General features: G+C 44.0%; 49 protein-coding genes and 7 tRNA genes. 8 read left to right on the top strand and 48 right to left on the bottom strand.

All coding sequences use genetic code 11. From position 1 onward, the window contains the following. The first annotated feature begins 212 nt into the window (after window positions 1-212). A complete protein-coding gene (locus H6A32_RS12290) occupies window positions 213-1,106 on the top strand; it encodes a LysR family transcriptional regulator (protein WP_171027976.1) in 894 nt (297 codons plus the stop codon). 86 nt (window positions 1,107-1,192) lie between these two features. On the opposite strand, the gene metG is transcribed toward H6A32_RS12290, so the two are convergent. The 12 genes from metG to H6A32_RS12230 all read right to left on the bottom strand — a co-directional run bounded on the left by metG (window position 1,193) and on the right by H6A32_RS12230 (window position 14,365). Then, entirely contained in the window at window positions 1,193-3,115 is a 1,923-nt protein-coding gene (gene metG / locus H6A32_RS12285; protein WP_087169032.1) for a methionine--tRNA ligase, read from the bottom strand. A 510-nt stretch (window positions 3,116-3,625) separates the two neighbouring features. Then, window positions 3,626-4,942 carry an RNA-binding domain-containing protein gene (locus H6A32_RS12280; RefSeq protein ID WP_204864461.1) on the bottom strand — a complete coding sequence of 439 codons (1,317 nt, stop codon included), beginning with the start codon at window positions 4,940-4,942 and terminating at the stop codon, window positions 3,626-3,628. A gap of 12 nt (window positions 4,943-4,954) precedes the next feature. Next, on the bottom strand, window positions 4,955-5,827 hold the full coding sequence (locus H6A32_RS12275; RefSeq protein WP_138373761.1) for a DegV family protein: 873 nt from the start codon (window positions 5,825-5,827) through the stop codon (window positions 4,955-4,957). Window positions 5,828-5,860: 33 nt separating this feature from the next. Next, complete coding sequence (locus tag H6A32_RS12270; protein ID WP_087169029.1) at window positions 5,861-6,478, bottom strand: V-type ATP synthase subunit D; 618 nt, start codon at window positions 6,476-6,478, stop codon at window positions 5,861-5,863. Window positions 6,479-6,491: 13 nt separating this feature from the next. Then, window positions 6,492-7,928, bottom strand: coding sequence for a V-type ATP synthase subunit B (locus H6A32_RS12265; protein WP_138373759.1), 1,437 nt, complete (start codon window positions 7,926-7,928; stop codon window positions 6,492-6,494). 20 nt (window positions 7,929-7,948) lie between these two features. Further along, complete coding sequence (locus tag H6A32_RS12260; protein ID WP_346342282.1) at window positions 7,949-9,715, bottom strand: V-type ATP synthase subunit A; 1,767 nt, start codon at window positions 9,713-9,715, stop codon at window positions 7,949-7,951. After that, window positions 9,708-10,295: a V-type ATP synthase subunit E gene (locus tag H6A32_RS12255; protein ID WP_242959050.1), complete on the bottom strand. Its 588-nt coding sequence runs from the start codon at window positions 10,293-10,295 to the stop codon at window positions 9,708-9,710. Before H6A32_RS12255 ends, H6A32_RS12260 begins: the two co-directional genes overlap by 8 nt. A gap of 15 nt (window positions 10,296-10,310) precedes the next feature. After that, window positions 10,311-10,619, bottom strand: coding sequence for a V-type ATP synthase subunit F (locus tag H6A32_RS12250; protein ID WP_087169026.1), 309 nt, complete (start codon window positions 10,617-10,619; stop codon window positions 10,311-10,313). 1 nt (window position 10,620) lies between these two features. After that, entirely contained in the window at window positions 10,621-11,052 is a 432-nt protein-coding gene (locus tag H6A32_RS12245; RefSeq protein ID WP_087169025.1) for an ATP synthase subunit C, read from the bottom strand. A 14-nt stretch (window positions 11,053-11,066) separates the two neighbouring features. Then, window positions 11,067-13,007: a V-type ATP synthase subunit I gene (locus H6A32_RS12240; protein ID WP_204864459.1), complete on the bottom strand. Its 1,941-nt coding sequence runs from the start codon at window positions 13,005-13,007 to the stop codon at window positions 11,067-11,069. Beyond that, the gene (locus tag H6A32_RS12235; RefSeq protein ID WP_087169023.1) at window positions 13,004-14,050 is read right to left on the bottom strand and encodes a V0D/AC39 family V-type ATPase subunit; all 1,047 of its coding nucleotides are present in this window, start codon (window positions 14,048-14,050) and stop codon (window positions 13,004-13,006) included. Before H6A32_RS12235 ends, H6A32_RS12240 begins: the two co-directional genes overlap by 4 nt. A 3-nt stretch (window positions 14,051-14,053) precedes the next feature. Further along, entirely contained in the window at window positions 14,054-14,365 is a 312-nt protein-coding gene (locus H6A32_RS12230) for a hypothetical protein (RefSeq protein ID WP_087169022.1), read from the bottom strand. Between the two features lie 143 nt (window positions 14,366-14,508). On the opposite strand from H6A32_RS12230, the gene H6A32_RS12225 reads away from it, so the two are divergent. Continuing rightward, window positions 14,509-16,305, top strand: a complete 1,797-nt coding sequence (locus tag H6A32_RS12225) for a DUF885 domain-containing protein (protein WP_204864458.1) — start codon at window positions 14,509-14,511, stop codon at window positions 16,303-16,305. A gap of 73 nt (window positions 16,306-16,378) precedes the next feature. Here the strand turns inward: H6A32_RS12225 and rd are convergent, their stop codons facing one another. From rd to H6A32_RS12210, 3 genes are all read right to left on the bottom strand, one after another. Then, window positions 16,379-16,537, bottom strand: a complete 159-nt coding sequence (gene rd / locus H6A32_RS12220) for a rubredoxin (protein ID WP_024733984.1) — start codon at window positions 16,535-16,537, stop codon at window positions 16,379-16,381. Between the two features lie 115 nt (window positions 16,538-16,652). Beyond that, window positions 16,653-17,177 (bottom strand): spore maturation protein, encoded by a 525-nt coding sequence (locus tag H6A32_RS12215; protein WP_204864457.1) that lies wholly within the window; start codon window positions 17,175-17,177, stop codon window positions 16,653-16,655. A 52-nt stretch (window positions 17,178-17,229) separates the two neighbouring features. Next, window positions 17,230-18,579, bottom strand: a complete 1,350-nt coding sequence (locus tag H6A32_RS12210; RefSeq protein WP_087169019.1) for an MATE family efflux transporter — start codon at window positions 18,577-18,579, stop codon at window positions 17,230-17,232. A gap of 145 nt (window positions 18,580-18,724) precedes the next feature. Here H6A32_RS12210 and H6A32_RS12205 point away from each other — a divergent pair, with 145 nt between their 5' ends. Continuing rightward, entirely contained in the window at window positions 18,725-19,594 is an 870-nt protein-coding gene (locus H6A32_RS12205; protein ID WP_242960217.1) for an AraC family transcriptional regulator, read from the top strand. On the opposite strand, the gene H6A32_RS12200 is transcribed toward H6A32_RS12205, so the two are convergent. The 5 genes from H6A32_RS12200 to H6A32_RS12180 form a co-directional block, all read right to left on the bottom strand. Further along, window positions 19,558-21,801: an alpha-galactosidase gene (locus H6A32_RS12200; protein ID WP_204864456.1), complete on the bottom strand. Its 2,244-nt coding sequence runs from the start codon at window positions 21,799-21,801 to the stop codon at window positions 19,558-19,560. The two genes, H6A32_RS12205 and H6A32_RS12200, sit on opposite strands and share 37 nt — an antisense overlap. 480 nt (window positions 21,802-22,281) lie before the next feature. Continuing rightward, window positions 22,282-22,431, bottom strand: a complete 150-nt coding sequence (locus H6A32_RS12195) for a hypothetical protein (protein WP_158099270.1) — start codon at window positions 22,429-22,431, stop codon at window positions 22,282-22,284. 2 nt (window positions 22,432-22,433) lie between these two features. After that, window positions 22,434-23,810 (bottom strand): hypothetical protein, encoded by a 1,377-nt coding sequence (locus H6A32_RS12190; protein WP_204864455.1) that lies wholly within the window; start codon window positions 23,808-23,810, stop codon window positions 22,434-22,436. A gap of 5 nt (window positions 23,811-23,815) precedes the next feature. Then, window positions 23,816-24,907 carry an MFS transporter gene (locus H6A32_RS12185; protein ID WP_275950825.1) on the bottom strand — a complete coding sequence of 364 codons (1,092 nt, stop codon included), beginning with the start codon at window positions 24,905-24,907 and terminating at the stop codon, window positions 23,816-23,818. 226 nt (window positions 24,908-25,133) lie between these two features. Then, complete coding sequence (locus H6A32_RS12180; RefSeq protein WP_087253904.1) at window positions 25,134-25,460, bottom strand: hypothetical protein; 327 nt, start codon at window positions 25,458-25,460, stop codon at window positions 25,134-25,136. A gap of 553 nt (window positions 25,461-26,013) precedes the next feature. On the opposite strand from H6A32_RS12180, the gene H6A32_RS12175 reads away from it, so the two are divergent. Continuing rightward, window positions 26,014-27,195, top strand: a complete 1,182-nt coding sequence (locus H6A32_RS12175) for an Rpn family recombination-promoting nuclease/putative transposase (protein WP_182466606.1) — start codon at window positions 26,014-26,016, stop codon at window positions 27,193-27,195. Window positions 27,196-27,343: 148 nt separating this feature from the next. On the opposite strand, the gene H6A32_RS12170 is transcribed toward H6A32_RS12175, so the two are convergent. The 3 genes from H6A32_RS12170 to H6A32_RS12160 are packed head-to-tail and all read right to left on the bottom strand — an operon-like array spanning window position 27,344 to window position 31,198. Continuing rightward, window positions 27,344-29,314 (bottom strand): hypothetical protein, encoded by a 1,971-nt coding sequence (locus tag H6A32_RS12170; RefSeq protein ID WP_204864453.1) that lies wholly within the window; start codon window positions 29,312-29,314, stop codon window positions 27,344-27,346. 21 nt (window positions 29,315-29,335) lie between these two features. Further along, window positions 29,336-30,844: a glycoside hydrolase family 31 protein gene (locus H6A32_RS12165; protein WP_204864452.1), complete on the bottom strand. Its 1,509-nt coding sequence runs from the start codon at window positions 30,842-30,844 to the stop codon at window positions 29,336-29,338. Then, on the bottom strand, window positions 30,845-31,198 hold the full coding sequence (locus H6A32_RS12160) for a GNAT family N-acetyltransferase (RefSeq protein ID WP_207753155.1): 354 nt from the start codon (window positions 31,196-31,198) through the stop codon (window positions 30,845-30,847). Window positions 31,199-31,301: 103 nt separating this feature from the next. On the opposite strand from H6A32_RS12160, the gene H6A32_RS12155 reads away from it, so the two are divergent. Beyond that, a complete protein-coding gene (locus H6A32_RS12155) occupies window positions 31,302-32,573 on the top strand; it encodes an MATE family efflux transporter (protein WP_158099273.1) in 1,272 nt (423 codons plus the stop codon). A gap of 81 nt (window positions 32,574-32,654) precedes the next feature. Here H6A32_RS12155 and H6A32_RS12150 read toward each other — a convergent pair whose 3' ends face one another. The 7 genes from H6A32_RS12150 to H6A32_RS12120 form a co-directional block, all read right to left on the bottom strand. Further along, window positions 32,655-33,644 carry a hypothetical protein gene (locus H6A32_RS12150; protein ID WP_140398891.1) on the bottom strand — a complete coding sequence of 330 codons (990 nt, stop codon included), beginning with the start codon at window positions 33,642-33,644 and terminating at the stop codon, window positions 32,655-32,657. A gap of 350 nt (window positions 33,645-33,994) precedes the next feature. Further along, window positions 33,995-34,138, bottom strand: coding sequence for a hypothetical protein (locus H6A32_RS12145; RefSeq protein WP_158099274.1), 144 nt, complete (start codon window positions 34,136-34,138; stop codon window positions 33,995-33,997). A gap of 249 nt (window positions 34,139-34,387) precedes the next feature. Beyond that, window positions 34,388-35,380: a PDDEXK nuclease domain-containing protein gene (locus H6A32_RS12140; protein ID WP_087169576.1), complete on the bottom strand. Its 993-nt coding sequence runs from the start codon at window positions 35,378-35,380 to the stop codon at window positions 34,388-34,390. A 43-nt stretch (window positions 35,381-35,423) separates the two neighbouring features. Continuing rightward, on the bottom strand, window positions 35,424-35,639 hold the full coding sequence (locus H6A32_RS12135; protein ID WP_087169588.1) for a helix-turn-helix domain-containing protein: 216 nt from the start codon (window positions 35,637-35,639) through the stop codon (window positions 35,424-35,426). Between the two features lie 101 nt (window positions 35,640-35,740). After that, window positions 35,741-36,046, bottom strand: coding sequence for a hypothetical protein (locus H6A32_RS12130; protein WP_430749591.1), 306 nt, complete (start codon window positions 36,044-36,046; stop codon window positions 35,741-35,743). A 68-nt stretch (window positions 36,047-36,114) separates the two neighbouring features. Continuing rightward, on the bottom strand, window positions 36,115-38,475 hold the full coding sequence (locus H6A32_RS12125; protein WP_158099275.1) for an ABC transporter permease: 2,361 nt from the start codon (window positions 38,473-38,475) through the stop codon (window positions 36,115-36,117). A gap of 272 nt (window positions 38,476-38,747) precedes the next feature. Then, window positions 38,748-40,421, bottom strand: coding sequence for an ABC transporter ATP-binding protein (locus H6A32_RS12120; RefSeq protein ID WP_087253925.1), 1,674 nt, complete (start codon window positions 40,419-40,421; stop codon window positions 38,748-38,750). A gap of 369 nt (window positions 40,422-40,790) precedes the next feature. Here H6A32_RS12120 and H6A32_RS12115 point away from each other — a divergent pair, with 369 nt between their 5' ends. From H6A32_RS12115 to H6A32_RS12105, 3 genes are all read left to right on the top strand, one after another. Next, the gene (locus tag H6A32_RS12115; protein WP_182466596.1) at window positions 40,791-41,141 is read left to right on the top strand and encodes a helix-turn-helix domain-containing protein; all 351 of its coding nucleotides are present in this window, start codon (window positions 40,791-40,793) and stop codon (window positions 41,139-41,141) included. A gap of 114 nt (window positions 41,142-41,255) precedes the next feature. Continuing rightward, on the top strand, window positions 41,256-41,963 hold the full coding sequence (locus H6A32_RS12110) for a LytR/AlgR family response regulator transcription factor (protein WP_087169574.1): 708 nt from the start codon (window positions 41,256-41,258) through the stop codon (window positions 41,961-41,963). A gap of 288 nt (window positions 41,964-42,251) precedes the next feature. Next, a complete protein-coding gene (locus H6A32_RS12105; protein WP_158099276.1) occupies window positions 42,252-43,292 on the top strand; it encodes a sensor histidine kinase in 1,041 nt (346 codons plus the stop codon). 15 nt (window positions 43,293-43,307) lie between these two features. On the opposite strand, the gene H6A32_RS12100 is transcribed toward H6A32_RS12105, so the two are convergent. From H6A32_RS12100 to H6A32_RS12015, 18 genes are all read right to left on the bottom strand, one after another. Continuing rightward, the gene (locus H6A32_RS12100) at window positions 43,308-43,919 is read right to left on the bottom strand and encodes a nucleoside recognition domain-containing protein (RefSeq protein WP_430749590.1); all 612 of its coding nucleotides are present in this window, start codon (window positions 43,917-43,919) and stop codon (window positions 43,308-43,310) included. Window positions 43,920-43,942: 23 nt separating this feature from the next. Continuing rightward, on the bottom strand, window positions 43,943-45,115 hold the full coding sequence (locus H6A32_RS12095) for an AI-2E family transporter (protein ID WP_138373950.1): 1,173 nt from the start codon (window positions 45,113-45,115) through the stop codon (window positions 43,943-43,945). Window positions 45,116-45,127: 12 nt separating this feature from the next. Continuing rightward, window positions 45,128-47,734 (bottom strand): calcium-translocating P-type ATPase, PMCA-type, encoded by a 2,607-nt coding sequence (locus tag H6A32_RS12090; protein WP_118637908.1) that lies wholly within the window; start codon window positions 47,732-47,734, stop codon window positions 45,128-45,130. 324 nt (window positions 47,735-48,058) lie between these two features. Beyond that, window positions 48,059-49,171, bottom strand: coding sequence for an ABC transporter ATP-binding protein (locus H6A32_RS12085; RefSeq protein WP_087169569.1), 1,113 nt, complete (start codon window positions 49,169-49,171; stop codon window positions 48,059-48,061). A gap of 141 nt (window positions 49,172-49,312) precedes the next feature. Next, window positions 49,313-50,161 carry a 16S rRNA (cytidine(1402)-2'-O)-methyltransferase gene (gene rsmI / locus H6A32_RS12080; protein WP_087253932.1) on the bottom strand — a complete coding sequence of 283 codons (849 nt, stop codon included), beginning with the start codon at window positions 50,159-50,161 and terminating at the stop codon, window positions 49,313-49,315. 10 nt (window positions 50,162-50,171) lie between these two features. Next, complete coding sequence (locus H6A32_RS12075) at window positions 50,172-50,924, bottom strand: tRNA1(Val) (adenine(37)-N6)-methyltransferase (RefSeq protein WP_191434829.1); 753 nt, start codon at window positions 50,922-50,924, stop codon at window positions 50,172-50,174. Next, window positions 50,917-51,828, bottom strand: a complete 912-nt coding sequence (locus H6A32_RS12070; RefSeq protein WP_087169566.1) for a PSP1 domain-containing protein — start codon at window positions 51,826-51,828, stop codon at window positions 50,917-50,919. The genes H6A32_RS12075 and H6A32_RS12070 overlap by 8 nt, the downstream gene beginning before the upstream one ends. A gap of 3 nt (window positions 51,829-51,831) precedes the next feature. Then, window positions 51,832-52,821, bottom strand: coding sequence for a DNA polymerase III subunit delta' (holB, locus tag H6A32_RS12065; RefSeq protein ID WP_087169565.1), 990 nt, complete (start codon window positions 52,819-52,821; stop codon window positions 51,832-51,834). A 64-nt stretch (window positions 52,822-52,885) separates the two neighbouring features. Further along, entirely contained in the window at window positions 52,886-53,470 is a 585-nt protein-coding gene (locus H6A32_RS12060) for a guanylate kinase (protein WP_087169564.1), read from the bottom strand. Continuing rightward, entirely contained in the window at window positions 53,463-54,869 is a 1,407-nt protein-coding gene (locus H6A32_RS12055; protein WP_207753154.1) for an aminotransferase class I/II-fold pyridoxal phosphate-dependent enzyme, read from the bottom strand. Before H6A32_RS12055 ends, H6A32_RS12060 begins: the two co-directional genes overlap by 8 nt. 73 nt (window positions 54,870-54,942) lie before the next feature. After that, window positions 54,943-55,485 carry a hypothetical protein gene (locus tag H6A32_RS12050; protein ID WP_204864451.1) on the bottom strand — a complete coding sequence of 181 codons (543 nt, stop codon included), beginning with the start codon at window positions 55,483-55,485 and terminating at the stop codon, window positions 54,943-54,945. Between the two features lie 186 nt (window positions 55,486-55,671). Beyond that, window positions 55,672-55,744, bottom strand: a tRNA-Lys gene (locus H6A32_RS12045). A gap of 16 nt (window positions 55,745-55,760) precedes the next feature. After that, window positions 55,761-55,833 (bottom strand) — tRNA-Phe (locus H6A32_RS12040). 29 nt (window positions 55,834-55,862) lie between these two features. Continuing rightward, window positions 55,863-55,936 (bottom strand) — tRNA-Met (locus H6A32_RS12035). A 51-nt stretch (window positions 55,937-55,987) separates the two neighbouring features. Continuing rightward, window positions 55,988-56,069, bottom strand: a tRNA-Tyr gene (locus H6A32_RS12030). A gap of 22 nt (window positions 56,070-56,091) precedes the next feature. Further along, a tRNA-Thr gene (locus H6A32_RS12025) sits at window positions 56,092-56,164 on the bottom strand. 44 nt (window positions 56,165-56,208) lie between these two features. Beyond that, window positions 56,209-56,281 (bottom strand) — tRNA-Val (locus H6A32_RS12020). Window positions 56,282-56,285: 4 nt separating this feature from the next. After that, window positions 56,286-56,359, bottom strand: a tRNA-Asp gene (locus tag H6A32_RS12015). Window positions 56,360-56,485: the final 126 nt, after the last annotated feature.

Below are 56,485 nucleotides of genomic sequence, written 5' to 3'. Positions count from 1 at the left end.
TGGCCTTGAGATGTGGATAACGGCTCCAAAGGAGACGCTTGTTGTGCAAAATAGCCACAATAACATACTCTGGCTGAAAAGCAGGGATTTCTAAAATTTATTCTTTACCGCTGTCACTTTTCGCCCTTCATTGAAAAAGATTCTGCAAAATGCTATACTTTTTTCAAGTTTATACTATGATACGATCTTCAGTTTTGATCAGGAGGGCGTTTATGGATTTAAAAGATTTGGAGTATACTCTGGCAATCGCAAAATACCGTTCCATCAGCAAGGCTGCAAAAGAACTCTTTCTTTCACAGCCTTACCTGAGCAGCAAACTAAAATCTCTGGAAAAGGAACTCGGAATCCAGATTTTCCGGCGCACGTCTACCGGGATCATTCCCACCGCCTCAGGTGAAGAGCTGCTGAACAGCGCCGCAAAGATTCATTCTGAAGTGGAATATATACGCCGGCTGAAAGCGCGATCTTCCTGCCGTCTGGATATTGTATCCTACTACAGGCCGTTCTTTTTCAACTGCTTTCTCCGTTTCCAGGGGAACTTTCCTGTAGAGGGTTCTGAAAGTTTTAAGGAGCTTTCCCTGAAGGAATGTTTTCAGGCGCTCAACTCCGGGGCCGCCCGTCTTGCGCTTGTATGCTACGCGAGCAACACTCATGCCATCTATGAAAAAATGGCCCGGTCTTATCATTGTACAGTCAAAAAGCTGTTCCCGGACGTCAGACTTTCCGTAATTATGCGGAAAGGGCATCCTCTTTCCGGACATTCCTGTGTAACACCTGAAGATATGTTTCGTTTCCCACTCGTCTGTTTCAATGATTCTCTGCCGTTTTTCAGGCATATTGAACTGACGGATTTCTCCGGTATTTTATATGTCAGTGACCGCGGCGGTTTTTTTGATACATTGGAAAACAGTGACAGCATCGGAGTTCTGGCTATTCTTGGAGAAGAACCTGTCAAACAGGATATCTGTTATGTTCCGCTGGAGTCAAAATATAATACACTGGACTTCCTGTACGCAACAGCGGACAATTACCAGCCAAATCCCCGGGAGGAACAGTTTCTAGCATTTATCCGTGAGTGCGCACACCCGGTTCAAAACCGGAACTGACGGCAGTTTTCAGCTGCCAGACACATCGCTTCATAATAAAAGGCGGGAGCCCGCCCATAGGGACAGCTCCCGTCTTTTCCTGTTTTCTAGCAGATTTCCGCTCCTGCCGGAACGTCTTTTTCAGGCTGCATCAGTACGATGTTTCCATTTTCATCTTCCGCACAGAGAATCATTCCTTCGGAAAGCACGCCTGCCAGCTTCGCCGGTTTCAGGTTGACAAGAACCATGACTTTCTTTCCGACCATCTCTTCCGGTGAGTACCATTTCTTGATTCCGGACACGATCTGTTTTACCTGGCTTCCGATCTTCACCTGAGAGCAGAGAAGTTTTTTGGACTTCGGAACTTCCTCACATTTGATGATTTCGCCTACCTGGAACTGCATTTTCATGAAATCATCGTAGGAGATTTCCGGTTTTGCCTCGATATCGATCACCGGACCTTCCTCTTCCTGCGGTGCTTCTTCCGGCTGTGCAGGATGAAGTTTCTCTACTTCTTCCATCACTTCTTTGATATCTCTTCTTGCAAAAAGAATCTCCGGCTTGTCTGTCACATGGCCGTCTCCAAGCTGCGCGAGGATCTTTTCGGCTGTCTCCGGCATATATGGTGCAAGCAGTTTTGCTCCTTCGGAGATGCTTGTAATCAGGTTGTAAAGCACTGTCTCAAGACGGTCTTTCTTATCCTCTTCTTTTGCAAGTGCCCATGGCATTGTTTCATCGATATATTTGTTGCAGCGTTTGAAAAGATTGAAAATCTCTGTGATGGCGTCTGCCACTCTCAGGTCTTCCATCTTGGCGTCCACTTTGCCGGATGTCTCTTCCGTCACACGCTTCAGGTCTGCATCCACTTCTTCTGCCACGCCTTTATCCGTCACTGTTCCGCCAAAATACTTATTTGTCATGGAAACTGTTCTGTTTACAAGGTTTCCTAATGTATTGGCAAGGTCAGAGTTCATTCTCTCTACCATCAGTTCCCATGTAATGACACCATCGTTGTCAAACGGCATTTCGTGAAGCACAAAATAACGTACTGCATCCACACCGAACAGGTTGACAAGCTCATCCGCGTAGATCACATTTCCTTTGGATTTACTCATCTTGCCGTCTCCCTGCAGAAGCCACGGATGACCAAATACCTGCTTCGGAAGCGGAAGATCCAGCGCCATCAGGAAAATCGGCCAGTAAATCGTATGGAAACGGATAATATCCTTTCCGATCAGGTGCAGGTCTGCCGGCCAGTTCTTGTTGAAAAGCTCAGAGCTGTTTCCGTCCGCATCGTATCCGATTCCGGTGATGTAGTTGGTCAGCGCATCCAGCCATACATAAACGACATGTTTCGGATCAAAGTCTACCGGGATTCCCCACTTAAATGACGTCCTGGATACACAAAGATCCTGAAGTCCCGGAAGAAGGAAATTGTTCATCATCTCGTTTTTCCGCGCAACCGGCTGAATAAATTCCGGATGCTCGTTGATATGCTGGATCAGGCGGTCCGCATATTTGCTCATTTTGAAGAAGTATGCTTCTTCTTTTGCCGGTGTACACGGACGTCCACAGTCCGGACATTTACCGTCCACAAGCTGGGACTCGGTAAAGAAGGATTCGCACGGAGTACAGTACATTCCTTCATAGTATCCTTTATAAATGTCTCCCTGATCATACAGCTTTTTGAAGATCTTCTGCACCTGTTTCTCATGGTAGTCATCCGTTGTACGGATAAAATGATCGTATGATGTGTTCATCATGTCAGCGATCTCTTTCACCTGGGCAGCTACTTTGTCCACGTACTCCTTCGGAGTCACGCCTGCTTCCTCCGCCTTCAGCTCGATCTTCTGTCCATGTTCATCTGTTCCGGTCTGGAAATAGACATCGTAGCCCTTGCTTCTTTTGTATCTTGCGATTGCGTCCGCAAGCACAAACTCATACGTATTTCCGATATGCGGTTTGCCGGATGTGTAGGCAATCGCAGTCGTGATATAATACTTTTCTTTTTCATTACAATTACTGCACATAGATTTTTCTCTCCTTTTTTAATAAACGCTAAAATCAGCTTCACCTGTTGATACGGTCCACCAGTCAACGCTACAAAATAAACATAGAGTTCCGCTTGCGGAACTCTCGCGCCGAGTGCGGTCGCGTCAGCGACAAATTTCTGCCTCGCACGAGTGCGCATCCCGCGGAGCGTTTTTATTTAACAGGGAACAAAGTTTCCTGTTAAATAAAAAGCCTTCCGGGGATATTTCCCCGGAAGGCGAATCCGCGTTACCACTTCCGTTTATCTGCCCCTCGCAGGACAGACCTCTGCGAGTGCCGGACGGCACCCTCCGCTGTAACGGGCGGAACCCATCATGAATTATCACGGTCATCCGTGTTCATCCATGCCGCTCTGAAGCCATCTTCCATCTTCCTTTCTCCATCCCTCTCAGCATCCGGGAATTCTCTGTAAGATTCCAGAACATGTACTCTCTTCTTCTACGCGTTTGCTTATGTAGTAAAAATGGTAGCATAGAAATTTTTGAAAGTCAAGATTTAACAATCCACTTCCCTTTTCGATTGGTTCCTACTCTTTCAATTACTCCCTTTTCTTTCATTTTTTTGATATAGTACTTCAACGTATTTTTATTTAAATTCAGTTTTTCAGCCATTTGTTTTTGAGAAAGAAACGGATTCTGTTCTATCAGTTCCATAATATTTTTTTCAGGATCATTTTCTTTAGACTGGGTGGTTTGGGTGACTGACTGGGTGGTCTGGGTGACTGACTGGGTGGTCTGTTCTTCTCTATTTCCCTCATCCAATGGTACAATAATTTTAAATATATCTCCTTCAATAAACTCGGGATCATTTCCAGAATAAAATTTACTATATTTAAATAAATTTCTTACACCAGAACCAAGCTGATCCGCATAACCAATATTTCTAAAAAAGGATGCGATAATTGGATTTTTGGGTATTGGTTCCATATTATCCGGTGTAATCACAATATTTTGAGAAGCACGATTGGCATTCTCCACATACATCCGTTCCTTTTCTATTACAAATTTTGCCTGATAAGAGCTTGTATATTCACGATGGATCAATGTATTCGCAATCATCTCACGGGTGATAATATTTCTCAGACTCTTACGTTGGTCATCTTCGAGAAAAAATTTATCCAGCAAATGCTTGCGCCCAAATTCCATTAAACGCTCATAGCTTTCTATCAAATTTGTCTGGATGATTTCTCTATCATCATAACGATCAATGTTTACTCTGCGTAAAAGCGCATCTGTCACATAGGCCGGTACAATGTCTAAAATTACATCGTCTTTTCCAAGAAGCATAACCGCTGCCAGATTGAATCCCTGCTCACCAGTTACACGATCAATAGAATATAATCTCGCACTTTTCAACAATTCATCATCTGTCATACGGCTCCACGGATGTCCGCTTCCGTTACTCTGATTTTCTGCCATAATACGAAGTTTAGGAAGCATATCAATCCGGTCATAAATTATTTTCTTGTAACTATGAACCTCGGCACTTGGTAAAACATGAATATGAATAATTGTCTTGCCCTCATATTTCAGGACTTTGGGTGACAAATAAACTGTAGGTGTAAACAACGCCGGATTGCTGACACAGCTTATAAAGTTTCTGACCATATCAGCTGCCGCATTTTCCGGCACCCCTAAAACAGTTCCATCATCCAGTACGCCTAAAAAAATGTCTCCTCCAAAACGGTTCAGAAAAGAGCATACTGTTTCATATACATCGCTTTCAATACCATTCCCACAACGCTTGAATTCCACTGCGATGGTTTCTCCTATGTCCAGTATTTCCTTAATCGCTTTTGAATCCACAGCCTCGCCTCCTTATTCCGTCACTTTCCCTCCGTAGTACACCAGTCCTACAACGCCCGGTCCTGCGTGTGTGCCTATGCTTGGGCTGACATCGTTGATAACGACATCCTCAAATCCAAGATCGTTTACCATTTTCTTCACTGCGAGGGCATCCTCCATGCAGTCTCCGTGAAGGATTGCCACTTTGCGGTCTTTTCCGTAATGTTCCGGATCCAGCGACTTTTCCATGTTGGTGACAAGTGTTTTCAGCGCCTTCTTCCGCCCGCGGACAGTGCCGTCGGATTTCAGTTCTCCTGATGCCGTTATACGAAGAAGCGGCTTGATGTTGATCATGCTGCCGACAATCGCAGTCGTTTTGGAGACACGTCCTCCTCTTTGAAGATGGTGCAGATCATCCACGGTAAACCAGACATTGATATGGCTTCGTTCTTCATTCAGTACTGTCAGGACTTCCTGCATTGCTTTCCCCTGCTCCCTTAATTCTGCCGCCCGGTACACTGACAGACCTTCGCCGAGGGATGCATTCAGGGAGTCAAAGATCTCGATTTTCCTGTCCGGATACTCATCGAGCAGCTCCCTTGCCACCATGCGCACGTTGTTATAGCTGCCGCTCAGTGCGCTGGAAAATGCAATGTGAAGGATATCTTTTCCTTCTTTTAAAACTGCCTCGAATTTTTCACGGATGACCGCAGGATTGTTTGCCATGGATTTCGGAAGTTCTCCCTTTCTCATTGTCTCGTAGAATTCATGCGGGGACATGTTTTTTTCGTCTCCGTAAACCTCATCTCCGAATGCGTAGTACTGCGGAATCACCGGGATTCCATATTTCTTCAAAACCTCTGCCGGCACATCCGAATTTGAATCTGTTGTAATCGTGTAGTCCATCGTTGTTCTGCCTCCTCATTTCATCTCTTTTCTCTAACTTTGTTTTCTCCGCTTGATCACTTTCAGCCTTGTAAATTCTTCTCTGTCTTTTTCTTCCAGTGCGTTGCTGATGCTTGATACAAGCTGTGTATACATCGGGATAGTGATGTTCTGCAGCGCATTGGCTCTCTTCTGCGTCTTTTTAATATTGGAAGCAAGCCGGTAAGCCGCATTCTCCACCATGGAAAGCTTCACCGTCAAATCTTTCACCTTCCGAAAAGCTTCCGCCGCCCGGTCCGCGGACTCTTTTGTCGCGCTGAACGCATAAGTCGGAACCGGGGTCTTCGGCGTATATTTCACATGCGGGATCTCCGTCCCCATGATACTCCTCGTCTGTATCACGATCGAATCTTCGATCGGAACCGTATATGCGATCTGGGAGATCGTATTGATCCCGTTTTCAATGTTTGCTTTCTGAAGACATTGATACGCATAGGTAAATGTGCTGTCAATCTCCTCCTGAATGGTGCGGGCCTGATCGATCAGATCCATCAGTTCCCGGATCAGAATGTTTCTCTTTTTATCCATCAGTTCATATCCCTGCTTCGCAAGCGCAAGAGAATTCTTCGCAAGCATCAGGTTGCCTTTTGTCGGAAATGTCCGTGGATCCAACAGCCTCACCCCTTTACATTTCTTTATTTGCTACAGAGCCTGGACTCGCACTCATGGTGACACCTTCATCCCGTTTTGTCGGATGATAGTATTTGTCCAGAATCTTCGTATTAACACGGTCCAGCTCCTCTCTCGGAAGCCGTCCAAGAAGCTCCCATCCAAGATCCAGTGTCTCCTCGATGGTACGGTTTTCCTCCGGACCCTGACCGATGTATTTCTCTTCAAATTCCTTCCCGAACGCAAGATATTCTTTATCGATCGGGGAAAGTTCGTCCTCTCCGATAACCGATGCCAGATTTCTTGCGTCTCCCACTTTTGCGTAGGCGGAAAACAGCTGGTTTGCCAGATCCTGATGATCCTCTCTCGTGTAACCCTCTCCGATTCCGTCCTTCATCAGACGGGACAGGGACGGCAGGACGCTGATCGGCGGATAAATGGACTGACCGTTTAAGTTCCGGTCCAGTACTATCTGCCCTTCTGTAATATATCCGGTCAGGTCCGGGATCGGGTGGGTAATATCATCGTTCGGCATCGTCAGAATCGGAATCTGCGTTACCGAACCGCCTGCGCCCTCCACGATGCCTGCTCTCTCATAGATTGCAGCAAGTTCACTGTACAGATAACCCGGAAAGCCCTTCCGGCTTGGGATCTCTCCTTTGGAGGAGGACACCTCACGCATGGCCTCGGCAAAGGATGTCATATCCGTCAGGATGACAAGGATATGCATGTTCTGCTCAAAGGCCAGATACTCTGCAACCGTCAGCGCTACTTTCGGCGTAATCAGACGTTCCACCACCGGATCGTTTGCCAGATTCAGGAACATGGCCACATGGTCTGCCACGCCGCTCTCCTCAAAAGTTCTGCGGAAAAAGTCCGCCACGTCGTGTTTGACTCCCATGGCCGCAAAGACAATGGCAAACTCTTCACCGGAATCCTCTCCCAGAGACGCCTGCTTGACGATCTGCGCTGCAAGCTGGTCGTGAGGCAGTCCGTTTCCGGAAAAAATCGGCAGCTTCTGTCCTCGAATCAGCGTAGTCAGGCCATCGATTGCCGAAATCCCGGTACGAATATAGTTCCTCGGATATTCCCGTTTTACCGGGTTGAGCGGCAGTCCATTGACATCCCGCCTCACTCGCGCGGCAATCGTTCCCAGATCATCGATCGGCTGTCCGATTCCGTTAAAGGTTCTTCCAAGCATCTCGCGGGACAGTCCGATCTCCATCGGATGCCCGGTGAGTCTTGTGTGGGTGTTGACAAGGGACATTCCCTCGGATCCTTCAAAGACCTGGATGACCGCCTTGTCCCCATAAAGCTCAATGATTCTTCCAATCCGCTTCTCGTTTCCTCCCACAATAAATTCTACAATTTCATCATAAAACGCATCCTGTACCCCTTCCAGTACAATGAGGGGACCGTTAATGCTGCTAAGCCCAAGATATTCGATTGGCATAACTGTTTCGTTCCCTCCTTTTATGCATTTTTCTCCAGCACACGCTGGTAGAAGGTATCAATGTCCCGCCGGTACTGCGCAAACAGTTCCAGCCGGTCATTCGGCACATCGTACTTGATGGCAATGACACGTTCAAAAATATTTTCCGACTTCAAAACCGACATCGGATGCCCCATTGTCACAAGGGCCCGTGCCTGTTTGTACAGATATAAAATCGTATCCATCATCAGGAACTGCTTTTCCAGAGAGACGCACGTATCATCTTTGTGGAAAGCGTTCTGCTGCAGGAAGCCCAGACGGATGACTCTTGCAATTTCCAGAATCAACTTCTGGTCATCCGGCAGAACGTCACTTCCGATCAGCTTGACGATTTCCAGAAGGCTGCTCTCCTGATTCAGAAGGGCCATCAGCCGGTTCCGGTAATCTACAAACTTCGGAGAAACATTGTCCTGATACCAGTGGGACAGATCCTGCAAATATTCACTGTAACTGGAAAGCCAGTGGATGGCCGGGAAATGTCTGGAGTAGGCAAGGCTCTTGTCCAGTCCCCAGAAGCATCTCACAAACCGCTTCGTATTCTGTGTGACCGGCTCCGAGAAGTCACCGCCCTGAGGCGATACCGCCCCGATAATGCTGACTGATCCTCTCGTACCGTTTAAGTTCTGCATCATGCCCGCTCTCTCATAGAAAGCCGACAGCCTGGATGCAAGGTAAGCCGGGAATCCTTCTTCTGCCGGCATCTCCTCCAGACGTCCAGAAAGTTCACGAAGAGCCTCCGCCCATCTCGATGTGGAGTCCGCCATGATCGCCACATCATATCCCATGTCCCTGTAATACTCGGCCAGAGTAAGTCCCGTATAGATACTTGCCTCACGGGCCGCCACCGGCATATTGGACGTATTGGCAATCAGCGTCGTCCGGTCCATCAGAGGGTTTCCGGTCCGCGGGTCTGTCAGTTCCCCAAACTCCTCCAGAACCTGGGTCATTTCATTTCCACGCTCTCCGCATCCGATATAGATAATAATGTCCGCATCGGACCATTTGGCAATCTGGTGCTGGGTCATTGTTTTTCCGGTTCCGAATCCTCCCGGGATCGCAGCTGTTCCGCCTTTTGCGATCGGGAACATCGTATCGATGATCCGCTGTCCCGTCACAAGCGGTACCGATGCCGCAAACCGCTGGCTCACCGGGCGCGGTGTCCGGATCGGCCACTTCTGGGCCATCGGAAGCTCCACCGTTTGTCCGTTTCCTGTATCCAGCGTCAGAAGCGGCTCTTCGATCGTGTACGGCCCGTCCTCCCGCACAGATACGACCGTACCGTGCAGATGCGGCGGAATCATACATTTATGGACAATAGCTCTTGTCTCCGGTACCTCCGCAAAAATATCGCCGCCGTTGACATAATCGCCTTTCTTCACAGTAAAATGGGTGTCCCATTTCTTTTCACGGTCGAGGGAGTCGACCGAAATTCCTTTTGTAATAAAAGCTCCGCCCGTCTCTGATATTTTTTCCAGCGGACGCTCAATTCCGTCAAATATATTATTCAGAATCCCGGGCGCCAGAGTCACCGACACTGCATTTCCGGAGGCGGTCACTTCTTCTCCCGGGCGAAGCCCCGATGTCTCCTCGTACACCTGAATAGTTGTCCGGTCCTTATCGAGGGCAATGACTTCTCCGACCAGATGATCCTTTCCCACATAAACCATTTCGGACATTCCGAATCCGGTATTGCCTTTCAGATAGATGACAGGCCCGTTGATTCCATAGATTTTCCCAGTCTTAGACAACTCCATCACCTCCCAGGAATACAAATTCATCATACTCCGATCTCAGAGCGGTCCTGAAAGAATGATCAATCAGAATATTTCTGCCGCGGATGACTGCCCGGACTCCTCCGATGAAGTCTTCGTTGCTGATCGTCAGCATAGTGCCGGACTTTAATTCCAGCTCCTCTTTCATCTCCTGATCCGAAGGATTGATATAGATTGTCAATCCCTCATCGCCCGCAAACTCTACAGACTTCCGGATACAGCGCAGAAGAAAGTCCCGGTACTTCTCTGTTTTCATATAGGATGCCACCAGTTCCATGACCTCCCGGAACACCTTGTCCTTTAGTTCTTTCTGCACTCTTCCTTCCTGCCTCTTCAGATCCAGCTGTGCCTTTGCCATCGCCTGGTTTTTCTGCTGTCTGGCATTGACTGTCTCCGCTTTGATCCGGGTCTCCATCTGGCGCACGGCCTCCTGCTTATGATCCTCAAACACCTTGTCGAGGGCCGCGCGGTAACTCGTTATAATCTCATTTCCTTCTGCTCTGGCCGCCTCCATTGAGGAGGTCTGAATCTTCGCAATTTTCTCATCTAATGTCAAAAGGAATCCCTCCTTTTATAATTTCAGTCCGATTGCTTCGGTAATATAAGATGTGATAAAGTCTTTTCTCCGTCCGGTTCCGTGTCTGTCAGGAATCTCCACAAGCAGAGGCATTTTCCTCTCCAGACGGAATTCGTCGATGAGATCCGGAAATTCTTTCCCGAATTTCTCCGTCAGAAGGACAATCCCCACAGTCTTGTCCTTCAGAACATTCTGGAGCGCCTCATAGAGCTCCTCACGTTCGTGTACGACAACTCCGTCCACGCCTGCAAGGCGCATTCCTGTATACGTATCGACATTATCACTGATCAGAAACATCTTCATCTTATAACTGTCCCAGGATCATGAAGGAGATGATCAGCCCGTACAGGCAGACACCTTCTGCAAGTCCTACGAAAATCAGCGACTTACCAAGGACGCTGGAATCCTCGCTGATCGCTCCAAGTGCCGCGCTCGCTGCACTTGCCACGGCGATACCGCCGCCGATACAGGATAAACCGGTAACCAGTGCGGCCGCGATATAGCCCATTCCCGTTGCTGTAGAGGCAGAGGCTGCCGCATCCGCCGCCTGTACATTCGGTCCTGCAAACATCATAATCGATGCCAGAACGAATGCTCCGAAGAAGAAAAATACATTCACTCCAATGGCACGTTTGTAACGCCCTTTGTTCTTCTCTCCGATCAGATAATATCCAAACGGAATGATAATACTTAAGATCAGTGCTGCAATTAGCGCTATTCTCGCTGCAAGAGTCATAATAAAGTCCTCCTTTATTTTTCCATTTTTCTGTTTTTGTTATATGGCTCAAACTTTCTTCCGCTTCCTTTATAGAACCGGCTGAACATCTCATAGTATTCCAGACGAAGTACCTGGATTCCGACTACAAGTCCTTCCATCAGACAGACAAACAGGTTTCCAAGCACGATCACCACCCAGTTTGTATGCCCGCCCTCTACTCCGGCAAGCATCAGTACGACCTCCATCATCGCCGCATGGCTGACGGCAAAGGCTCCGATACGCACGAAAGAAAGAGTGTTCGAAAAATAGCTCAGGAGCATCTCGAACAGTTCAAAAAATCCTTCTACCAGGAACATCACTGCTCCTTCTTTCATCTTCTCTTTCTTTTTCTTTATCTTATTAGTCAGCGGCTCCTTAAACAGGATCAAAAGAAGCGGTACTCCGAACATCACCAGAAGCACAATTCCTGCCGGTGTCTTGTGTCCGGTCATGAACAGAACCACAACCGCCACAATCGATCCGTAAAAGACAAGTCCTGCCACTCCGTTCGGATCAAACCATGCACCCTGTACATCGTGTCCCCGGAACGCATTGATAATATGAAGTACCATCGCCACCAGAATCAGCAGCATTCCAAAGGCAATCGACACGATAAATACCGTATTGAGTTTCCCGACAAACGGGAGCGTCGTCATATGGTCGATGGGCCGAAGCCACAAAGGCTCTATGATATCTTCAAACCCAAACACACTTCCAAACATGAAACCGAAGATTGTGGAGAATACTCCTGCCGTAGCAATAATTCCCGCAAGGGGAATTTTCTTAAAGTGGTAAATCAATGCTCCCGCAATGACAAGAAGAAGTCCCTGTCCTACATCACCGAACATCACTCCGAAGATGAAGGAATAGGTGATTCCCACAAAGAGGGTCGGGTCGATCTCATCGTGGGACGGCAGCCCGTACATGCCGACAAACATCTCGAACGGTTTGAAAAGCTTCGGATTTTCCAGTTTTGTCGGCGGTTCTCCGAAGTAGCTGTCATGGTCGTCCTCCACGACAACAAAAACCTTGTCGTCCTGCTCCGCTTCCGCCATAAACTTTTTGACGTCCTCTTCTGCCATCCAGCCGCAGAGAATGTAGTAATCTTCTTTTTTATCTTCCACCCTGGCCGCCATCTTACGGACGTCGAAATTGTGAGCAAGCTCTTCCAGCCTCTGCTTCGCCCACACAAGCTGCGGGGCTTTCTGTTCCAGCATCTTCGCCGCTTCTTTATCCAGGTCATCAATTTTCTTCTGGATTTCATACATTTCCTTCAGAAGCTTCTGGCTTGCTTCCTCCGGCGATCCTTCGTACTGCGCCGGAATCTCAATCCGCTCAAAATGAAGTGAACGGAATACCGCATCCGTCTTCTGGAGATCCGCAGGTGCGGCAAAGTAAGCACCGTAGACAGATGTCCCGTCCTGCGCTCCTTTTACAAAGACCGCATCCAGATCGTTCAGGAGATATTTCTCCAGCTTCTGGTACTGCTCCACCGGCATCTTGCCGAAACGGTAGGCAATATATTTATAATTCAGGATCTTTCCAAGATCACCGCCCATCGGCCGGAACGGCTCGATGATTTTCTGTCTGGCCGCAATCTCTTCTTTCTTCTTTTTCCACTGATCCTGCTGTGACTGCAGTTTTAAATATTCCTCATTTGTTGTCCAGATCAGTTCAAAAATATCATTGAGCCCCATTTTCGTATCCGGTAAGGTCTTATCCGGATCTTCCAGAAATCCCACAAACTGCACCGCTTTAAGAAGTGCATCCCTGTACGGATTCATTTCCACAAAGGGCCTTAAATTGTCCACTGTCTTCAGCTCAGAAAGCGCTGATTCCAGCTGGATTTCATATCGTGACAGATACAGATCCATCACACGGTCAATATCACTGCGCGGCCCTGAGATATTGACAAATTTCATTTTTACAATCATTTTTTCTGCCCTCCTGTATACTCCATGATCTCATCCGAGGATACACCATAGCGCACACATTCTATCACGGTCGTCAGCTTTTTGATCTCCTCCTCTTTCATAAAGAGGTAGGTATTGATCGACGCAATAGAGTACGGATTTCTCCTCCGGTCTGTCGTGTACAAATAATACAGATAATCCGCGTACATCTTTTCCACCGTCAGATTCTGGCCAAAATCATAGTGTCTTGCGTACGAGGTCTTCTGCACGGCATTCTGAAATTCCTCCAAAGTCGGCGCTTCCACCATCTCCTTGACCAGCCCGGTGCTGATCTTGTACTGGATCGGAATCAGCAGCGCATAAATATCCGGCGGGGACAGGCTGAAATATTTCTTGGCCCGGTAAATCCACTGAATATTCAGCATATTGATCTGGGTCCCGTAATCTCTCGCAAAAAGCTCCAGTTCCTTGTCCTTCAGGATCTTCTTGTGATCCTTCCACATGGAAACAAAGTAATACAGATTCAACGCCAGATCATAATCAAACAGTGTCGCCTTCCCTGAATCCCTCAGCTTCTTTAATGTCTCATAGTATTCCGTGCCCTTCAGGTTTTCAATCAGCTCATCCGTTGTTCTTACGTGGATCAGCTTTTCAATGGAAATCTGCGAATACCGGTCAAAAAATGCTTTCTTATGGTTCAGATCGAAAGGCTCCTGATAGTGGTTGATGACGATCCTCAGGCAATAGTTGATCAGCTCCACTTCATACCGCTTCAGATAAAGCTTTAAAAACTTTCTCTGCTCCAGTGTGCAGAAACGGTAAATCTTCGTGTAATCATGGTACAAGGACAGTTCCAGAAGCTTCTCGATGTTCCCCCTGTGTACAAGGGACGGCTCCAGATTCTCCAGGATTTCCCTGTATACAGTATTCTGAATCAGGTAAGAAACCACTTCCGGCACACTGCTCATGACCATGATCTCATCAAACTGCTCTTTTGTAAGGAGTTTGGCCTCCATTGCCCTTAGCTTCGTGACAATCCCACTGTAGGCAAGTAAATTTCCCATAAGCTACACCTCTGTGATCCGCTTTAAAATATCTTCTGCATACAATGTATGCTTCTCCTCATACTCCTTTTGAAGGGATGCGATGAGCTCCCGGCTTGTATTTTCCTGACCGGTAAGAAGGTTCTCCTTATCATGCTCAAGCCCCTCCTGAATCTTTTCGATCCGGGCTTTTGTCTCCTCCTCCATCCGAAGGTCAAATGCCTTTCTCTTCTCTTCGTATTCCCTGTCGAGTTTCTCTTTCTCAGCCTCTGCATGCGCTACAATCGCCGATGCAGTCTGCTCAATTTCCGTCAATTTGTTGATTACAGAGTCCATAGAAAGCCCCCTTTTTGTATAATTTGCAATTATCTCTTATCATACAACTTTTAAAATAAAATGCAATGGTTATTTCAAAAGTTTAACATTTGACCGCACTATTTCACATATAATATGACAAATTCTATCTGGAGCCTGAATTTATGAAATTTTCACTCCCAGTTTTCTCATGTTTTCGCAGAAAAAAAGTCCGGTTTGTCCTTCTGGCTGCGGTCAGCCTGGCTGCTGTCTCTCTGCTGATTTATTCCTTTCTTCCGCCCTCTTCGGACCCGGATTCTTTCTTTTCCAGAACGATCACCTCAAACAGCACGGATAAACAGTTTGAAGCATTTACAAAAACACTTTTCTTCCAGGAGGTGTCCGGCGATTCCATCAGCCTGCACTTTAATTTAAAGGATCCGGAAAGTTACGGGATTCTGGATGCGCCTGTCACCTTCGGTACCTTTGTATCCTCTCCCGAGAGTTCCGGAGCATCTCTGGAAAATACTCTGGCAGCACTTGACCGCTTTTCGCCAAAAAAGCTGTCCAAAGAAAATCAGCTCACCTGGCGGATTCTGGATTCTTATCTTGAGACCGCCCTTTCCTGTTCCGAATATCTTCTATATGAAGAGCCGTTAAGTCCGCTCACCGGAACCCAGTCCCAGCTTCCGGTTCTGCTCTCTGAATTTACTTTTGAGACGACAGAGGATATTGATACATACCTGTCACTTCTTTCTACCATGCCGGATTACTTTCAGTCTCTGATTGACTTCGAACAGGCCAAATCCGAGGCTGGCCTTTTCATGTCTGACGACAGAGCGGACGCCGTCATCCAGGAATGTCAGGACTTCGTCTCCATGGGAGAAGATCACTATCTTCTCTCCTCCTTTGAAGAACGCCTTGACGAGATGGGTACGCTATCGGACAGCGAGCGGATCCTGTACACAGCCAAAAACACAGATCTTCTGACTACTCAGGTTTTTCCGGCTTACCAGATTCTGATAGACGGCCTGACCGCCCTGAAAGGTTCCGGCACTTCCGACACGGGGCTTTGCAGTCTCCCGGACGGCAAAGAATGCTATGAAGCATTTCTGAAACAGGAAATCGGAACGGACCGTTCCGTCGAGGAACTTGAGCAGCTCGCCGCCTCCCAGATCATCTCTGATATGAAAGAGATGAAAGCGGCACTTCCCGCCTCCGGAATCGTGTCGGACGTTGTCCTTCAGGAATCCTCCCCGGAATCCATCCTCCTGGAACTGAAACAGAAAATGGAGCCGTCTTTTCCTGACATCCCGGACGTTTCCTTTACCGTCAAGCAGGTGCCAACATCCACGCAGGAATATTTAAGCCCCGCCTTTTATCTCATCCCGCCCATCGACGACAGTACCCAAAATACGATTTACATCAACCCGCGACATGAAATGGAAGGCTTAAACCTTTTCACCACACTGGCCCATGAAGGCTATCCGGGCCACCTCTACCAGACGACCTATTTTCTTTCGCAGGATCCGGATCCGATCCGCACCGTCCTGAACTTTGGCGGATATGTGGAGGGATGGGCCACCTACACAGAAATGATGTCCTACTATCTGGCGCTGATCTCCAAAGAAGAGGCCGTTATCCAGCAGAAAAACGCTTCTATCATCCTCGGTCTCTATGCTCTGGCCGATATCGGAATCCATGAAAAAGGCTGGTCGGAAGAAGACACGCTTGCTTTCTTCTTCCAATACGGTATCGGTGACAAAGACAGCATTTCGGAAATCTATCAGCTGATTCTGGGGGATCCGGCCAACTACGCAAAATATTATTTCGGCTATCTGGAATTTCTGGAACTGAAAAAAGAGGCCATGACCCGCTGGGGCGAAAATTTTTCCCAGAAACGGTTTCATAAGTTTGTTCTGGATATCGGGCCGGCTCCTTTTGATCTGATCAGAGAAGAACTGGAAAAAACGGACGCATAGAAAAAAGAGAAGACAGCGGTCACACAGGGCATCTGCCCCGGACCGGTCTGTCTTCTCTTTCGTTTCATTTCTATTATTCTGCTACGAATACTTCTTTTCCCATACCGCAGATCGGGCATACCCAGTCTTCCGGAAGGTCTTCAAAAGCTGTTCCCGGTGCAATTCCGTTATCCGGATCACCTACTTCCGGGTCATATACATATCCGCATGGTTCGCAAACATATTTCTGCATTTTATATTCTCCTTTCTTCCTATGCAAATAGTAAGAATTACTATTTTTATTTATGACCAGTATAATCTATATTACAAAAAAAATCTATCCCTAAATTTGTTTTTTAATAAATTATTTACATTTTTCCGGCAAGCCATACACTCGCCGCAAGTCCGGCCGCCGTCGCAATCATCGCTCCGGCCAGTGTATATCTTGTCTTTTTCACCTTTGCAGTCATAAAATACACAGACATCGTATAAAAAATCGTCTCCGTACACGCCATGGAGATGGAGGCGATCCTCCCTATGTAAGAGTCTGTCCCGAATTCCTTGTAAATATCCGTCAAAAGTCCGGTAGCCGCCGACGAGGAAAACATTTTGACGACAGAAAGAGGTACCAGCTCTCCCGGGAATCCGATTTTCTCCGTCCACTGTCCCAGAATTCCGGACAGAAACTCCAGAAAACCTGAGGCCCGGAGTACTCCCACTGCCACCATCAGCCCTACGAGTGTCGGCATGATCTTCAACACCGTATAAACCCCATCCTTCGCCCCTTTGATAAATGTCTCGTAAACCTGTACCCGTTCCAGAATTCCGGAGACAACAATCGTAAAAATCAGAAAAGGGACGATGTACTGAGACAGAAATAAAACAAACTGCATATTCTGTGCTCCTTCGCATATCGTCCCTTAATTATACGCACACTGTTCCGTTTTATGATTCCGCTTCCCGGTTTTGCTCCAGTCCCTTCATGATTTTAAAGTACATGACCAGAAGCAGGCTTCCCGCAAGAATCCATGCCATCGGACTGGCAAGGCAGGCGCCCACGTAACTTCTGTGACGTGAGGCAATCATTGCCACCACACCTCTTCCGATCAATTCGGCAATTCCCGCAGTCATCGGGAGGAATCCGTATCCCATTCCCTGAATTCCGTTGCGGTACAGGTTCACCACAGTCAGCGGGATGAAGAATACAGACACACAGATCAGATACGTCCGGACTCCGCCGATTACCTGCGGTACATCCGCAGCTTCTACAAAGAGATACGTAAGATAATGTCCGCCCAGGACCATCAGTACCGCAACCACAACCGAATAGACGGAACCGATGATGGTTGCCGAGCGGAATCCCCGCCGGATTCTTTTGATATCTCCCGCTCCCATATTCTGGGCACAATAGGTCGCCATGGCCGTTCCAAGAGCCACATAGGCCTGAGTTACAATCTGCTCGATCTTGCTGGCTGCCGTAAAGGCCGCAACGGAGATGGAGCCGAGCAGATTCAGCGCGGACTGCACCATCATTGTCCCGATAGCAGTAATCGAATACTGAAGCGCCATCGGAAATCCGATCCGCATCTGTGTCCTCAAAAGATCTCCTTCCACTTTCCAGTCTTCTTTGTGGAGATGCAGATGCGGCACCGCCTTCCAGATGTAAATCAGACATGCCGCCCCCGACACGCCCTGAGAAATGACAGTCGCATAAGCCGCCCCTGCCGGTCCCATGCCAAAACAGATGATGAACACCAGATCCAGCACGACGTTCAGAAGCGCCGCCAGAATCAGAAAATAAAGCGGTGTCCGGCTGTTGCCGAGTGCTCTTAAAATACTGGAAAGCAGATTATAAAGTACCTGGGCAAAAATCCCGGCACAGATAATGACAATATATTCGTACGCATAGTCAAAAATGTCTTCCGGCGTATTCAGAAGTCTCAACAGGTCTTTCATAAAGATCACGCTGGCCGCTGTCATCACCACGGAGACAATCAACGACAGAATCGCGGCAGACGCCACTGTTTTCCTCATTGCATTCATATCGCCTGCACCGAATTTCTGCGCCGTCAACACGGTAAACCCGGCAGTCAGCCCGATCAGAAATCCGATAATCAGGAAATTGATCGTCCCTGTCGCCCCGACTCCTGCAAGTGCCTTTGTCCCGACAAATTTCCCGACAACCACGGCATCCACCATATTATAAAACTGCTGGAACACATTTCCTATAAAAACCGGCATCGTAAACCGGACAATCAGCTTTCCGGGACTTCCCTTTGTCATATTGTTTTCCATAGCTGTTCTCCCTTCTCGCATTCCTTTTTTTACTCATATTTTTCCATTCTACCGCTCCGCATGTAATCGCGCAATCCCCTTTTTTATTTACAATTCTTTTTTCTCATGCTACACTCAAGAAAAACCGCTCAGGGGAGGGGATTATATGGACCAGATACAGACTTTTTCAGAATTTAACAGTAATCTTTTTCAGGAAATTTATATGCTTTTCTGCGGAATGCAGGATTGCCCGCCCCTTTATTCCTATGGACCTGCTGTCCGGGACTCCTACATATTTCATATATGCACAAAAGGAAAGGGAACTTTTTATTCCGGAGAAAACAGTTATTCCATCGAAACGGGGCAGGGCTTTTTGATTCGGCCTGACAGGCTCACCTTCTATCAGGCCGATGAGACGGATCCGTGGAGTTATGTCTGGGTTTCCGTTGCCGGCACCGACATTGCCCGCTACTTCGAGCTGATCGGAATCACGCCGGACCACCCGGTCTTTACCTGCCCGGACCCGGAGAAGGCAAAGAGCTATGTCCTGGATATGATCGCCCACCATAAGATGAGCTTCCAGAATGAAATTTATATTCAAGGGGTTCTGTTGCAGTTTCTGGCCCTCCTGATCGAAGGCTCCGGCTACAAAAGCAAAAGCAGTAAAAAGGTTGCAGACGTCTATGTCAGCCAGGCCATTTCCTATATATATAAGAACTACCAGAACCCGGTATCCGTTCAGGAAATCGCAGACTTTCTATCCCTCAACCGGAGTTATCTGACGGAACTGTTCTTAAAGACTGTACACCTGTCTCCACAGCAGTTTCTCGTCAAATACCGCATGACCAAGGCGTGTGAACTCCTGGAAAATACCAGTCTCCCCATTGAACACATTGCCTATTCCTGCGGATACTCCAGCACCTTTTCTTTCTCCAAGGCATTCCGGAAGGTCAATGGAACAAGCCCTTCCCGGTACCGCCAGGATAAGAAAACGAATCCTTATTCGATGGAGCTTAAGAGATACAGCCGGGACTGATAGTCCCCGTTCTTTCCGTTGTACTTCTCTTTATTCTCCCCGGAGGAGGCATCGGACACATTCAGGCCGTACCAGAGAAGTTCATCTCCGTAGAGATCTTCCTCGTATTTTCCTGGCTCCATCCCGGCGACATGATACTTCCGGTCCGGATCCAGCCCCTGAAGCCTGACTTTTTTATACGGTCCGTTCACAGACTGCAGGACCTTGTAATATCCGACAATCGCCCGGGTTTTATCTTCTGATACGACCATCCACGCCGTCTCATTTCCCTCAAACGGACTTAACAGCCGGTAAAAAGTGCCGTACTGAATCAGGTGACGGTACTGTTTCATAAACGTAATCTGTGCTTTGACCTCTTCTTTTTCTTCTTCTGTCAGCCTGTTTGGATCCAGCTCATACCCAAAAGTTCCAAAATACGCCACATTCGCACGTGTTTCCAGAGACGTGTTTCGAAGCAGCTGATGATTCGGCACCGCAGACACATGGGCTCCCATGCTGCTGACCGGATAGACAAAAGAGGTTCCGTACTGGATTTTGCATCGCTCTACCGCATCCGTATCATCAGATGTCCAACACTGCGGCGCATAGTAAAGAAGTCCCGGATCAAATCTCGCCCCGCCGCTTGCGCAGGACTCAAACAGGATTTCCGGAAATTCCTTCGTCAGCATATCGTAAAGCCGGTACACACCCAGTATGTACTTGTGCATGACTTTTCCCTGATCCTTTGCACCGGCACCCGCCGAATACACTTCAGACATACTCCGGTTCATATCCCATTTAATATAGGAAATCGGAGCTTCTGTCAGAACCTTTTTCATCTGTTCAAAGATCGCGTTCACAACTTCTTCTCTGGAAAAATCAAGGACATACTGATTACGTCCCACCGACACCTTTCTTCCCGGCACTGACAAAATCCAGTCTGGATGCTCCCTGTAAAGCCTGCTTTCTTTATTCGTCATTTCCGGCTCAAACCAGAGTCCGAATTTCAGTCCCATTTCCTCTACCCTTCTGGCCACTCCCGTAATGCCATCCGGCAATTTTTCCAGATTCGGATACCAGTCGCCCAGAGAAGAGGTGTCGTCATTACGCTTTCCAAACCATCCGTCATCCAGCACAAACAGTTCCACTCCAAGCTCTTTTGCTGTTTTTACAATTTCAAGAATCTTGTCCTCGTCAAAATCAAAATAGGTTGCTTCCCAGTTGTTGATGAGAACCGGTCTTTCCCGGTCTCTCCAGAATCCTCTTGCAAGGCGGCTCCGGTAAAGCGTATGATATGCCTGGCTCATACCATTCAGTCCGTGATCCGAATATACCATCACAGCCTCCGGAGTCTGGAAGGTCTCTCCCGGTCTCAGATTCCAGGAAAAAGTATCCGGATGAATTCCCATCGTCACTCTTGTTGTGTCATACGTGTCGACATCCGCCTGCGCAAGGAAATTTCCGCTGTAGACCAGGCTGAACCCATAGACTTCTCCATTTCCCTCTGTCGTCTCCTCCCGCTTCAAAGCCAGAAACGGATTATAATTGTGGCTGCTGCATCCACGCAGACTGTATACTGCCTGCACTCCATGCTCCAGCTTTCTCTCCTTGACCGAACGTTCCCTTGCCCATGCTCCGGTCAGCTCGATCATCTCAAAATCCATATCCGGAAGATCAACACTCATACTCATTGCCCGGTCCAGAACAATTTCCTGATCTCCCTTCTGCGTAATCTTCGCACTACGTGCAACTGCCGGAACATTCGCAAAGATTGTATAATATAAAGTAATTTCCGTACCGGATACCTGATCTTCCAGATACAGTTCGAGTGTATCCGCTTCCTCTTCTTTCTCTACATAGGTTGCCGGCAGTCCGGAAAGCTCCGGTTTTCCCTGATAAATGCTGTGTCCTTTGTAAAGGAACTCGGATATCCGGCTGCCGTTTTCCTGAAGAATCTCAAGAGCCGGATATCTCATATCCCCTGATCCGTACACCGGGTATTCCTGCTTGATGTGCTCCATGGAAAATTCCAGTTTTCCTTCAAACGGGCATACAGACATCGGTCTTGCCCGGAAATTCAACATATGCGCAAAACTCTCCCTGTCCCGTAATTTCTTTCCAAAATAAATATGTCCGATCTGTCCATTCTCCAGTACATTCAAAATATAGCTGATGTTCTGATTATACAGATGAAATTCCATCGATGATTTGTGAAAACAAACCGCCATCTCTGCTCCTCCTTTTTCCCCTGATCTTGCGATCCGTAATCTTCTCGTTTTTACTACAACTAATTATAATCATTTCACACTTTTATGCCAGTTCAAGATGTCAGGTAAATATGTCCAAATGTCAGGTAAATGATTATGTACTAAAAATGTTTCCGCCGTAACAAGAAAGAGGAAGACAGCATCAAACCTGATGTCGCCCTCCTCTTTGGAAGTCTCCTCATCTTAACTTGTCCTTGTCTCCCGGCTTTCCAGCGTTCTCTACCGCTGGAACCAGACATCTGCTCCTGTAACCGTATGAATCCTCTGTCCGTACGGTTATTTTTCTTTTTTGACTCTTGAAACCGTATACTTTCTTTGTCTCATACGGTTACTTTTTCCTTTCTTAGCATTTAATCCGTACACTTTATTTGTTCCGTACGGTTACTTTTCTCTTTTCTGGCATTTGATCCGTACAGATGTCTTATTCTCTACCGCTGCTTTTTACCCTTTTAAAGATGTAACCGTACAGATGTCTTCTTTTGTACGGTTACATCTTCCTATCTTACAAAGCTCATTTGCCAGACAGATCAGGCAGGTCGATACCCCGCCGTATCCCGGCTTATCATCAATAAAAATCAGTCTGCGTCCCATTTTTATACCTCCTTATTCCGCACTTCAAGGATCAGCCCTCTCTTTGCCAGCCGGTCTATATATTCAGAAATCTCTTTCTGATTTTCCTCATCCAGATTGGCATTCCACTCATCGAAAAGGAACAGCCTCACGGACGGATCTTTCATCCGGTCGAGCACTTCCTCCACATTCGCCCGCAGACGTTGTCCTGTAGAATATTCCTTCTCATTACTGTCCTCAAAAAACAATCTCGTATGGTTAGGAAACAGATAAGCCCGATCTCCAAAATACTCTTTGATCCGCATCAGAACTGTTGTTTTCCCGCTTCCGTTTGTTCCGGTAATCAGAATCCGCCCATACCTTTCCTCTTCTGCACAATCCTGTAAAAATTCCAGAAAATTTTCCACATTCTCGAAGCGAAGTTCCACATCACCTGAGGAAAACCGGAGATTCTCCCAACGGATCGTCCCATGATATTGATTTTCTTTCTCCACAGCTGATGCTGCATGATCGATGTTCCGAACCTTTTCCCGGATTCCGACCAGTTCGGTAACATATTCCACTATGACGCTCAGATACTGAATGTTGCTCACCTGCCGTGGAAGCGTTACAATGACAGACGTCATCCGGCCCACGTTTCCTGCACTGTCCGCCAACGTCCACAGCACTACCAGAATCATCGGAAAGATACTTCCAACCATAATCAGAAGAGACAGTATATTATTACTGAAACGGTACTGTGTCTCTGTCTTCTCCGCTTTGGCAACGGTCCGCCCAAACACCTCTTTCCACCGGCTCCAGTTATAGCGGTTTCCAATCAGGAGAGTATCCCAGCCGTCAAACAATCTATTCTGCACAGCACTCTGTGCTTCCTGCGCTCCGGCACTCTTACGGACAATTTTTCCCCTTGCCGTCAGAATTCCCGCTGCAATCACCGCTGCTGCACAAAGATATGCAGCAAAAAACCACGGACTCAAAGACCAGCCAATGACGAGGACATTGAAAATCACATTCAAAACCGTCGCCATCAGATCTCCAAAGAATTCGTATGTTTTCTCAATAGTCTGCCACGTCTGATTCTGGAAATACGATTGTCGCTCTCCTCCAAATGCATGACTTGTTTTCAACGACGGCTGATTATATAAATTGCTCTCATAAAGAGAAAGATATCTCTGAAACGTTGCATATTCCGCTTTTACCATATATTTCTGACTGAAAATCCGGGATACAAATACCAGGACGAGAGAAAGCACAAAGACCCCAAACCAGATCATGCCCTCCCCTTTCAGGATTTCCGAGCTCAGGGCAATCATTGCATAGGTGGATGTCGCGGCAATCAGCTGTTCCAAGATAGTAAAAACCAGGAATAAAATACTGAATTTATTAACAAAATGTCTCATATACATCACCTACTTTTCCTTAGTACTATCAATACACTTACCGCACTCACACCAAAGCCAACAGCCAGAAAAATTAAAAACTGCTCTATTGTCACAATTTCCAGAAGAATTCCAAAAATACCATAAATAACTCCAGAACACAGCGACCGTATCAAGGACATCACGGATAAAATCGTTGCCCTGTTTCTTTCTACAATCCATTCCTGTATGATGCTGTCCGCCACAGTAAAAATGATTTCCGGCACAAAGCATAAAATTAACGAAATCACAAAAAACAGTCCCTTATTCTGAACCTGGGACAACCATAAAAATCCCAAACACTCTGTTATCAGAGCCAGAAAGATGATCCTGCTTCTGTTAAAAATTCGATTCAGCGGACTCACTGCCAGATAGGCAAACGAATTCCCTATGTACGATAGGGAGAAAAACAAACCGATCGCCGACACGCTGATCCCAACTGATTCCAGAATCAGCTGATTCAGATTGTAATAACCGCACGCTATTCCATCAATCATACTGATGCCAATAAAGAAAAGGAGGAACATTCCAAGCGGCCGGTATAAAATATTGTCTTTCAACGTTTTTATCAGTTTTCCTGTGCTTTTTTCTCTTTCTGCAAACGGCATGAGGTCTTTCACTCTGCACATAAATCCTGCTGCCACTATCAGAATCAGCATTGTCAAAAGATACGGAAGATTCCAGGAATACTGCGCAAGCTGAGCTCCGATAAAAATTGCACCGCCCATAACAGCCGACTGCGCCGCAAGAATTCTGGAATTAATCTTCAAATACTGATCTTCCATCTTCCGGCTTGCAAGCATCTGATAAAGTAAGGCCGAATCACTGCCGGAAATAAAAGTATACGCAACTGCTTCCAGACCTGCCAACAATATCAGCCAGACTTTCTCCTGCGCTGCTACCATCAGTCCCGCCTGACATACCAGCAATATCGTTCCTGTAATAATGGAATTTTTCCTTCCGATCCGGTCTCCAATATATCCCGTCGGCACCTCGCTGACCGCTGTACATATATTGTAGACGACAGAATACATCGAAACTTCCACGATCGAAAGCCCTTTTTGCTGTAGATAAATCAAAAAATACCCCGCGTCAGGATCGCCGCACTGGTAATGGAATAAATATAATAGTATAGTAGATTTCTGTTGGATTTCATTGTTGTATGTTTCCTTACATGTGAATATGTCATCATTATATCAAAGCTGTTCCATACTTTGTAGGGAAACTGTCAAAACGACTTAAATAAGCCAAAAACGGAGAAAGGGTCATAATCACCCTTTCTCCACCCTGCTATTATCCACTCTTTTATTCTGCCATCTGTGTCCGATAATCTTTCCACGCTTTCTCTGCTGCCGCTGCTGCTTCCTGCCGCAGCTGATTTTCATCTGTCTCTTCGCCACCTATAATCTGACTTTGCAAATTTCCCACGGCCGAATATAAATTGTGTTCTACCTGGGTCAAAAAATAAGAGCCGTACATTTTTGTTAATAATTCTTCAAAATCATATACTCCATGTGCTCCAGGTTCTGTTGTTTCGGCAGCCTCCTGCTCCGCCTTCTCTTTCGCCTCCATATAAGCATCCTGCAGCTTTTGATCCGGTACGGTAAACAGCATTTCCAGCACTGTTGTCAACGTTTTCTGTTCCGGTGATTCCTGTTCTGTGACCCATATCTAATAGTCCGATTAACTTTCCAGAACTTGTACCAGTAATTTTAATTAATCACTCATATTCTCTTCTTTATAACTCATTGGTATCACTCCCTAAAATGCTGTGTTTTTATTTCTTTCATATTTATCTGTTATTTTGTTTCAATATATCATTTTTTCTGTACATTTACAATCTATGCATTCTTAATATATCAACAATTTATTATTTGCATCCTAAAACGGAAAATTGTCCTCTCTCTTTGTCTTTTCAGAAAAATTTTATCTTTCACCGGCTTGCCTTGCCCTTCTTTTCATGCTATTCTGAGATCGTCTGAAAAGCTGTCTGCTTTTCTATCATTCACGGCATTCGCCGAACAATCCAATTCATAACAAAAAACATGGCCGGGATCTCTGTCTGTAAAGAATACGTTTTCTGTGGGACATCTCTTTTCTGCTGTTTGAAATTATGTTAGACTACAAGAAACAGAAACAGTTTTCTTCTGACAGGTGCCGGACCGCCACAGGAAGGAGACTGTTTATGCAAACAAACGAAGTCGAAATCAAAACCATTCAAACCACTTCGGAAGAAGAATTTATTATGAAGCCTTACATCGACTGGTGCTTCAAAGAGTTGATGCGCAATCCAAAAACAAGAACCGGATTCATCGCTGCATTGTTGCGTCTTCCTCCGGAACAGATCGGCAGGACAACGATCCTGGAAAACGAGCTTTCCAAAAGAACAGAGGAAGAAAAGCAAGGTGTTCTGGATGTCCGTGTCCTTCTGGAAAGCGGTACTCAGCTGGATATCGAAATGCAGGTTCTCTATATAGAATACTGGGATGATCGAAGTCTTTTTTATTTAAGTAAAATGTTTTCCAGCCAGCTCCAAAAGGGCGAATCTTATGACAAACTTCAAAAATGTATACAGGTTGGCGTCCTGAATTTTACCTATTTTAAAAAAGACAATTTCTGTCACAGAAGGGTCCGGTTCTATGATGAAGCAACCGGAGATCTGTACAGCGAAAAGCTGGAGCTTCAGATACTGGAACTTCCCAAAATTCCAAAAGAGTACCACCATCCTGACGGCATTATTGCATGGATGAAATTCTTCCGCGGCGGCAATAAGAAGGAGATGGAAGAAATGGCAAAGGGAAATGCATACCTTGAATCGGCCTACGAAGATCTTATGGAGATGAGTCAGGATGAGAAAAAACGCCTGGCATATGAAGCCCGGGAACGGGCCCTGCGCGATCAGCTCGCCTTGCAGCATCAGACTGAAAAAATATTTCAGCAGATCGCAGAAGTACAAGGAGAATTAGATAAAGCTAAGGACACACTTGCCGAAACCAAGGGACAACTCTCTGAAACTCAGGGACAGCTCTCCAAAACTCAGGGACAGCTCTCCAAAACTCAGGGACAGCTCTCTGAAACTCAGGGACAGCTCTCTGAAACTCGGGGACAGCTCTCTGAAACTCGGGGACAACTCTCTGAAACTCGGGGACAGCTCTCTGAAACTCGGGGACAGCTCTCTGAAACTCAGGAACAACTCTCTGAAACTCAAAAACAGCTCGCAGAGGCTCATGCACAGAATGACGTTGCCCACGATCAGGGACGTAAAGATGCGATTATCGATTTGTATCAAAAAGGTCTCCTTAACCTGGAACAGGCAGCATCCTCATATGGTATGTCGACAGAAGATTTTCAAAAACTGATCTTTTAATTAGAGCAGTTGGTGGTTAATATCAATTTTTATTTTCTGATAAGAAAAGACAGCCCCGGAGAGTCTGGACTTTTTCAAGTACTATGCTCTCCCTGGGACTGTCTATTCTTTTTTGAAGTCTTTATTTCATCCGCCTGAAAGTTGCTTTTTATTTCATCTTCACCAGATGAAAATAGGACGGATAAATTCCCGGAACAATGTTGGAAATCTGGTTTCCATTTTTCGGAGATGTCGATGTATGCCAAAACCGGTTTTCACTTGATGTTCTTCCCCAGAAAAATCCGATGTGGCAGTCTGCTCCCGGCTGATTCCAGTTTACAGGTTCACAGTAAATGATATCCCCCTGTTCTGCTTTTCCGGATTTCAAAAGAGCAGATACTGAATTGTATGTATAATACTCCACATTGGCTTTTTTGAAATAACGAAACCAGTTTGATGCGTTACATGCTCCGCCCCACAGCCCCATCTTGCCAATTGGCGCAAGATTGCCTCCGCATTTCTGCGTAACATAGGCAACAAACCCGGTACAGTTCATTCCACTGTAGCCATCAGCCCGTCTGTCACCATTCGGGTAAAGAATCTCGTGCATATTCAACGGGTTTTTCATTGGTTGATACGGAGTTCCCAGATAATAAGAATCATTTTGGTGTGCACTCAGTTCTTTTACAATCTTTGTTCCGTCAAATCCAAGTGCTTCGGAAAAAGACTTTGTCTTCTTCACCGGTACTGTCTGCTTTTTCTTGAAAGCATTACTTGTACTTCCCGGTGCTCCCTTTGTTTTTGGAACCAGCATAATTTGAAGTGCTTCCATACGGTAAGCATATCCTTCACTTCCAGAAGCCTGTCCGTTTTTCGCCCATCCAAGCCATCCGAAATTCTGGACATGCGCCCGGTAATAAATATCGTAGCACTTCGCAGCCTCTCCGGTCAGGCGAATCTTAACCGCCTCCATTCTCAGGCTTTTGGCCTGCGTTCCTGCCTGCTGTCCATTCTTCTTAAATCCCTGCCAGCCTATATTCTGGACATGTGCCGAGTATTCAATTCCGCCGGAAAGTTTCTGTGAATCCGCTGTATCAAGCCACATGGTCATAGCTTCCAGCCTCAGACTCTTTCCAACTGTTCCCATAATCTGCCCGTTGACGGATGTATTTGTATTTCCAATCTTTTGAACATGCCCGCGATAAGTCAAATCCATATTCGTATATGCTTTGATAAATCCCCTTGTTCCTGCTGCCGGTGATGGATCGCCTTTTTCCACAAGCCGGATCATACAGCTTTCCATCCGTGAACTCAGTGCAGAACTTCCTGCCGGAGCGCCGTTTTTCACCCAGTCCAGCCATCCATAATTTTGGATATGTACACGATAATAAATATCATACTGCTCGGCAAGCTCTCCCGTCAGGCGGATCTCAATCGCTTCCATCCGCTTCGATTGTCCCTGCGTTCCAGCCAGTTCTCCATCTTTCTTCCAATCCATCCAGCCGTAATCCTGTACATGTGCCCGGTATTCCACGCTTCCCTGAACAGCATCTTCTCCGCCCTGCAGTTTGATTCGGAGCGCTTCCATCCGTCTGTATTTTCCCTCAGTACCGGCCAGTTCACTCTCTTGTCTCCAGTTCTGCCAGCTCTCATTCTGGACATGTGCCTGATACGTAAGTGCCGGTTTCGCTGATCTTACTTTTTCTTTCGGAAGTTCCTGCACCTCCGTCACTGCCTGTTCCGCAGGCTCTTCACTCTCAGGTGCCTTCTCTGTATACGGATTTTCCGTTATGTTACCTTCCTCACTTGCCGGTTCTTCTTCCAAAACGTCTCCCGGAATGTTGTCCGGATTTTCTTCTACGGTTTCATCCTGGTCTTCTCCCGGGACTTCATCCGGTGTCATTCCTTCTTCCAGCTGTTCATCCTTTTCTGAATCTTCCCCGGTCTCTTCCTCTTTTCCGGATTCTGCCCCTTCCTCCGGCTGACTCATATCCTCTTCATTTTCCACACTTTCGGTATTTTTCAGTCCATTTTCCACAGATTCCTCTGCTGTAATGTAATCTTCCTGTGCATTGACAGAAAGCGGCACACTGGATACCGCCAGTGCCGCCGTCAAAAACAATACTGCTGTTCTTTTCATTCCTTACCCCCACTGAATTTATTATCCTATTCTCTCAAAAGCAATCGGAATTCCTCGTTCCGATTCGCAATATATGGTTTCGCCCTGCGACGTCCATACTCTTCCACGATCATACCACTTTCCCTTTGGAAGGTAAAGGCTCCTTCCGGTTTTCCCTTTCTCATAAACCGGCGAAACCAGATATTTTCCTCCTAACATGAACTGATCCGTCACGTTTTCCACATGTTCCTCCGGAAATTCATATGCCAGATATCGAATCAACGGTTCACCTGTAACGCTGGTCTTTCTGAGTTCTTCCATAATATACGGCAGAAATTTCTTCCGCACCTCAATGCTTTTCAAAATGCATGCAAAGTTTTTTCGGCTCAGGATCCTGAACGGCGCCGCCGAAAACTGCATGGCAGGCATCAGACAGGCAATCTCGCAATGCCTGACAAACAGTTCTTCATCCAGTCCGGCTTTCTCCATGTTCTGGAAATTCAGATATTCTCCCCCTCCGATCATATCCGGACACCCATAAGCATGCCCCGTAATTCCCTGAAGCAGCGTGTCCGGAATCAAAGATGCAATTCCATTTTCTCCCCAGGAATGATCCTTGTCGCAGAGCCGCTGTAAAAGCGCATATCCCCCTGCCCGAAAAGATGCCCGGTACTCATTGTACGGATATTGTTCCCCGAACTCCGCCCAAAGTCTGGACTGTTCATCCGGCGTCACCCTTCCGAACGTTACATTATCATCCCGGTAATACATGCTGTCCCCTGCATCAAACTTAAATCCATCCACCCCCATGTCTGTAAGTGCATCGAGCTGACATTTCAGCCATTGTACTGCCTTTGGATTGGAAAAATCCAGAACTGCCGAATATCCATTCCACCATTTTGCGATGTACGGCTCCCCTTCCGGCGTCCGGATGAGAATTCCCTGATCCCTCGCCTCCCGGTATTTCAGCGAATCCGGCGATACATACGGACAGACCCATACCATAACCTGATATCCCATCCCGTGGAGCTTCTCTATCATCTGCTCCGGATGCGGAAACTTTCCGCTGTGAAATCTCCAGTCTCCATAGCATTCCGCCCAGCCATCGTCAATCATCAGAACTCCGGGCGGCATCCTGCTTTCCAGAATCCGGCCGGCATATGCGAGAATATCCTCCTCATTCTGATGATAAGTAAGCTCGATCCATGTATTGTAAATAATTCTCCCAAACAGATTTTCCGCCGGCATTCCCCGAAATGGAAAATGCTTCTGCATGGCATGCAGATAGGCCTCCCGAAGGCCGCCTCCTGTCTCTTCCAGCTGATAGGAATCCGGGACCTCTATAACGCCGCTTCTGATCCTGATGTGAAATCCCTCCTCAGACCAGAGGCAGCGCCCTTTTGTCGACACCAGAAGAGGCATCTCCTGATTCGGCGTTGGATTACTGGTCAAATCCAGCTCCGTTTCCGTATCCGGACCAATCGGCATCCTCATCCCATATTTCACACAGGTACCATACCAGAATTCATTTCCTTGAAACTTAATCTTCATTTAAACTCCCCCTGTTTTTCTTTTGCGTAATATACCAGATCCATGCCATCTTTTTGCTTTTGTATAAAAAGATTCGACCATCTTGATAGCTTCCTGGGCATATCCGTACCCCTGATATTCTGGCAGAATAAAGATCTGTTTCAAAACACAACGTTTTTCAAAATCACAGATTCTGACTGCTCCAATATGTTTTTCTCCATTGGCTTTTTCTAAAATCAAATCCATAACCTTTTCCTTTCCTGTATATTTTCCGCGTTCCTCATGAGTTAAGTATATATGCAAAGGTTGAAAATGCCAATCCCATACCTTGCTTTTTTCCTGCTCGTGATATTCCTCTTGCCAGACATTTTCCAGAATTCTATAATTAATTTATATCGTGGAATGAGATTTAAAAAGGTAATAAAATATGAACTGTATAAGTAAAGAAAGAAAAAGCTGCATTACAGAATTGAATAAAATGGCATTGCCGTTAATCGCAGGTTCCATCACAAGTATCTTGATGGGAATCATTGATCAGGCTTTTATCGGACATATTTCCTTAGAGGCCTATGCCGGTGTCGGACTTGTCTATTCCTGCATCAACAGTCTCGTAGGTGTTCTCGGTGCATTTTCGATCGTCTTTAATATTTGCGGTTCTAATCTAAAAGGAAGAAATGATTTAAAAGGTATCAGCGAAGAGTTTTCCCTTCTCCTGATTCTGTGCGGAGGCATCGGATTCGGGCTTTTTATTCTGTTTAATATATTCTGCAATCCGATTTTACATAAAGGCTTCGGATTAACTGGTAAAACTCTGCAGGAAGCGTCAGAATATCTTAGGATTTTCAGTTTTTCCATTCCACTGAATTTAGTCATCTTTCTGTATTCAAGCGTATTCAAAATATTTAAAAAAACGAACCATATCTTTGCCACAACCTTGTTTATAAATATACTGGGTGTGTGTTTAGACTATATTTTGATTTATGGAAAACTGGGCCTTCCTGCGTTTGGAGCAAAAGGTGCCGCATTAGGAAGTATACTGTCTCTGATTGTGTATCTAGGCATCTATAGTTATACAGCACGCCATCTTGTTCAGATTGATCTGCGGATTCCTCAGATATTAAAGAAAATAAAAGACAAGATCCGCTTTTCCATTCCATTTTTAGCTCAGGAATTCATGGAAGATATCTTATTTGTAGTGGGATTGAATATGATTGTGGCCCGGATCGGCACAGTAGAATTGTCAGCATACAATCTGATTCTGCAAATCATTTCGATTATACAAATGCCCATGTTTGGCTATTCCACAGCCACGGTTTCTTTAGTAAGTGAGGCTTTCGGAAATGGCAGCCATAAAAAGGCAAAACAGATCAAAAATACAGCAACGATACTGTCTTTAAGCTGTTTCGCCTTAATGTTTCTTGTTCTGATAAACTGTGATTCTTATATTATTACTTTTATCTCAGATGAAGCAGAAGTCGTGTCCCTGGCACAATTCTGTCTTCCTGCCGCTTTACTTGCCCAGATTTTTAACTATGGACTCAATATCGAAAAGTCAGCTCTGCAGTCTATCAATGAGTCCCGATACACACTGTATGTCACATTTACTATCAATATGATCATACTGTGCCTGTGCGGCGTACTGGTAAAAAACTTATTGCTACTGTATGTCCTTTTAGGTATCGGCTATGCCGCCGTATATTTGATTTTGTATCAGCGGTCCCGCAGAAGGCTGAATGCGGATTTGCGGTAAAAAATAAATTTACTTCTAAAAAACAAAATAATATGTCCTTCTCCAACTCCTGTTTTTACCAGAATATTCGGAACCTCGCAGCTACTCTTTCACCTGCATCTCGTATTGTTTCCACACTCTGTCTGCCAAATCTGACACGAATTTTTCCCATCCATTTTCCGGTTCTACTCCCCATTCTACAACCTTCTGGATGTCCGATGTCAGAGTCTTTTCAACATCCGTTATAAAATATGCTCCATCCAATTCCTCAAAACTTTCTTCTACTGCTGAAATTGTTACATCTGAACAGTCGTATAACCAATTCCTGATCTCACTTTTCTCTACCGCGATTCCATCGGTGGTGCTAAAAACCTGCCCTATGTTCTCAATACCATCCTCTTTTTCCTGCATCTTATCATTTAAAAACAGCATTAAAAATTCATATGCTTTTTCTTTATGATCGCTGGACATTCCAACTGCCCCATAAGTCATAACGGATGCCATTTTTCTTCCTTCCAATTCCGGAATGGTCTTAACGTAAACCTCTTCTCCCCCTGTCAACGAACCGATAGGCTGTATTTGATACTGTTCTTCTATGTTATCTACCATATCTACCAACCATTCCTGTTGAAGTGACAAGAAAGATTCTGCAAATGCTGTCCATTTCTCTTTATCAAACAAAACTTGTTGTGTTTCATAATCTGCTGCCGGCTGATACCATCTTCCAGCTGTCAAATATAAACTCCCATCGATTGCCTCTTTCAATCCAGAGCCATCCTCTTTTTCCGCCTGTTCCAACCATTCCCCCAGAGTCTCCTCTGTCACCTTCTCAATGTCATTAGATCCTGATAGTACATAGTAATAACAGGAGAGCGGAATAATATATTGCTTTCCGTCATATTGTCCTGCATTTAAAATCTTCTTATTATAGGTCGTATCATTCCAATAAGAATCTGTTTTCATATATTCATCTAATGATGCTAATGCTCCGCTTTGCATCGTTTGATATGGATTTGCAAATAACTCCGTTTTCACCTCTGCAGCATCTGGATTCGTATCCAGCAAATATACATCTGCTCCTTTTCCCGCCATAATTTGTGTCTGAAGCTTCTGAATCTCTGCATCCCGTCCATTTTCCTCAGTAGGAAGTACCTTTACATTTATCTCAATGTCTTCTGTTTTCATCATAAAATCAGCTACACTGCTTACTTCTTTCTGAATTGATGGGTCCGTGATCACTGTCAGTACAGTTTCATTTTCTTTTCCATTTTGCTTCTCACATCCGCTCATTCCTGTAAAAAGTATTCCAACACATCCCAAAGCAATGATTCTTCTCGCCATATTTTTCATAATGATGCACCTCCTCTTGTTAATTTCATTGTTTTCGATAGTAAGCTCAAAAATTTTTATTGTCTAGTTCTGAAAGCTTATAGCAAAATGTATCATCCAGCAGATAAGTATATGCCGCCTAAAACATCTGCATAGACTAGAGTTTCTTCTGGTTGTCTTATATAAACCTCATAATCTGCATTTCGATACAGGGTTGCGCCTTCAACTAACAAATCCTTTTTTCTCTGCCATATCATTTTTATCAATCTATTATGTATTTATTTCTTAATTCTCATTTATTTTATATTTTTCTTTATTGTTTTCTGTCATTTCAAATTATACTCTATTAACCTGACAAACTCAATATCACTTGCGTAAACGTCACGATTCTTTGCGCAAATGTTACTTACAGCAAAAAAATCCCGGAGAGCTTCACACTCTCCGGGTCTTTTTCCGATCCATCATCTTACAGAATATAATCGCCGTTACTGTACTGATCGTCGTCGCTAATCTTCACCCTCCATCAAAGGCATATTGATCAATTCCTGTAATTTCTTCTGTAACACACTCTTATCAGGCAACTGTAGCTGGTATTCTGCGACCATCATCGGAGATAATGTTCTGCTCATTGCATACTCAACTACTTCATCATCCTTTGATGCACAAAGGATCATCCCCACACTTGGATTCTCATGTTTCTTTTTTTTCTGCCGATCAAGCGCCTCCAAATAGAAATCCATCTTGGAAATATATTCTGGCTTAAATCTGCCAATCTTTAGTTCAAAAGCCACTAAGCACTGTAAGCCGCGATGAAAGAATAAAAGATCAATTTTGTAATCCTCTCCTCCCACTTGCACCCTGACCTCATCATCTATAAAAGTAAAGTCTCTGCCAACCTCCAAAATGAAGTCCCTCATATTGCTGATAAGACCCTTTCTCAGATCAGCTTCCTTAAAATTTGATGGAAGATCCAGAAACTCTATTACATAAGAATCCAGGAACGGATTTTCCTTCAACTCTTTTATCGGTTCAGGCAACAGCTTTTCCTGAGACAGCATGTATCTCTCATAGTATCCGCTATCAATCTGACGTGAAAGTTCTCTTGCTGAATAATTCTCTTTTACACACAAGGCTAAATAAAAATGGCGTTCTTCCACTGTTTTCGCTTTTGAAATAATAGCCAAATGATTTGACCAGCTTATTTGTGTCAACAGTGTTGTCACAAATTCATCGTCCTTATAGGTTTCATAAAATTTCTTCATCCGATATAAGCCACGTCTGTTGAACCCCTTTATGCCAGGAAAAGCATTCTGTATTTCTTCCGCCACAGTATCGATATAGGCATCGCCAAACGAAGCCTTCTCGGATTCTGTGCTCAGATGTTCTCCAATCTTCCAATACATATTAATCAATTCTTCATTAACCTTTTTCAATGCATTTTGTCTTGACTGGCTGATAATCTGAATAAGGCTGCCTGCGACTGTAATCTCATTACTCATATTTTCCCGCCTTTCAAATTTGTGACAACACTGTTGACATAAATCACGATTCCTTTCTCTCCACATAATTCAGTTCAACGTCAAAGCCAAGATCCTCCATCATAGCAAGAAACGTCTTATTCATGATCTGCTCTTTACTGCGGATAATCTTATTCACATATGACGGTGATGTTCCGATATTCTCTGCAATCTTTGCCTGCGTAGTAGATTTCTCGATACATCTCATCTTTATATCCATTTCGATATTGTTCTTTAACATATTTTTCTCCATTGTTCTTCTCAATTATTTGACTTATAACTCAATTTATTATACCACAAATCCTCATTTCTAACCAGTCCACAAAAAAATCCCGGAGAGCTTCACGCTCTCCGGGTCTTTTTACGATCCATCATCTTACAGAATATAATCGCCGTTACTGTGCTGATCGTCGTCGCTACAATCCCTGCTCCCACAATCGCCGTAGGCTCCACACTGCCGTACTGGCTGCGGAAGGCAATAACATTGACCGGGATCAGCTGAAGGGACGAGATATTCAGAATGAGGAAGTTGCACATGGCGTTGCTGGCCGATGTACTTCCATGATTCAGTTTTCCAAGCTCCTCCATGGCTTTCAGGCCTGCGGGGGTCGCGGCCCATCCGAGGCCGAGAAAGTTGGCTGGTGTCAAGCTAGGACTAAAATATTTTTACAAATAAGAACAATCTTTTCAACCATTTTATTGTCAAAAGACATTTTTTATCTTTTCTTCATCAACCGTTTTTTGACGTCACATTTCATAATTTCATACATCACAAACCAGATCAATACATACAAACTATAGACGGTTCCCATGATGCCACTGAACTGCATAATTTCTGTTCCAGTAAACAATCTTGTCTTTAATGTCAGGGCGGTAAATAGAATGCCTCCGATTAGTGCTTGAATTGCAGGAAAAAGTATAAAGAAACGGAGTTGAAATACAACTTTCTTCATTCTGTCCTTTTCCTTCATACCCAGTTTTTCCAAAAAATCATTATCCCATTTCCAGTTGTTTTCCTCCTCCTTGACAAACAGAAAATACTGAAAAACTGCCATGATCATCAGAATCAGCAGGATAAATCCATTCGCTGTCCGGGTAAGAAGGATTTCAGACTCTGTATTCTGAATCATTTGCGACTTCTCATAAAATGGTTGGATAGAACGATCCCAAAGTTGATCAAATCGATTCTTTTCTTTCAAATACTCAAGCTGATCTGTAACCTGCTTTGTTTTTCCATCCGGAATATTCATGCAAAGCAGTACTGTCGGACCTTCTGTCAGATTTCCTGCATGAGATACTGTATAAAGCTTCCACTCTTCATCTGTAATAGATTCCCGTACATTCCAATTTTCTCGATTATAGGCAGAAATTTCATTCCATGCCTTTTCAAAATATTCATCAGACAGGACAATCAGGTTTTCCTGCTTCCCCTGCTGAAAAATCCCAATCAGGCTATCCCTCTCTTCACTAACAATATTTCTCTCCGGAAAGATATTCCGATAATCAGCTGTATTATAATATTGAAGCGGCTGTCCAAAACGCAGATGTTTTTCAATCCGTGTAGTATCCCAGTCAATCGTATTGGTCTTGACTGAAAGATCCTGCTGATAGACCACATGCATCTTCTCTCCTGAAAGCTCCAGATTTCTTCTCTCTTTTCCCATGACCTCTCTCATCTGATTATAAGATGTTTCAGAAATTGCAATATGCTGTCCCTGCGGCCATTGAACCGGTCGAATTCCTCCCGCCCACGAAGGAATTTTATCACTTCCATAAATAGAGGTCATTCTTACCATCGGGTACTCGATAATATCTGCCCCTGCTTCCCCTGCAATCTTTTCCAGATCAGGGATATCCGCCTCATACGCCATGCATACAATGTCATATGGATACATACCTTCTACATTTTGCTTCATCATAGAACTGATAAACGCTGGGGAAAATACTGCCAGAAGCAAAAATTGAGCAACAGAGAGATAGAACAGCAGCCATACATTTTTCCAGAACCGGTAATAAAATGTATTCCACCGGAAAATTCCCTGATAATATCCTGCCTTGTGCTCTCGCTTTTGCAGCCAAAGCGCCAGTCCTCCCATCAATAAGCAGAGGATTCCCAGTACCGGAAGACAGTAAACCACTTTCATTTCCGCCCATCCCCGAATGGAAAACCATGCCATTCCAAGCACATAGAGAAATATTCCAATCATGATACGTAAAAACAGATTTCTTTTCGGTCTTCTTTCCTTCGCCTTTTCTTCTGTCAGATTAGTCGAATTTCCAAGTGCAATGAAATTCTCCTGATTAAATCCCAGCGCCAAAAGCATCAGTACAAGGTAAACCAAAAAGCCAAAGAAAATCTGCGGAGCACTTACCACTCCCGGCAGATCTACGTTTCCATGAAAGTTCTTTGTAAATGCCCTTCTCATGAGAACCGCTCCCACAGCTCCGGCAGGAATTCCAATCATTGCCGCAATTAGAATGTTGATAAAAAATTCCACAAGGAAAATAAGATACGCTGTATTTTTCCGGATACCAAGAATAACCATCAACCGGTATTCTTTCTTCTGTTCCTTTATGTACCAGGAAATGACCATGACCATCATCAAAACGCTTAAAATTCCTAAGATCAACGCCAGACTCTGAAAAAGTCCATGAATTCCCTCTCCAAACATGACACTTGCCAACGCAGAATCGGACTCTTCCTTTCCTCCGTAAAGTTTATCTGTCATTTGGTACATGGAAAAAACAATGTAACAGATTGCTGCAAGCAGCATCGCTGCCATAACAAAAATAACCTGATTTTTTCCTCGATAACGAAAATTCTTTCGAATAACCTGATAAAATTCTTTTGGATATTTACCCGGAAAATAATTTGCCTTCTTTCGATGGGCTCTTTCTTTTCGTTCATCCTCCTTAAGCGTCTCATACCGTTCATTGATTTCTTCCTGCTGTTCCAGATATTTCACACTCACAAATTCCACTGCCGAAATTGCCATATAATATAATGGAAAATTGACATAAAGTGTAAGATCCATAGTATTAGTAAGTACTGCAAGAAGCCCTCCATACAAAACCATACTGATCGCAGGAAGATATTCTAACCACTCTTGTTTTTTCCCACGCAAAATAAAAGTTGTTCGAATGACCGATGCGAACACATAAAGAGAAACCAATATGAAAATTATATATTCCGGATGAAACTCTTCTTCATTAAACATCCTGATAATCATTCCCGACCAGTAAAGCGATTCCCCAGGGGCACGAAATTTCATGAAAAACAATGGCGGAATTGTAAGAATCCCACTGGCGATCTGTATATGCTTAATCAGTTTCTCTTTTTTCTGAAACGTCATTTCCCCCCACCTCTGTTCAATTTTTCTATTTCTCCTTGATGCAGTCTATATATCGTGTCCATACCTTCCAATTCTTCTTGATGATGTGTTACAACAATTACAGTCTGATTTGGGAATAGTTCTTTCATTGATACTTTACGTGACTCCATATCATATCCTGTTGTCGCCTCATCCAGAAGCACAATCTTAGCTTTTTTTAATAATGCTCTTGAAACAGCAATTTTCTGCCTTTCTCCTCCCGACAACTTCTGTCCACCGTTTCCAAGGATGGTTTCATATCCTTCCTTCATTTGAGAAACAAAATCATCTGCACCACTTTTCCGGCAACTCCTTACAATCTCTTCTTTGCTATATTTTCTACCTAAGTCTATATTATCCCAAACTGATGCATTATAAAAGAAAGGATTCTGGCTTACTACAGCAATATTATTTCTAATGGTTTCTACTCCAATTTTCTGGATTTCTTGACCTTCTATTTTAATTACTCCTGAATCCGGATGGCATATACCTGTAATCAAATTAAAAATTGTTGTTTTACCCGCTCCGTTTTTTCCAATAATTGCGACTTTTTCGCCTTCATAAATCTGAAATGATATACCATCTATAACTTTTTTTTGTCTATCATATGAAAATTTCACATCTTTAAATTCAATTATTGGTGTTTTTCCTTGTTCATCCATATAGTTATTTACGCTTTTTGTAAAGAGCGCAGGTTCTTCTTCTCTATTTAAAAAAGTATAAAATCTATCCGCAGAAGGTCTTATCTTCGCAAAATAATACTTAACATCAATCAATAATGTAATAGACGAATTGATAGTTCCACAATATGTAACAAATGCTAACAGACTCCCAGCTGTCATTTGTCTTTGTATTACGAAATATCCTCCCACTAGGTAAATTATTCCTATTACAAGTGCGTCTAGAATATTTCCACAGAAAGAATATTTTTGATCCCACATAACATTTTTTTGATAAGAATCAAGCAGAATCTTCCGTACCTTCCTTAGCTCTTTATTTTTAAAGTTATATAACGTCCATAACTTCATTTCCCTCATTCCGTTTACTTGTTCTTCTAACCAAGACATAAATTGATTATTTACAATTAAGTTTTCTCTTAGGATATCTCTTTTTCTTTTTGAAAACAAAGTGACGATTCCATATTTGACCCCAATCATTACAAATAAAAGCACTGTCATATTTTTATTAACAACTGATAAACCCAACGCACCTGCCAGTACTTGAAATACTGCCCCTACAGAAACTGCTGCTATTTCATCAAAAATCGCAGACAGATATTGTATATCTGTCTGTAGCGCATTGATAATCTCCATTCCATTTTTGTCTTTATAGAAACTCATAGGGCACCGATATAATTTTTGAAACATTTTTTCATTTAATAAAGCAAACATCTTGTTATGTATTTTCATAAATCCATATGACCGCAGTACCCCACTTCCGGCACCTATGACTTTAGCTAATAAAAATAAAATAACAGAATACAATAGTACTGTAAAATTACCTTTAATAATTCCATCATCTGTAATTTTTGTTACTAAAAACGGTTGAATATAGGTTATGATGCTTTCTATAATTATGCATGCCAAAAGTAACAAGAGGTACTTCTTGCACATAAAAATAATTCTTTTTAAATCAATTTTTAATGTATTCATAAATACTATGCCTTTACTCCTTGTGTAGAAGAGGAGATTACAAATTTGTAATCCCCTCTTCTTTTTATCCTCCGTGAAATTCTTTCATTCAAATTATTTTGTCTCACAATTATCAACTCCTCATTTTAAATTCTGATTTTATTCTATCAAATTTTATTCTTAAAATCTTACCTTTAGGCTCTAAGGTATAATCTTTTACTTTTTTGGCAAAATCACACTAAATCGTGCAAAAAAATAATATTATGCAGAATTTTCTATGTATTTTATTGGTTATCTCTTTTCATTTATCTATAATTCCTGATCAGTTCTGTAGTTTATTCTTTCAAATTCTCTTAAAACTTGTTAGAATAAGTCAAAGGATGTGATATTATGGATGTACAATATAAATCTATTGGAAAAAGAATCAAGCTGAGAAGGAAAGAACTAAATATCAAGCAAAATGAACTTGCAGAAAAACTGAATATTTCCAATAATCATTTGTCTTCTGTCGAGAACGGAAGAGAAAAGCCAAGTCTGGAACTTCTCTTAAATATATGCGAATTATTAAATGTAACCCCTGATTATCTATTGTTAGGAAATATGCATACGAATGATATTTCTCAAGACATTCTTACCGGCTTAAGACTCTGTGCCGAGGAAGACGTCCTCTTAATTCGTAATATGATAGAACTTTTAATTAAGAGAAACCATAAAGACTGGAACAATCGAAATCTTTTATAAACTCAAAGAAAGCGTAGACAAAATAACATTTCATTATGTCTGCGCTTTTTAATTGCTATTTTAAAAAAACTAATGTAAAATAAATCCAGATACCACAGAAAGGTTGAGGATATTATGAATATTTTTATATGTGACGATGACGAAAATATCATTAACCAGCTTTCTACTTATATTCAGGAATATTTCAAAAAAAACAAATTAAAGTGTCCTGCCCTTATTCCCTGCTGCTCAGGTGAAACTCTTCTTTCAAGTCAGCAGCATCCTGACATTGTGTTTCTCGATATTGAAATGCCGGGGATGAGTGGAATTACCACCGCTGCCAAATTAAAAGAATTAAATCCGCGTGTTATTATTTTTATCGTTACTTCTTTTATGGAATATCTTGATAGTGCAATGGAAATTCATGTGTTTCGATACTTAAATAAGCCCATAGACAAGTTACGTCTTTTTCGCAACTTAAAAGATGCGCTTCGCATTTATAATGCTCAATCTCTCCAGATAGCAATTGAAACAAAATCGGAAGTTTATACTGTTTATACCAATGATATTATTTTTATTGAAGCTCGTGACCGCAAGATAACTGTTTATACAACTAATGGCTCTTATAGTTCTATTCATTCTATGAATTATTGGGTGAATAAATTAAATGGATTATCTTTTTTCCAAACACATAAAAGTTTTCTCATCAATCTTAAATATGTATGTCACTTTACTCACGACACAGTTTATTTATACGATAACCGCTTTCAAGCTTACTTAACCCGAAGAAAATATACATTATTTAAAAACACTTATTTATTATATCTAGATAGCACTAAATAAAGGATTTAAACTACTATGTTGATTTCTCTATTCTATTTTCTCATTTACTGTATAGAAGCCTGCATTTTGAAGCAATATTGTAACTCATTATTTGTGCCAAGGCGCTCGGCGGCAAAGCAATGGAGTGTTCTTTTCTTACTTTATATGATTTTATTCCTACTCTCCTTTGCAAAAAATGTTCTTCTTAATGTTTTTGCCTTTTGCTTAATGAACTGGATTTATATTTTATTTTCTTATAATCTACGATGGTACTATGCCCTTTTTCATGCAGTTATGGTAACTACCATTATGGGATTAAGTGAATTCATAGTCTCAAATGCCTTCCATCAGCTTGCACTGCACCTATATACTTCCAATAACAGCCTGCAAAATGTCATACTTTTAGGTGTTGTAAGCAAACAACTATATTTCTTTATATTATATGGCCTGTCCCATATATATAAATCAAAGTCTTCTAATATCCCACCTAATATTTCTATCGCATTTATTTTGATTTCTTTTTTATGCTTTGGAGTTACTTCTACACTATTGGTTATCGGATATTATGTTGAATTACCTTCTCATTTTGGATACTTAATGGCTTTTAGCAGCCTTTTGCTTTTGATAGTCAATATCTTCATCTACTTCCTCTTCTCCTACACCCAGCGGAAAAACGAGGAGTTTACACAAATGCATCTACAAATGCAAAAGGAATCCGATCTGGTCCATTTTTATCAGATGCTGGCCGAACAAACAGATGCCCAGAAACTTGTGATTCACGATATCAAGAAACACCTTTATGCGATTTCTTTATTGAATAATGAACATGAAAATCAAAAAATCAGCGACTACATAGAAAGACTTACTCATTCTTCTCAACTCAAGGTTTCTATGCGTGTTTGCGAGAATGACTTCCTGAACGCAATTTTCAACCGTTATCTGCAAAGATGTGAGCATCTCCATATTACATTGGATATCGATATCCGAAAGCAGGCCTTGTCGTTTATGGATGAATACGACATGATTTCCCTTTTCTGTAACCTGCTTGATAATGCAGTAGAAGCTGCCACCGGTTGCCCGGATTCTTTTATCGAAGTATATGCTGGTTTTTCAAAGTCTCATAATCTGCTTCTGCTTTCCGTGAAAAATTCGTGTATTCAGAAACCGGCCATAGATACAAAAGGCCGTTTAAAAACGCAAAAATCTCCAAATGGCATTCACGGTACTGGACTGAAAAGTGTTCTCCGTGTAGTGAAAAAATATGAAGGAAACTACGAATTTTCCTACGATGAGCAGAGTCATGTTTTCTCTACTGTTATTACACTAACGAATTCAAAGGAAGAAAATTAAAAATCCCGGAGAGCCTCACGCTCTCCGGGTCTTTTTCCGATCCATCACTTTACAAAACACAATTCCTGCTGCCGTGCTGATCGTCGTCGCCACAATTCCCGCCCCAACGATCGCCGTGGGCTCCACGCTTCCGTACTGGCTGCGGAAGGCGATCACGTTGACCGGGATCAGCTGAAGGGACGAGATATTCAGGATGAGGAAGTTACACATGGCGTTGCTGGCCGATGTACTTCCGTGATTCAGTTTTCCAAGCTCCTCCATGGCTTTTAGACCTGCGGGTGTCGCGGCCCATCCGAGGCCGAGAAAGTTGGCGATGATATTCGTCGTAATGTATTCTCCTGCCTTGTGTCCTCCCGGTACTTCCGGAAACAGGAACCGGACAAAGGGTTTCAGAATCTTTGCGCCTTTTTCGATCATGCCGGCCTTTGTGGCAATCTCCATCAGCCCCATCCAGAAGGCCATCACGCCCATCATGGTAATGCAAAGTGTCACAGCTTCCCCGGCAGAGTCAAGCGCCGCATCTGTAATGTCCGGTATTTTCCCTGTAAACGCAGCGAAGATGATTCCGATCAGAATCATCCCCGCCCATAAATAATTCAGCATCGATTCCCACACTTCTTTTTTCACAGTATATGTGGGAATCCGGCAGATTATTTTCCGCTCTGCTGAATATCTTTCATTTTAATATTGTTTTTCTTCAGTTTCAGGTAAACAACCTCCCTGAACAGGGCATAAAGGACAGAAACAATCGGAATAAAAATCAACATTCCGACAATTCCCATCAGGCTTCCGCCGATACTGACTGCTGCCAGTACCCAGATCGAAGGCAGGCCCACGGAATTTCCTACTACATGAGGATAGATCAGGTTTCCTTCAATCTGCTGCAATACAAGGAAGAGAACAATAAACCAGAATGCCTGAATCGGGTCGATCATAAAGATCAGAAATGCTCCGATTGCGCATCCGATAAATGCTCCGAAAATCGGAATCAGTGCCGTAAAGGCAATCAGGATACCGATCAGCCATGCGTACGGCATCTTGAAAATACTCATTGCAATGACAAACATGGTTCCAAGAATCACTGCTTCCACACACTGTCCAGTCAGGAAGTTGGAAAAAGTGCGGTATGTCAGCGAGCAGACCTCAATGACCGCTTCTGCCTTTCCTTTCTCCACGAATGCAAACAGCACTTTCTTAGCCTGAACAGAAAGCTTCTCCTTCTGTAGAAGGATATAGCATGCAAATACAAACGCGATAAAAAACGTAGTAAATCCACTTACAATACTCATTGCCGCCGTCACACCGGATTCCACGATGTTTCCCGCGCCGTTTGATACCCAGTCTACAGCAACCTCGATCACCTTCTGCCAGTTAAACTCCAGCTGATTGAAATAGGCCATCACTTCTTTATTGTTGTGGAACCAGTTATCCGCCCATTCCTGCACTTTCGGAATGAACGCCTGGATGCTGGCGCCAAGTTTTGCGATCGTTCCGGTCAGCTGCGGGAGGACTCCAAAGAGAACGCCTCCCACAATGCCGATCACAAAGATAATCGTAAGAATCAGGCTGGCAGGTCTTGCAAGCTTCCGCACGGCTTTATATTTCTTTTTCCACTTTTCCTGAATCAGCCGGTTCTCAATAAAATGCATCGGTACATTAAACACAAATGCAATCGCACCGCCGAGAATGAAAGGAAACAGCACACTGATCACAAATTTTACTGCCTGAATCACCATCTCATATTTCCAGAAGCACAGAATAATGAGTGCTGTAAAAACGATCAGGTGTCTTATTTTTTTCATATTCTCGTTGTTTAATTCCATATAACGTCCCCTTTATTTTATTCCGAAACGGATTGCTTTGATACACTGAATAACCGGAATATTTAAAATTGCAAGTCCATAAACCGTCAAAAGCTGTGTTATGCTTAATGAAGTTACACTAAATATACCTTCCAGTGCCGGTATTGTCAATACGGCTGTAATCAGGACAAACCCGATCAGGAATGCTCCCTGAAGGTAGATATTATTGAAGAAACCTCTCTTAAACAGAACCGGTTTGTCGGCTTTACAGTTGTATCCGTGGAACAGCCTGGACAGACAGAGTGTTCCGAATGCCATAGTGCTTCCGAGAAGAGCGCCTTCGCTTGTATATCCAATCATAAACGCGATCATGGTCATGACACCGATGGAAAGACCTTCTGTCACAATCTTAAGAAGGAAGTCTTTTGTAAGAATCGACTCGTCTTTCTTTCTCGGTTTCTCATCCATAACATCTTTTCTGTGAGGCTCCAGTCCAAGAGCGATCGCCGGAAGACTGTCTGTCAACAGGTTGATGAACAACAGATGTACCGGTGCAAACGGAACCGGAAGTCCTGCGATAGACGCATACAGAACGGCAAGGATTGCTCCGAAGTTTCCTGACAACAGGAACTGAATGGAACTCTTGATGTTCCGGTATACATTTCTTCCGTTTTCTACTGCCTTGACAATTGTTGCAAAGTTATCATCTGTCAGTACCATGGAGGCTGCATCTTTTGCCACCTCGGTTCCTGTGATTCCCATTGCCACTCCGACATCTGCCTGTTTCAGAGCAGGTGCATCATTGACACCGTCACCGGTCATGGAAACAATGTTTCCTTTTTCCTGCCATGCTTTTACGATCCGGATCTTGTGTTCCGGTGAAACACGGGCATAAACAGAAATATGTTCTACAAAGTTTTTCAGTTCTTCATCGGACATATTTTCTATATCCGCACCCTCACATGCCTCGGACTCTTCTTTGAGAATTCCGATTCTCTTTGCAATAGCTGCTGCCGTTACTTTATGGTCACCTGTAATCATAACAGGTTTAATTCCTGCGCGGATACATTCTGCTACTGCATCTTTTGACTCTTCACGCGGCGGGTCCATCATCGAGATCAGTCCAAGGAATGTCAGATGATCTTCATCTTCGGCTGTAATTCCCTTCTTGCCTTCCAGTTTCTTATATGCAAATCCAAGAACACGAAGTCCCTGTCTGGAAAATTCCTGGTTCATTTCAGCGATGTCTTCCCGGTCTTTATCCGTCATCGGCTTTTCCTCGCCGTTTTTGCGGATCTGTTCCATTCTCTGTGAAAGGACATCTACCGCACCTTTGACAAGCATGATGGTTCCTTCTTCTGTTTCATGTACTGTGGACATGAGCTTTCTGTCACTGTCAAAAGGAACTTCAGAGATTCTTGCATATATTTCACGGGTTTTTTCCACGTCCATGCCGCAGTTTCCCGCGAATGTGACAAGCGCTGTCTCTGTAGGATCCCCAATCTCCTCACCATTGACATTCTTTGCGTCATTACAGAGAATACTTGCAAACATCAGCTTTTTCGTGTCTGCATCTTCCCGGGATACTTCACTTTTTGCCATCCTTCGGCCTGCAACGTAATAATCCTCTACTGTCATCTTGTTCTGTGTCAGTGTTCCTGTCTTATCAGAACAGATAACCGATACGCTTCCCAGACCTTCTACAGCCTGCAGCTTTCTGATAATCGCATGTTCCCTTGCCATTTTCTGAGTACCGAAAGAAAGTACGATCGTCACGATAGAGCTTAATGCCTCCGGGATTGCTGCTACCGCAAGTGCTACCGCAAACATAAATGCGTCACCAAAAGATTCTCCTCTCCATACATTGATTCCCATCAAAATCGCACAGAGAATCAGAATGAGGATGGACAGCTTCTGTCCGAACTGATCCAGGTTTACCTGAAGAGGAGTTTTCTTTTCTGATGTCGTCTTTAACAAAGATGCAATCTTACCGACTTCCGTTTCCATACCGATTCCGGTCACAACATATTTTCCTCTTCCGTATGTGACAAAGCTTCCTGAGAATGCCATGTTAACTCTGTCTCCAAGAGGTACTTCCTTTTCTATCGTATCCTCACTTTTCTCAACAGGAATACTTTCTCCTGTCAGTGCACTTTCATCAATCTTCAGACTTGCCTGCTCAATAATTCTTCCGTCTGCCGGAACCTGATCACCTGCTTCCAGAATGACGATATCTCCTACTGTTACTTCTCTGGACGGAATCTGTGTCACAATCCCGTCACGCTCTACCTTTGCTTCCGGTCCGGAAAGCTTTTTCAGACTGTTCAGAGACTTTTCTGCTTTGACAGTCTGTACCGTTCCAAGGATTGCATTAATCGTGATAACGATCAGAATAACGATCGCACTCTCCGCGTCACCCAGAAATCCCGAAATAATTGCAGAGATAATCAGAATAATTACAAGGAAATCCTTGTACTGTTCCAGAAAGATCATTCCAACACTTTTCTTTTTCTCTTCCTGTAGCTCATTTGGGCCATATTTTTTCTGATTTTCCCGGGCTTTCTCACTGGAGAGTGATTCCAGTGAGCCGTTGATGTCCATCCTGGTTTCATCAGACCCCATCTGATAATACTGTTTCATTTTCTTCCTCCTTACTTTCTTATAGGGTGTACCATTTTTTCTTTCGCGATTCATGCAGAAAAATAAAGTATAAAAAAAGAGGCTTTTACTGCATTTCGCTCATGCAATAAAAGTCTCACTGTTTCATACTCGATCCGGGCAGATAATCTGCCGTACTGACGAACCTGTAACGCTCTTTCCAAGCGCCAGTTACTCCCTTTTATTAATTAATAATATACCTATTTTTGTTTGAAATGTCAACCACTATTCTTTTCAAATTTGAAAAAACGGCAGCCGCACAAAATCTGTACGGCAGCCGCTCTGAAATCTTATTTTCAAAACAGATTAGTTTGTAATTGTCATTTCTGTTTCTTTGTCGAATACGTGGATCTTTTCAGCATCGAATGCGAATTTAACTGTATCTCCGTTTCTTGCTGTTGTTCTTGGATCAACACGAGCTGTCATGTTTGCTCCTTCGTAATCGAAGTGTAAGTAAACTTCTGCACCAAGCATTTCGTATACACGGATTGTAGCTTCGATTACTGTATTCGGAGAAGATGCGATGAACATTGGCTCATCATGTACGTCTTCCGGACGAATACCAAGTACAACTGTCTTTCCTGCGTATCCTCCATCGATGAGTTTTTTAGCTTTTGCAGGCGGAAGTTCGATCTTTGCAGGTCCTACATTTAACAGAACCTTGTCTCCTGAAACTTCACACTGTGCATCAAGGAAGTTCATCTGAGGAGATCCGATGAATCCAGCTACAAACAGGTTGCATGGTTCATCATACAGTTTTCTTGGAGTATCTACCTGCTGAACAACACCAGCGTTCATAACTACGATTCTTGTACCAAGTGTCATAGCCTCTGTCTGGTCATGTGTTACATAGATGATTGTAGTACCAAGTCTCTGATGAAGTTTGGAGATCTCGATACGCATCTGTCCTCTTAATTTTGCATCCAGGTTGGAAAGAGGTTCGTCCATAAGGAATACCTTAGGATTACGAACGATCGCACGTCCCATAGCAACACGCTGTCTCTGTCCACCGGAAAGAGCCTTCGGTTTACGATCAAGCAGTTTTTCAAGGTCAAGGATCTTAGCTGCTTCACGAACCATTTTGTCGATTTCCGGTTTCGGAACTTTTCTTAATTTCAGTCCGAATGCCATGTTATCGTAAACTGTCATATGCGGATACAGAGCGTAGTTCTGGAATACCATCGCGATATCTCTGTCTTTCGGCTCAACATCGTTTACAACTTTATCGCCGATTCTTAATTCTCCTGAAGAAATTTCTTCCAGACCTGCAACCATACGAAGTGTAGTAGATTTACCACATCCTGAAGGTCCTACGAAAATGATGAATTCTTTATCTTCGATTTCAAGGTTGAAATCTTTTACAGCTTCAAAGCCGTTTGGATAAACTTTATTGATATGTCTCAATGATAAACTTGCCATTGGTGCTTCCTCCTAAATCTTAAACCGTTTTTTTCGATGTATTTAGTATAAAAAAAAATCCCAAAAAACGCTAGTGCATGATTGCACAAACATTTTTTAGGATTCTGTACAAGGTGACCAACACTTTTTTGACATATTTTGTCAGTTTTTCCGGATAAGTTTCTGATAAATATCACGCTTACTGACTCCTCTGTCTTTTGCCGTCCGCTTCATCGCTTCCTTCTTTTCGATTCCCTGATCCAGATAGATCTGAAGATGCTCCTCTACGGAAAGCGCAAGCCATCTGGCCTTTTTTGCTTCCTCCATCTCTTCGCGGCTTTTTCCTTCCAGAACAAGCACACATTCGCCTTTCGGAGGATTCTCCTCATAAAAACGGCATGCCCCGTCGAGCGTATCCATATAAGCAGTTTCATGTTTTTTCGTGAGTTCCCTGCATATCGTGATTTTCCTGTCCCCTCCGAGAGTTTCCGCAAGTTCTTTGATTGTCTTTACAAGCCTGTGAGGCGCTTCATAGAGGATGATCGTCCTTGTCTCCTCCTTCATCTCCGAAAGAATCTGCTGCCGCTCCTTCTTATCCTGCGGCAGGAACGCCTCAAATGCAAATCTTCTGGTCGGCATGCCGGATATCGTAAGAGCCGTGATACACGCGCACGCTCCCGGAAGAGACGTCACAGTAATTCCTTCCTCCCGGCACATTTTTACAAGCTCTTCTCCCGGATCCGAAATTCCCGGTGTCCCTGCATCTGTAATCAGGGCGATATTCATTCCTTCCTGCAGCTTTTCCACCAGTTTTCGACCCTTTTCGATCTTGTTATATTCATGATAACTCGTCATAGGGGTATGGATCTCAAAATGATTCAGGAGCTTAATACTGTTTCTCGTATCTTCCGCTGCAATCAGATCCACTTCTTTTAATGTCCGTATCACCCGGAACGTCATATCCTCCAGATTTCCGATTGGAGTAGCGCACAAATATAATATTCCTGACATGGTTTCTCCTTTATTCTTCTCCTGCTCTTCCCATCCCGTAGTTGAGAAGAAGATCCCTTGTATAGCTTCCATCTTTTTCGTAGACAATCAAAGGCGGCTCTATCTGAATTCTGGATTTTCCTTTATTGCTCCCCTCTATCAGAACCATATTCGGCTCCTTGTCCACATAAGGATGAACCAGGCGCATCCGCTTCGGTTCAATGCCGTAAGCCACCATTTTGGTGAAAATCTCCACCAGCCGGAATGGCCGGTGCACCATATAAAATCTGCCGTGGAATTTCAGAAGTCTTGCGCTTTCGCGCAGAATGTCATCCAGAGTGCAGAGCACCTCATGCCGGGCAATCGTCTTCGCGCTGTTTATGTTTGTAATCCCGTGCTGCCCGATCATATACGGCGGATTGGTGGTAATGACGTCAAAAGAAGCAGCTTTGAAATAGTCTGCCGCTTCTTTGATATCGCCTGTCTTTATAGTGATTTTATCTTCCAGATGATTGTGCTTTACGCTTCTTCTTGCCATGTCAGCACTCTCCTCCTGGATCTCCAGCCCTGTAAAGTCTTCTCCGTCAGTCTTGACTGTCATCAGAATCGGAATAATGCCTGTTCCGGTTCCGATATCAAGAGCACGTTCACCTTTCTTGACTTTTGCAAAACTGGCTAAAAGGACCGCGTCCATTCCAAAACAGAATTTCCCCGGATGTTGGATGATCTCATATCCACGTGTCTGAAGATCGTCCAGTCTCTCGCCTTCTTTTAATTTACACATTGTCCAGTTTCGACGCTCCTTCATTTTTCTCAAGTGCCGCAAGTTCCTTCATTTCTTCTTTGGACAATTTCATGTCGCTCTTCTTTCTTCTTGGTCTGAATCTCAGATCCGAAGCCTTGTATTCCCGGATTTCCTTTTCATCATTCTCCAGTGTTACAATGACTTTGACAAGCTGGCGCAGAACGCTTAAGCTCTGTACTTCTCCTTTTAATCCTTCCGGAGTCGTTACCGTATCTCCTGTAGACGGAAGTCTGCTGTTCAGCTTTTCGTAAGTCTCCTGCTCGTTTGTAAGGCAGCACATCAGTCTTCCGCATACTCCGGAAATCTTTGTCGGATTAAGGGAAAGATTCTGCTCCTTTGCCATCTTGATCGATACCGGAGCAAATTCCGACAGATATGTATGGCAGCAAAGCTCTCTTCCGCAGATTCCGATTCCTCCACGGATCTTCGTCTCATCACGCACTCCGATCTGTCTCAGCTCAATCCTTGTCCTGAAAACCGCTGCCAGATCCTTTACAAGTTCTCTGAAGTCAATTCTTCCATCTGCTGTAAAGTAGAAAAGCACTTTATTATTATCAAACGTATACTCTGCATCAATCAGCTTCATCTCAAGCTTATGCTTTCTGATTTTTTCCAGACAGATCTGAAATGCTTCTTTTTCTTTTTCCCTGTTTCGCTCTTCTATTCTCCGGTCCTCATTCGTCGCAAGGCGGATGACAGACTTTAAAGGCTGTGTAATCTGATCGTCTTCCACCTCTTTCGGTCCGATCACTACATTTCCAAATTCGATTCCTCTAGCCGTTTCAACGATTACCTGCTGACCTTTTTTTATATGGAATTTTCCAGGAGCAAAGTAATAAACCTTCCCTGCCGGACGGAATCGAACTCCTATAATTCTTGTCATATCTTAGTTCTCCTTTATAGTCAGTAGCAGAAGCTCCATCACCAGATCGAAATTTACATTTGCTTTCAGTCTTACCTTGGCTGTCTCAAGTGCCTTGAGAATCGTCTCGATCCCTTCATAGGAGCTTGTATTTGCCCTCTCTTTGATGTACTTCATCTGATCTGAGAATATCACTCCGTTGATATCTTTCGTCGCCTTGTAAAGCAGCACGTCCCGATACCATACACTGATCAGATCCAGGATATCATCTACCTCTATCTTGTACGAGGAGAGGCTTTTCAGCGCCTTCAAAAGCTCCGGAAGCTCCATGTCCTTGATGTATTTCATCATCTGGAGCGTCTCTTCTTTGATCTCATTAAAATGCTCTGAGGTCGCGAGCATGATCGCTCTTCCCATATTTCCCTGGGCAAAAGCAGTGCAGACGTCCGCCTTATAATCCGGTATCTCCATCTGCTCCATCAGATATTTTTTAATCAGCGCATCCTTTACATTCTTGATCTTTAAAATGACACACCGTGATAAGATCGTAGGCAGAAGGCTGTCCGCATTTTCTGTAAGAAGGAAAATCACCGCATACTCCGGCGGCTCCTCTATGGTTTTCAACAACGCATTCTGTGCCTGAGGCGTCATCATGTCCGCATCCGGCACAATATAGATCTTATATTTTCCATTGTAAGGCCGGATCATAATATCATTATTAATCTGTACACGTACCTCATCCACGCTGATCGTATTCGGCTTTTCGTGAACCACCCTGATAATATCCGGATGATTTCCAGATAGAGCCTGACGGCAGGAATGACACTCATTACACGGCTCTGCTCCGCCCCGTTCACATTGAAGCGTCATCGCAAACAGCTGTGCAAACATCTTTTTTCCTGATCCGCGCTCTCCATTTAAAATATAGGCGTGGGAAATCTGGTTCTGCGTAATAGCTTTCTGAATATAAGATACTAAATCCTTACGCCCGACAACATCTTTAAATCCCGTCATTATTTTCACCTTCTTTTTCTATGTCAATCCCCGATTCTGGTAAATTTAATCCAATATAATTATATCACAAACATTTCTGAATATATAGCATTATTTCATTGAGGCAGTCTTCCAGTACTATATTTTGAAACCGCCTCTGTATGCCGCATCTGCTGAGGTTTTCCTCGGAGAAATCTTCTGTATCTGCCAGAAATCTCCTGCACATTTCCGCATATTTCGGCTTCTCCTGCATCCGCTCTCTTGAAAGTGCCCTGAAAAGACGTTCTCCGTCTTCCACTTCCACGTAGACGGGTACAATCTGCCCTTTCCCGAAATAACCGCACATCTTTTCAAAGGATTCCAGCGTTCCGATCATCAGATAATCCTGATCCTCCAGCCGGATTTTTCCGTCATCAGCCGTGAAATACTTCCAGATGCCGTGAACAGTATGGTATTCCCGCAGTTCAATCACCCTGTTTTCTTTCTGAAACGCATCCAGAACTTTATCATCTACAAAAAAGTACTCCTCCCCGTCCCGTTCGTTTTCACGCATCGGTCTTGTCGTATAAATCGTCACGGTATGAAGAAATGGCATTCTCTTTTTCAGTTCCTTAAAAATCGTGTCTTTTCCGGAGGAACTTTTCCCCATCAGATAGAAAATCTTACCCATTTATCCACACTCCTATTCTGTTTTCCTCTTCTGTTCCTTCAATAGTAAATCCCATATCCCGGTACTGGCAGAGCAGCTCTGCCGCCCGGGCAGAAATTCTTTCTCCCGGAACAACGATCGGACATCCCGGCGGATACAGGTATGCGAAGTCAAGCGAAATCCTGCCTGCGCACTCTTCAAAGCGTACTTTTTCTTTCTCTTCTTCGCTGACCTCATCCCGCCAGCACGGGATTCTGGCCTGCTCAGCTTTCGGAATTTCCGTCCGTATCTTTTTACTATCCTGACAGGTTTTAACCTGTTTGTCAATCTCAAGAAGCGCTTTCTCCAGACGATCAAATCCTTCTTTTGTATCCGCCACAGACGTCATTGCAAGAATATAATTTCCTGCTGTCATCTCCATCTGAAGATGGAAGGTATGGAAAAGCTTTTCGGAAAGCTCTCTGCTTGACCAGTCCGTCCCCTCTGTAGAGATAACAATTTTGGATCTGTCATACGATGTGGATTCACACAATTTCAAATGTGTCATTTTCCGGAGCTTTTCCCGCAGGCTGTCCAGATTTTCTGCATAATTACCGAAAACCTCGTCCTTCCTTGTCTCCAGCATATGGATGCATGCATCAATCCCGGCCATCAGAACGTACGATGGACTGCTTGACTGCAGTATGTGAAGATACCGCTCCACTCTTTTACGATCCACTATTGATCCGTTCATATGAAGCAACGCCGTCTGTGTCAGGGAAGGCAGCGTCTTATGTACACTGTGTATTACAATATCTGCTCCTAGTCTATTCGCATTTTCCGGAAAATAGTCATGAAATCCAAAATGTGCGCCGTGTGCTTCATCCACAATCAGCGGAATCCCGTATTTGTGTACGATTCCGGCAATTTTTTTTATATCAGAAACTACACCATCGTAAGAGGGAGAAACAATCATTACCGCGCGGATCTCTCTCCTCTGTTCCAAAATCTGCTCCACATCTGCCGCATCAACACAGCCGCTTAGTACTGCTTCCTCATTCTCCTGCTTTTTCGGATAAATATAGACCGGCTTCATCCCGAAGATTTCCACCGCATGATAAACCGATTTGTGGCAGTTTCTCGCGATCAGCACCTCATCTCCTCTTCTTGTACACCCCGCCAGCGCACTCAAAATGCCGACCGTACTTCCATTTACAAGAAAATGGGTCTCTTCTGCCCCGTAGACAGAGGCCGCCCGCGTCTGCGCATCCTTTAGAATTCCTTCACAGTGATGCAGATCATCAAATCCTTCTATCTCCGTAATATCGATCCCAAAAGGAAGATTTTCCTCCATAAAGTTTACATTTCTCTTATGCCCCGGCATATGAAATGCGTAATAATCCGACTTTCCATATGCATCCAGCTTTTCATACAACGTCATAATTCCCTCCTGTAAAAAATGCTGCCCTTCCTTAAAGGGCAGCTGATTTCATTCCATATTCATGGTCCTGTTTTTACTCTGCGAATACCTTCACATTATAAACTGCATTTTGAATTTCCTCTGCAGTTTCCCTGTTTCCCGTATTCAAAACCGCTGAAATCTGACATCCATACTCCATTCCAAAGTTTCCGGATGCAATCAGATATTTTATTTCATTTTCAAGATCATATCTAATCGTAGCATAATAAAGTCCTTCACTTTCATAGGAGCGAAACTCTTCAATCTGGTAAGACATATTTCCGATAATCTCTTCATACAAGGCTGCACACTCCTGCTCTGTTTTTGGAAACTGCTCCGAGGATACACCTTCTTCTTTATATTCAATTCTGACTTCTCCAACATCTCCGGACAGTACAACACTATCGTCACTCTGATCTGTACACTCAAAATCTCCAGGCAAATCTATCTGTACTTCCTGAGTCCCCAACTTATAAACATTTTCTGATATGATACTCTGATCCGTCTCTTCGCCGCCTGAACATCCACCTGCAGCAATTATGGCAAAGAAACAGGCAATCATCAGCGCATCCCTTATCTTACCGTAGATTCTCCTCATATTCTCTCTCCTTCTTTTCCTAATTTCAGTTTATCGTCAGAAGACCTCCATGTCAAACTTATTTCAGTTTTTTCACTAAAATCTTACATATTTTATAATAGAACCCACTTTCATATCCTGGCTTTCAGAAAATTCTGCAATACAAAAACCCCATATGAGTTATTACTCATATGAGGTCTGTTTCAGTGAAGCATCGGGGATTCGAACCCCGGACAACTTGATTAAAAGTCAAGTGCTCTACCGACTGAGCTAATGCTCCATAAATATAATTTCAATGCCCAAAGCCGGAATCGAACCAGCGACACGAGGATTTTCAGTCCTCTGCTCTACCAACTGAGCTATCTGGGCCTATCCTCAATAAAAAAGGACAAAAAAAATTGCGGGGGCAGGATTTGAACCTACGACCTTCGGGTTATGAGCCCGACGAGCTTCCAGACTGCTCCACCCCGCGTTATTATGAAGTTATTATATATTATAGCACATTTCCTATGAAATATGCAAGTGGATGGAGGTGGATTCGAACCACCGAAAGCGTTGCTAACAGATTTACAGTCTGCCCCCTTTGGCCACTCGGGAATCCATCCAGAATACCAATTAACCTGGTAGAGCCAACGATCGGACTCGAACCGATAACCTGCTGATTACAAATCAGCTGCTCTGCCAATTGAGCCACGTTGGCGTTTTTAATTTAAATGCCACGTTGGCAAAATGCCAGATTGGCAATGGGACCTATAGGGCTCGAACCTATGACCCTCTGCTTGTAAGGCAGATGCTCTCCCAGCTGAGCTAAGATCCCAAAACGACCCGGATGGGACTCGAACCCACGACCTCCGCCGTGACAGGGCGGCGCTCTAACCAACTGAGCCACCGGGCCATTTGATACTTCCATGTACCTTCAAAACCACATATAAGTCCACGTTTCTGTCATCCTGCTTTTTCCTATCCACCATTCCTTGGTTATGCCCTCGACCTATTAGTAACAGTCAGCTCCATGTGTTAC

The sequence above is a fragment of the Drancourtella massiliensis genome (genome assembly GCF_016900655.1).
Lineage (GTDB): Bacteria > Bacillota > Clostridia > Lachnospirales > Lachnospiraceae > Sellimonas > Sellimonas catena.
This window is presented reverse-complemented; position numbering and strand designations above follow the sequence as displayed.

Coding starts and splice junctions, on each gene's coding strand:
- H6A32_RS12290 (WP_171027976.1), top strand. CDS start 213: ATGGATTTAAAAGATTTGGAGTATACTCTGGCAATCGCAAAATACCGT.
- metG (WP_087169032.1), bottom strand. CDS start 3,115: ATGTGCAGTAATTGTAATGAAAAAGAAAAGTATTATATCACGACTGCG.
- H6A32_RS12275 (WP_138373761.1), bottom strand. CDS start 5,827: ATGGACTACACGATTACAACAGATTCAAATTCGGATGTGCCGGCAGAG.
- H6A32_RS12265 (WP_138373759.1), bottom strand. CDS start 7,928: ATGCCAATCGAATATCTTGGGCTTAGCAGCATTAACGGTCCCCTCATT.
- H6A32_RS12250 (WP_087169026.1), bottom strand. CDS start 10,619: ATGAAGATGTTTCTGATCAGTGATAATGTCGATACGTATACAGGAATG.
- H6A32_RS12245 (WP_087169025.1), bottom strand. CDS start 11,052: ATGACTCTTGCAGCGAGAATAGCGCTAATTGCAGCACTGATCTTAAGT.
- H6A32_RS12240 (WP_204864459.1), bottom strand. CDS start 13,007: ATGATTGTAAAAATGAAATTTGTCAATATCTCAGGGCCGCGCAGTGAT.
- H6A32_RS12235 (WP_087169023.1), bottom strand. CDS start 14,050: ATGGGAAATTTACTTGCCTACAGTGGGATTGTCACGAAGCTAAGGGCA.
- H6A32_RS12230 (WP_087169022.1), bottom strand. CDS start 14,365: ATGGACTCTGTAATCAACAAATTGACGGAAATTGAGCAGACTGCATCG.
- H6A32_RS12225 (WP_204864458.1), top strand. CDS start 14,509: ATGAAATTTTCACTCCCAGTTTTCTCATGTTTTCGCAGAAAAAAAGTC.
- rd (WP_024733984.1), bottom strand. CDS start 16,537: ATGCAGAAATATGTTTGCGAACCATGCGGATATGTATATGACCCGGAA.
- H6A32_RS12215 (WP_204864457.1), bottom strand. CDS start 17,177: ATGCAGTTTGTTTTATTTCTGTCTCAGTACATCGTCCCTTTTCTGATT.
- H6A32_RS12210 (WP_087169019.1), bottom strand. CDS start 18,579: ATGGAAAACAATATGACAAAGGGAAGTCCCGGAAAGCTGATTGTCCGG.
- H6A32_RS12205 (WP_242960217.1), top strand. CDS start 18,725: ATGGACCAGATACAGACTTTTTCAGAATTTAACAGTAATCTTTTTCAG.
- H6A32_RS12200 (WP_204864456.1), bottom strand. CDS start 21,801: ATGGCGGTTTGTTTTCACAAATCATCGATGGAATTTCATCTGTATAAT.
- H6A32_RS12195 (WP_158099270.1), bottom strand. CDS start 22,431: ATGGGACGCAGACTGATTTTTATTGATGATAAGCCGGGATACGGCGGG.
- H6A32_RS12190 (WP_204864455.1), bottom strand. CDS start 23,810: ATGAGACATTTTGTTAATAAATTCAGTATTTTATTCCTGGTTTTTACT.
- H6A32_RS12175 (WP_182466606.1), top strand. CDS start 26,014: ATGCAAACAAACGAAGTCGAAATCAAAACCATTCAAACCACTTCGGAA.
- H6A32_RS12170 (WP_204864453.1), bottom strand. CDS start 29,314: ATGAAAAGAACAGCAGTATTGTTTTTGACGGCGGCACTGGCGGTATCC.
- H6A32_RS12165 (WP_204864452.1), bottom strand. CDS start 30,844: ATGAAGATTAAGTTTCAAGGAAATGAATTCTGGTATGGTACCTGTGTG.
- H6A32_RS12155 (WP_158099273.1), top strand. CDS start 31,302: ATGGCATTGCCGTTAATCGCAGGTTCCATCACAAGTATCTTGATGGGA.
- H6A32_RS12150 (WP_140398891.1), bottom strand. CDS start 33,644: ATGGCGGGAAAAGGAGCAGATGTATATTTGCTGGATACGAATCCAGAT.
- H6A32_RS12145 (WP_158099274.1), bottom strand. CDS start 34,138: ATGATATGGCAGAGAAAAAAGGATTTGTTAGTTGAAGGCGCAACCCTG.
- H6A32_RS12140 (WP_087169576.1), bottom strand. CDS start 35,380: ATGAGTAATGAGATTACAGTCGCAGGCAGCCTTATTCAGATTATCAGC.
- H6A32_RS12135 (WP_087169588.1), bottom strand. CDS start 35,639: ATGTTAAAGAACAATATCGAAATGGATATAAAGATGAGATGTATCGAG.
- H6A32_RS12125 (WP_158099275.1), bottom strand. CDS start 38,475: ATGGTTTTGTATGGAGGGCTTCTTGCAGTACTTACTAATACTATGGAT.
- H6A32_RS12120 (WP_087253925.1), bottom strand. CDS start 40,421: ATGAATACATTAAAAATTGATTTAAAAAGAATTATTTTTATGTGCAAG.
- H6A32_RS12115 (WP_182466596.1), top strand. CDS start 40,791: ATGGATGTACAATATAAATCTATTGGAAAAAGAATCAAGCTGAGAAGG.
- H6A32_RS12110 (WP_087169574.1), top strand. CDS start 41,256: ATGAATATTTTTATATGTGACGATGACGAAAATATCATTAACCAGCTT.
- H6A32_RS12105 (WP_158099276.1), top strand. CDS start 42,252: ATGGGATTAAGTGAATTCATAGTCTCAAATGCCTTCCATCAGCTTGCA.
- H6A32_RS12095 (WP_138373950.1), bottom strand. CDS start 45,115: ATGGAATTAAACAACGAGAATATGAAAAAAATAAGACACCTGATCGTT.
- H6A32_RS12090 (WP_118637908.1), bottom strand. CDS start 47,734: ATGAAACAGTATTATCAGATGGGGTCTGATGAAACCAGGATGGACATC.
- H6A32_RS12085 (WP_087169569.1), bottom strand. CDS start 49,171: ATGGCAAGTTTATCATTGAGACATATCAATAAAGTTTATCCAAACGGC.
- rsmI (WP_087253932.1), bottom strand. CDS start 50,161: ATGTCAGGAATATTATATTTGTGCGCTACTCCAATCGGAAATCTGGAG.
- H6A32_RS12075 (WP_191434829.1), bottom strand. CDS start 50,924: ATGTGTAAATTAAAAGAAGGCGAGAGACTGGACGATCTTCAGACACGT.
- H6A32_RS12070 (WP_087169566.1), bottom strand. CDS start 51,828: ATGACAAGAATTATAGGAGTTCGATTCCGTCCGGCAGGGAAGGTTTAT.
- holB (WP_087169565.1), bottom strand. CDS start 52,821: ATGACGGGATTTAAAGATGTTGTCGGGCGTAAGGATTTAGTATCTTAT.
- H6A32_RS12060 (WP_087169564.1), bottom strand. CDS start 53,470: ATGGGTAAGATTTTCTATCTGATGGGGAAAAGTTCCTCCGGAAAAGAC.
- H6A32_RS12055 (WP_207753154.1), bottom strand. CDS start 54,869: ATGACGTTGTATGAAAAGCTGGATGCATATGGAAAGTCGGATTATTAC.
- H6A32_RS12050 (WP_204864451.1), bottom strand. CDS start 55,485: ATGAGGAGAATCTACGGTAAGATAAGGGATGCGCTGATGATTGCCTGT.